This window comes from Mucilaginibacter gossypiicola (assembly GCF_900110105.1).
GTDB classification, from domain to species: Bacteria; Bacteroidota; Bacteroidia; order Sphingobacteriales; family Sphingobacteriaceae; genus Mucilaginibacter; species Mucilaginibacter gossypiicola.
Genome location: NZ_FOCL01000012.1, coordinates 1 through 57,671, shown reverse-complemented (window position 1 = coordinate 57,671; position 57,671 = coordinate 1). Strand labels below are relative to the sequence as shown.

Annotated in this window: 31 protein-coding genes (1 of these 31 running past the window's edge); 19 read left to right on the top strand and 12 right to left on the bottom strand. The window is 44.1% G+C overall.

The window, feature by feature from the left end; translation table 11 throughout:
- On the bottom strand, nucleotides 1-2,765 hold the 5' portion of the coding sequence (locus BMX50_RS27970; protein WP_244281124.1) for a hybrid sensor histidine kinase/response regulator transcription factor. It extends 1,228 nt beyond the left edge of the window; 2,765 of the gene's 3,993 nt are visible here — the first part of the coding sequence; the start codon lies at nucleotides 2,763-2,765; its stop codon lies off the left edge, out of view.
- Between the two features lie 194 nt (nucleotides 2,766-2,959).
- Here BMX50_RS27970 and BMX50_RS27965 point away from each other — a divergent pair, with 194 nt between their 5' ends.
- From BMX50_RS27965 to BMX50_RS27920, 10 genes are all read left to right on the top strand, one after another.
- Nucleotides 2,960-6,169, top strand: a complete 3,210-nt coding sequence (locus tag BMX50_RS27965) for a SusC/RagA family TonB-linked outer membrane protein (RefSeq protein ID WP_244281123.1) — start codon at nucleotides 2,960-2,962, stop codon at nucleotides 6,167-6,169.
- A gap of 23 nt (nucleotides 6,170-6,192) precedes the next feature.
- On the top strand, nucleotides 6,193-8,088 hold the full coding sequence (locus BMX50_RS27960; RefSeq protein ID WP_091218436.1) for a RagB/SusD family nutrient uptake outer membrane protein: 1,896 nt from the start codon (nucleotides 6,193-6,195) through the stop codon (nucleotides 8,086-8,088).
- Nucleotides 8,089-8,107: 19 nt separating this feature from the next.
- A complete protein-coding gene (locus BMX50_RS27955) occupies nucleotides 8,108-8,818 on the top strand; it encodes a DUF3823 domain-containing protein (RefSeq protein ID WP_091218434.1) in 711 nt (236 codons plus the stop codon).
- A gap of 87 nt (nucleotides 8,819-8,905) precedes the next feature.
- Nucleotides 8,906-10,747 carry a glycoside hydrolase family 2 protein gene (locus BMX50_RS27950; RefSeq protein ID WP_091218431.1) on the top strand — a complete coding sequence of 614 codons (1,842 nt, stop codon included), beginning with the start codon at nucleotides 8,906-8,908 and terminating at the stop codon, nucleotides 10,745-10,747.
- An 11-nt stretch (nucleotides 10,748-10,758) separates the two neighbouring features.
- Nucleotides 10,759-12,831: a beta-L-arabinofuranosidase domain-containing protein gene (locus BMX50_RS27945; protein WP_244281122.1), complete on the top strand. Its 2,073-nt coding sequence runs from the start codon at nucleotides 10,759-10,761 to the stop codon at nucleotides 12,829-12,831.
- Nucleotides 12,832-13,872, top strand: coding sequence for a family 43 glycosylhydrolase (locus BMX50_RS27940; RefSeq protein ID WP_244281121.1), 1,041 nt, complete (start codon nucleotides 12,832-12,834; stop codon nucleotides 13,870-13,872).
- 34 nt (nucleotides 13,873-13,906) lie between these two features.
- Nucleotides 13,907-15,046 (top strand): sialidase family protein, encoded by a 1,140-nt coding sequence (locus tag BMX50_RS27935; protein WP_091218424.1) that lies wholly within the window; start codon nucleotides 13,907-13,909, stop codon nucleotides 15,044-15,046.
- A gap of 229 nt (nucleotides 15,047-15,275) precedes the next feature.
- Complete coding sequence (locus BMX50_RS27930; protein ID WP_208864818.1) at nucleotides 15,276-16,346, top strand: cellulase family glycosylhydrolase; 1,071 nt, start codon at nucleotides 15,276-15,278, stop codon at nucleotides 16,344-16,346.
- A 227-nt stretch (nucleotides 16,347-16,573) separates the two neighbouring features.
- On the top strand, nucleotides 16,574-17,584 hold the full coding sequence (locus BMX50_RS27925) for a glycoside hydrolase family 43 protein (RefSeq protein WP_091218421.1): 1,011 nt from the start codon (nucleotides 16,574-16,576) through the stop codon (nucleotides 17,582-17,584).
- Between the two features lie 8 nt (nucleotides 17,585-17,592).
- The gene (locus BMX50_RS27920) at nucleotides 17,593-19,683 is read left to right on the top strand and encodes a CehA/McbA family metallohydrolase domain-containing protein (RefSeq protein ID WP_091218418.1); all 2,091 of its coding nucleotides are present in this window, start codon (nucleotides 17,593-17,595) and stop codon (nucleotides 19,681-19,683) included.
- Nucleotides 19,684-20,079: 396 nt separating this feature from the next.
- Here the strand turns inward: BMX50_RS27920 and BMX50_RS27915 are convergent, their stop codons facing one another.
- On the bottom strand, nucleotides 20,080-20,886 hold the full coding sequence (locus BMX50_RS27915) for a phytanoyl-CoA dioxygenase family protein (protein ID WP_091218415.1): 807 nt from the start codon (nucleotides 20,884-20,886) through the stop codon (nucleotides 20,080-20,082).
- Nucleotides 20,887-21,152: 266 nt separating this feature from the next.
- Complete coding sequence (locus BMX50_RS27910) at nucleotides 21,153-21,929, bottom strand: SDR family NAD(P)-dependent oxidoreductase (protein ID WP_091218412.1); 777 nt, start codon at nucleotides 21,927-21,929, stop codon at nucleotides 21,153-21,155.
- 227 nt (nucleotides 21,930-22,156) lie between these two features.
- Here BMX50_RS27910 and BMX50_RS27905 point away from each other — a divergent pair, with 227 nt between their 5' ends.
- Nucleotides 22,157-23,311: a C97 family peptidase gene (locus tag BMX50_RS27905; protein ID WP_091218409.1), complete on the top strand. Its 1,155-nt coding sequence runs from the start codon at nucleotides 22,157-22,159 to the stop codon at nucleotides 23,309-23,311.
- 7 nt (nucleotides 23,312-23,318) lie between these two features.
- Here BMX50_RS27905 and BMX50_RS27900 read toward each other — a convergent pair whose 3' ends face one another.
- Nucleotides 23,319-23,654, bottom strand: a complete 336-nt coding sequence (locus BMX50_RS27900; protein ID WP_091218406.1) for a winged helix-turn-helix transcriptional regulator — start codon at nucleotides 23,652-23,654, stop codon at nucleotides 23,319-23,321.
- A gap of 108 nt (nucleotides 23,655-23,762) precedes the next feature.
- Here BMX50_RS27900 and BMX50_RS27895 point away from each other — a divergent pair, with 108 nt between their 5' ends.
- The gene (locus BMX50_RS27895; RefSeq protein WP_091218403.1) at nucleotides 23,763-24,767 is read left to right on the top strand and encodes a quinone oxidoreductase family protein; all 1,005 of its coding nucleotides are present in this window, start codon (nucleotides 23,763-23,765) and stop codon (nucleotides 24,765-24,767) included.
- A 211-nt stretch (nucleotides 24,768-24,978) separates the two neighbouring features.
- Here the strand turns inward: BMX50_RS27895 and BMX50_RS27890 are convergent, their stop codons facing one another.
- Nucleotides 24,979-26,007, bottom strand: coding sequence for a S66 peptidase family protein (locus tag BMX50_RS27890; protein WP_091218767.1), 1,029 nt, complete (start codon nucleotides 26,005-26,007; stop codon nucleotides 24,979-24,981).
- 209 nt (nucleotides 26,008-26,216) lie between these two features.
- Here BMX50_RS27890 and BMX50_RS27885 point away from each other — a divergent pair, with 209 nt between their 5' ends.
- Together BMX50_RS27885 and BMX50_RS27880 are read left to right on the top strand one after the other, a co-directional pair.
- Entirely contained in the window at nucleotides 26,217-26,645 is a 429-nt protein-coding gene (locus BMX50_RS27885; RefSeq protein WP_091218400.1) for a hypothetical protein, read from the top strand.
- A 103-nt stretch (nucleotides 26,646-26,748) separates the two neighbouring features.
- Nucleotides 26,749-28,026 (top strand): formylglycine-generating enzyme family protein, encoded by a 1,278-nt coding sequence (locus BMX50_RS27880; RefSeq protein WP_244281120.1) that lies wholly within the window; start codon nucleotides 26,749-26,751, stop codon nucleotides 28,024-28,026.
- Nucleotides 28,027-28,791: 765 nt separating this feature from the next.
- Here BMX50_RS27880 and BMX50_RS27875 read toward each other — a convergent pair.
- A complete protein-coding gene (locus tag BMX50_RS27875; protein WP_091218397.1) occupies nucleotides 28,792-29,523 on the bottom strand; it encodes a GntR family transcriptional regulator in 732 nt (243 codons plus the stop codon).
- A gap of 319 nt (nucleotides 29,524-29,842) precedes the next feature.
- On the opposite strand from BMX50_RS27875, the gene BMX50_RS27870 reads away from it, so the two are divergent.
- Together BMX50_RS27870 and BMX50_RS27865 are read left to right on the top strand one after the other, a co-directional pair.
- Complete coding sequence (locus BMX50_RS27870) at nucleotides 29,843-31,144, top strand: glucosidase family protein (RefSeq protein ID WP_091218757.1); 1,302 nt, start codon at nucleotides 29,843-29,845, stop codon at nucleotides 31,142-31,144.
- A 167-nt stretch (nucleotides 31,145-31,311) separates the two neighbouring features.
- A complete protein-coding gene (locus BMX50_RS27865; RefSeq protein ID WP_091218395.1) occupies nucleotides 31,312-32,694 on the top strand; it encodes a right-handed parallel beta-helix repeat-containing protein in 1,383 nt (460 codons plus the stop codon).
- Between the two features lie 120 nt (nucleotides 32,695-32,814).
- Here BMX50_RS27865 and BMX50_RS27860 read toward each other — a convergent pair whose 3' ends face one another.
- Complete coding sequence (locus tag BMX50_RS27860; protein ID WP_091218391.1) at nucleotides 32,815-39,984, bottom strand: cellulose binding domain-containing protein; 7,170 nt, start codon at nucleotides 39,982-39,984, stop codon at nucleotides 32,815-32,817.
- A 507-nt stretch (nucleotides 39,985-40,491) separates the two neighbouring features.
- On the opposite strand from BMX50_RS27860, the gene BMX50_RS27855 reads away from it, so the two are divergent.
- The 3 genes from BMX50_RS27855 (at nucleotide 40,492) to BMX50_RS27845 (ending at nucleotide 48,432) form a co-directional block, all read left to right on the top strand.
- Nucleotides 40,492-43,812, top strand: a complete 3,321-nt coding sequence (locus BMX50_RS27855; RefSeq protein ID WP_167668129.1) for a SusC/RagA family TonB-linked outer membrane protein — start codon at nucleotides 40,492-40,494, stop codon at nucleotides 43,810-43,812.
- A gap of 11 nt (nucleotides 43,813-43,823) precedes the next feature.
- A complete protein-coding gene (locus BMX50_RS27850; RefSeq protein WP_091218754.1) occupies nucleotides 43,824-45,632 on the top strand; it encodes a RagB/SusD family nutrient uptake outer membrane protein in 1,809 nt (602 codons plus the stop codon).
- Between the two features lie 328 nt (nucleotides 45,633-45,960).
- On the top strand, nucleotides 45,961-48,432 hold the full coding sequence (locus BMX50_RS27845; protein ID WP_091218383.1) for a M1 family metallopeptidase: 2,472 nt from the start codon (nucleotides 45,961-45,963) through the stop codon (nucleotides 48,430-48,432).
- 92 nt (nucleotides 48,433-48,524) lie between these two features.
- Here BMX50_RS27845 and BMX50_RS27840 read toward each other — a convergent pair whose 3' ends face one another.
- The 5 genes from BMX50_RS27840 to BMX50_RS27820 form a co-directional block, all read right to left on the bottom strand.
- Entirely contained in the window at nucleotides 48,525-49,109 is a 585-nt protein-coding gene (locus BMX50_RS27840; protein ID WP_091218378.1) for an RNA polymerase sigma factor, read from the bottom strand.
- Between the two features lie 251 nt (nucleotides 49,110-49,360).
- The gene (locus tag BMX50_RS27835; protein ID WP_091218375.1) at nucleotides 49,361-53,530 is read right to left on the bottom strand and encodes a hybrid sensor histidine kinase/response regulator; all 4,170 of its coding nucleotides are present in this window, start codon (nucleotides 53,528-53,530) and stop codon (nucleotides 49,361-49,363) included.
- Nucleotides 53,531-54,231: 701 nt separating this feature from the next.
- The gene (locus tag BMX50_RS27830) at nucleotides 54,232-55,254 is read right to left on the bottom strand and encodes a substrate-binding domain-containing protein (protein WP_091218371.1); all 1,023 of its coding nucleotides are present in this window, start codon (nucleotides 55,252-55,254) and stop codon (nucleotides 54,232-54,234) included.
- Between the two features lie 2 nt (nucleotides 55,255-55,256).
- Complete coding sequence (locus BMX50_RS27825) at nucleotides 55,257-57,137, bottom strand: glycoside hydrolase family 97 protein (RefSeq protein WP_091218367.1); 1,881 nt, start codon at nucleotides 57,135-57,137, stop codon at nucleotides 55,257-55,259.
- 186 nt (nucleotides 57,138-57,323) lie between these two features.
- Nucleotides 57,324-57,671 (bottom strand): IS1595 family transposase (locus BMX50_RS27820; protein ID WP_167668128.1); only part of this gene is annotated, 348 nt, incomplete at its 5' end.

Genomic DNA, 57,671 nt, shown 5'->3' with positions numbered 1-57,671 from the left:
GTATAACTGAGGCTCTTTTGTTCGGCCATGGGCTTAAACCGCAAAAAGGTATCGGCAAGCAAATCGGTGATGTCTGTTCTGACAAAGCTGAGGCTGAAGCCGTTAGTTTCGGTTTTTCGGAAATCAAGCAGCTGGTTGGTAAGGTCGAGCAGCCGGTTGGTGTTTTTTTCCATGATCTTGAGGTTATTCTGAATCTCCGGAACATGTTCGGCTTTCCTGATCACCTTTTCCATAGGCCCTTTAATAAGGGTTAACGGCGTGCGGATTTCATGAGCTACGTTAGTGAAAAACTCAATTTTAGCATTGTAGATCTGTTTTTCCTTGTCATTTTCAAGGGTTTCGATAATGCGTTTGTTTTTTTCGCGGGTTTTGCGGTGGTAGCTTCTCAGCAGGTAGTAACCGGTCAGCAAAAACAACATGCAATAAGCAATATAAGCCCAAACACTTTCCCAAAAAGGTGGTGCTATATTAATTTCAAGCGTTGTTTCTTTTTGATTCCAGATGCCGTTATTACCCGCAGCTTTTACCACAAAGGTGTAATGGCCTGGCTGCAATTGGGTAAAATAAACCTTACGATTGCGTTTAAGTTCGGTCCAGCCCTTATCCAAACCTTTCATCATATATTTATATTGGGTCATTTCGGGAGATGGGAAACTCAATGCTGCGAAATCAATACTAAATGACGACTGGTTATGGTTGAGGTTTATTTTTTTTGTGCTAATGATAGATTGGCTGAGCAACGAATCGGCACCGTTAACGGAGATCTCTTTATTGTGTACCTGGAAACCGGTTATATAAACAGGAGCAATAAAGTGGTTTATTTTAAAATCGGCAGGATTAAAACTAACCATACCACGCACGCAGCCAAAGTACATGGTACCATCGGCATCTTTGAAAGATGAGTTGTAATTAAACTGATCGCTTAACAAACCATTTGCTTTGGTATAAATTTTAATAGCCTCTGTAGCCGGATTGAAACAGACAAGGCCTCGCGTAGTGCTGATCCACAGGTTTTTATGACCATCTTCTTCCACCCGGAAAATATAATTACTTGGAAAGCCTTTATTGCTGTCATAAAACTTATAGCTATCAGCTTCCGGGTCATATTTCCATAATCCCAAACCCTCGGTAGCAAACCATAATTTGTGGTTGCTGTCTTCAAAAACACCGTTAACTGTGGTAGTGTTAAGTACGTTTTTAACGGGATAACGATAGTTTAGCTTAGTACTTGTATTGTTTGCCGGATTGTAACAGTAAATACCATCGCGCACGGTGCCAATCCATATTTTACCATTATGGTCTTCGGTTATGGCATAAATAAAATCATAGGGAGGTAACTTATCTATCAGGGTAAAATCTTTAGTGGTTAAGTTATACCTGTATAAGCCCCGGGTAGTACCAACAAATATGAGCCCGCCCCTGGTTTTACAAAAGCAAATTATGAAGTTACTTTTAAGGTCGTTACTGCGGTTACCTGCCAGGAAAACATGTTCAACCATACCGGTTTTTATGTTCATGACATCCAGGCCGCGTTCAAAAGTGCCAACAAACAACTCATTGCCTATAGGTAATATGCCGTGAATGTTGGTATTGGAGATGCTGGCGTGCCCTCCGGGTGAGTAGTGGGTCCAGGTATGTTTATCAGGTGCTAATTTGTTAAGTCCGTTATCTTCGGTGCCCATCCACAGGTTGCCGTATATGTCTTTGTTAATTTCACGTACTACGTTTCCTTTAAGTGAATTTGGCTCGGTATCGGGGTAAAATTTGTTAAAGGTTGAATATTGTTTAGGATAATAATTGAGGCCGCCAAAATAAGTGCCTACCCAAATCCCGCCTTCCGAATCCTTGTAAAGGCAATAAACGGCATTGTCTGATATTGAATAAGGATCATTAAAATGCTTTCGGAGATTAAGGAATGTTCCTTTTACCGTATCATAAATAAACACGCCCGACTCTGTTGCTATCCAGTATTCGGTATCGCTGTATTTTAAAAAGTCACGTACATAAATTGCCGTTTTATCCGGATTGTAGTTAAGCAGGTCGACATATACGCCGGTTTCGGCATCAAACTCTTTAAAACCATGACTGTTGGTAGCCACAAATATTTTATTGTTGCCGGCATAATAAATCTTCTCAATAAACTTTGAGGTTACATTATCTGTAGCCTTAAACAGGTTATAAGAAGTGAATGTACGGTTTGCCTGATCCATTTTCTCCATCACCCCCGACGATGCAGACACCCACACAGTACCATTAATGATAATTACAGAAGTTGCCTCAAAGTGCTGCCAGGGCCAGTAATCAGTTTTTTCGGTGGTTTTAGTGTTATACCTTATTAGTGATGCACCGGCTATAAACCAGCAGTTATTGTGTTCATCAAAAGTGATACTGCGTACACCATTAATGTTGGCTGTATTTATATGCGCAAATGTTTCTGATTGCGGATCATACTTATCAAGCCCTTCGTCGGTGCCTATCCAAAGTGCTCCCTCTTTATCAAGGCTTAGGGTATGCACCATATTGTTGGATAACGTGCTCTTATCGGCAGGGTTATGCCTGAAAGTTTTAAAGGTATAACCATCAAAGCGGTTGAGCCCGTCTTTGGTGCCAAACCACAAAAAACCGCGCTTATCCTGCAGGCTGCAGTAAACGGTATTGTGTGACAAACCATGTTCAACCTGGTAATGCCTGAAGTAGTACGTTTGGGCATTACAAATGCCGCATGATACTATAAAAAGTAATAAAAATGTATATAGTGGTTTCAAAATAATCAGCTTAAAGCAAATATAGCCAATCTGTTGCAGCGTTTTTACCCTCCTGAAAATTGATACGTTTTGACTAAGTATTGATATGATTTGGTTAATCGCCGGGGCCAAAATCCTTTTTCTTTACAACATGATTTTAGATATGTCAATTGTACATTTTTAAAATCAAAACTTAACCAATTAATAGATCATTTATGAGAAAATTTTTACTACTCAGGCATGGGGGAAACCCTCATGTACAGTGGCCGCCCAGTAAGTGGAGCCCAAAAGTAATGCTAATCGCTTTTTTCATCATGACCGGTTTCCTTTTTTCGTTTAGTGCATCGGCACAAAATAAAATTAAGGTTACAGGAACTGTGACAGACACCACCGGCCTGGTACTAACCGGCGTAGCGGTGAGGGTGCAAGGAACGCAAGGTGGAACAACGACAGATGCTCAGGGTAACTTTTCACTCAATGTGCCTACAGCAAACAGTACACTGACGTTTACTTACATCGGTTATGTTGCACAGGAGATTGGCCTGCAAGGCAGAACAACATTAAAAGTTCGGCTTCGCGAAACCAACTCATCCTTACAGGAGGTTGTGGTTACAGGTTACGGTTCGCAAAAGAAAGCCTCTATTACAGGCGCTATCTCCAGCGTAACCAGTAAGGACATTGATCGTGTGCACGCGGGTTCAACCGTTAGTACCACGCTTGCCGGTAAAATTCCGGGTGTAACCTTCAGGCAGTCAGAAGGCAGGCCGGGTGCCAGCGCCGCCATCCAGATCCGTAACATGGGATCGCCTCTATTTGTAATTGATGGTATCCAACAGGATGAAGGTCAGTTCAATAACCTTGCTCCCAACGATGTTGAAAGCATTGCGGTATTGAAAGACGCATCTGCTGCTATTTACGGTGTACGTGCTGCTAACGGTGTTATTGTGGTAACTACCAAAAAAGGTTCGGGCGAATCAAGGATCAATGTTGATGCTTACACCGGTTACCAGAATTTTTATCGTTTCCCTAACGTATTAACCAATTCGTATGATTACATGCGTTATTTAGCTGATGCACAGGTTAACAGCAACGGTTCAACCACTATTACCCAGGCCGATCTTGACAAGTATAAAGCCGGTACCGAAAAAGGTTACCAAAGCTTTAACTGGCGCGATTACGTTTTGAAAGCTAACAACAATGCTCCTCAAAATTCGGCTAATATTAACTTTACCGGTGGTACAGATAAATTAAATTACTATGTTTCTGCAACCAATCTGCATCAAAATTCCCAGTTAGGTAAAGAATATCTTTTCAACCGTTCAAACATCCAGTCAAACATATCATTAAAAGTAGCTAACGGCTTAAAGGTTAGTATGGACGTTAACGGCCGTATCGAAACGCGGGAAAACCCAGGTGTTCCGGGCCAGGACGATTACTTCCTGGCACGTTTTGCTGTATTGAGAAATACGCCGCTTGAGCGCCCTTATGCAAACGATAATCCGGCTTACCTGAATGATATTGGCCATACCGAATCAAATTATGCTTTCCTTAATAAGAAGCTATCAGGCTTATACCACAGCGACTGGCGCGTTTTACAAACCAATTTTGCTGCCGAATACCAGGTTCCGGGTGTTAAAGGCTTGATGGTAAAAGGTTTGTATTCATATTATATTGCTGATTACCTGCTTAATAACCAGGAGTATACCTATAACGCATATACTTACCGCCCTGCAACTGATACTTATGATGTAACCGGTGGTAGTACTAACCCTTGGCGTGAACGCGAGCAGAAAAAGGAATTTGCTAAAACTTATCAGTGGCAAATTAACTACAACAACACTTTTGGTAAACACACCATAGGTGCAACATTTGTATCTGAACGTATTGAATTACAGCATTTACGTAACTGGATCCACGCTTCTCCGGTATCAAACAATTTGCCCCTTATTTACTTCCCAACTGCCGATCAATACCAGGACAGCGATAATAAAGAAGCCCGTACAGGTTATATCGGTCGTTTTGATTACAACTACGATAACAAGTATTACTTCCAGTTTTCAGGAAGGCGTGATGCTTCTTATTTATTTGCACCCGATAAACGCGTAGGCTACTTCCCGGGCGGATCTATCGGTTGGCGCGTTACCCAGGAAGGTTTCATGAAGAAACTACTTGGCGAAAATAGCTTCCTGAACGACTTGAAAATTCGTGCATCATATGGTGTATTGGGTGATGACCGCGATCCTAATAACGCTGCTAATCCAATTGTTACACCTTATGCTTACCTGCCTGGCTATAACTACAACGCAGGTACCGCTATTATCGACGGTAATGCTATCGTTACTGCAACCGATAAAGGTTTGGTAACAACCAATATTTCATGGTCAAAAAGTAAAATGACCGATGTGGGTATGGACTTCACCATGCTTAACAACAGGTTGAGTGGTGTTATTGACTATTTCTACCGTAAACGTACCGGTTTGGCCGGCCCGCCGTCTAAGTTGGTGTTGCCGCTTGAAGTAGGTTATTCGTTACCTGCAGAAAACTCAAGCAGTGACTCGCAATCAGGTGGTGAGTTTTCATTGAACTGGAACGACAAGATTGGAAAAGTGAGCTATAACATTGGTGGTAACATTTCTTATTCACGTCAAAAATCTGTATTCAGGAACGAATATTTCGGTAACTCATTAGAACAATATTTTGGTTCGGCGATCAATCGCTACGCCAATATTGATTGGGGGTATACTGTTGTAGGTCAGTTCTCATCTATCGAGCAGATCAACAATTACAAGATCAACAATGATGGTCAGGGTAACAGGACAATGCTTCCGGGCGATTTAATGTACAAAGACTGGAACGGTGACGGCAAGATTGACGGTTATGATACGCGTCCTATTGGTTACGGGTACGGTAAACAGCCAAATATCAACTTCGGTTTCACTATGGGTGCTGCTTATCATGGCTTTGATTTCCACGCAGATTTTTCAGGCGGTGCGGGCTATACCTGGTTTCAGAATTATGAAACAAGGTGGGCATTCCAAAACAACGGTAACTTAAATACCATATTTGAAGACAGGTACCACCGTACAGATCCGTTTGATATAAACAGTGCATGGGTACCAGGTAAATATCCTGCCAACAGGGTTAACCCGGGTACTACCAACAGCGATTATGACCGTAACTCAACTTTCTGGTTACACAGTGTAAGATATTTGAGGGTACGTACATTGGAGTTAGGTTACTCATTGCCTACTCAGCTGCTTGCTAAAGTGAAGATCAAGAGAGCACGCTTTTATGTTAACGCCTACAACATGTTCTCGTTTGATAACCTGAAACAATTTGGCGTTGACCCTGAAACAACGGATGATAACGGGTTACAATTCCCACAGAGCAAGGTGCTCAACTTTGGTGTTAATTTAACCTTTTAATTGATCCCTCAAGTTTAAACCAAATGAAAAAAACAACCATAATATCAACATTTGCACTCCTGTTAGTTACAGGGGCCTGCAAAAAAGACAGTGCTTTTTTAGATGTACCCCCCAAGCAGGTGGTAACTTCAGATGTTGCATTCTCCGACCCCAACCTTGTACTTTCTATTCTTGCTGATTTATATAACCGTGTTTATGATTTTTCTGGTCTGGATAACGGCTGGGCATCATTTGCTGATTTCAGTGAATCATTCCCTTCAGAAAACGGAAGCTATTATATAGTACAGCGTACAGGCTGGGATTTTGGCTCATGGGGTACATGGGATTATAAATATGTTCGCGATTTGAACTTATTTATTGAGCGTGCTACCGCAGCTACCAAACTAACCGATGCACAAAAAAATCAATTTATTGCTGAAGGCCGTTTTTTACGTGCCCAGTATTATTTTGAACTGGTAAAAAGAATGGGCGGTGTACCGCTGATCACCAAGTCACTTAACTATGATTTTTCTGGCAACGTTGAATCTTTACAAATCCCGCGTGCAAAAGAATCAGAAGTTTATGACTTTATCATTAGTGAGGCAGAAGCAATAAAGGGTTTATTGCCGGTTAACGTTTCTGAAAAATCAAGGGCTACCCCAGCCGCTGTATTGGCCATGGAATCAAGGGCAGCATTATATGCCGCTTCAATAGCTAAATACGGAGCTTCAACCCCGCAGGTAACACTGCCAGGCGGAGAAGTTGGTATCCCGGCCAGCTCTGCTACCGGTTATTACACTAAAGCGCTTGCCGCTGCTAAAGAAATCATATCAGGCACAGCCGGTAATTATTCGCTTTACAAACAATTACCTGATTTAAGCGACAACTTTGCCAACTTGTTCCTTGATAAAAGTAGCTCTGAGTCAATCTGGGTTGAGGATTTCAAGGCTAACGGCGGTAAAACCCACGGCTTCACCACTAACGATCAGCCTTTCTCAATTTCAGACGAAGGTTTGGATGCCGGAAGGTTAAACCCATCGCTTAACCTGGTTGAGGCGTTTGAAAAGCTTGACAATTCCTATGCCCCAATGGCAACTAAAGATGGATCAGGTAACCCTATTTACTATACCGATCAGTTAGATATGTTTGCCGGCCGTGATGCAAGGCTTGCTGGTACCGTACTATTGCCAAACGGATTATTTAAAGGTAAACGTACCGAGGTATATGCAGGTTATCAATTAGGTAACGGTACTGTTATATCAAGCAGTGATGCTACCATTACACAGGATGTTCCGGGCTTGGGCAAGGTACAGGTAGTGGGTAAAGACGGCCCGGTTAACGGCGCGGAATTCCGTACCCAAACTGGTTTTTATATCCGTAAATACCTTGACCCAACTGTAGGTTCTGGTCGTCGTGGCCGTGGCAGTGATGTTAACTTTATTCGTTATCGTTATGCCGAAGTATTGCTGAATGCCGCCGAAGCAGATGCTGAATTGGGCAATTATGCAGAGGCTTCAGGCTATATTAACCAGGTGCGTTTAAGGGCTGGCCTTACCACACCATTGGTGCTTACTGCAGCTAATTATTTTGACCGTATTGTTCATGAGCGCCGTGTTGAACTTGCTTTTGAAGGCCATACCTTATTTGATATGAAACGCTGGAGAATTGCTGATGCCGTTTGGGATGGTAACTCAATGTCTGTTGCTGATCTGGTTGCCAATATTGGTAAAGCAACTAAACGTAGCACGCAACCTTTCGGCTTGTGGCCATATAAATATTATAATCCGGGTGATGTTAACAACGGAAAGTGGATATTTAAGGAAACAAAACCTTCGCCGGTAACAGGTTCAAACAGGTTCCTGTTGGGTAACTACTATTCACGCATCGGTGACGATGTTATAGCAGCCAACCCGAAAATTGTTAAACAACCAAATCAATAAGAGTTAAAGAAAAGTGTTTATGAAAATCAAGTTTCATCATATTTTAATAGGGCTTTTTCTTGCTGCCTCGGGCTGTAAGAAAGACAATTACGATGCGCCCACATCGAGACTGAGCGGTAGGTTGGTTTACAAAGGCGAAGCTATAAACGTTGAGTATAACGCTGTCCCTTACCAAATATATCAGCCTGGTTTTGCAACAAAATCAGCCATACAGGGAACCTTTGATCCTGATGGTAACTACGCGCAGTTATTGTTTGATGGCACCTACAAATTTACTATCCCTGCAAACCAGGGGCCGTTTATGTGGAAAGAACTGCCAGCCGGAACCCGCGATAGCTTAACCGTAAACTTAAAAGGTAGCCAAACAGTTGATATTGACGTAACTCCTTATTACCTGGTAGAAAATGCCAAGTTTACAGCAATCGGCAGAAAAGTAACTGCTACTTTTGATATACAGAAAGTAATCACTGATGCTAATGCAAAAAACATTGATCGTGTTTATTTATATGTGAACAAAACACAGTTTGTGTCTGGCGGTTACCGTTTGGGCGATGGCGATCCGCCATCAATTGCAGGCTCGGCCATTACAAGCATGAATAATCTTAGCCTTAGCTTTGATGTACCCAATATAGTACCTACTCAAAATTACGTATTTGCACGTATAGGTCTAAAGATTGCCGGAGTTGAAGATTTAATCTTCTCACCGGTATCAAAAGTAACTCTACAATAATTTATCGGCCCCTGCCGTTACAGCGGGGGCCTTTTTTCTTTCCCTGCATCATTAACTAACATAATATCCTTACACTCCATTTAACTGATGAAGAAACTATCGCTTTGCCTGTCTCTTTTCATTTCTGCCTATCTGTCTGCCAATGCACAGCAAGGCGAATGGCATTTGATAAAAGACAAGATCACCACCCCATGGGCCGAAAAGGTTGACCCTAAGGCTCCTCTACCCGAATATCCCCGTCCGCAAATGGTACGCGGCAACTGGCAAAACCTAAATGGTTTATGGAACTATGCCATAGTTCCTAAGGCTACCACAGGGCCGGCTAAATATGAGGGAAAGATCCTGGTGCCTTTTGCGGTTGAGTCGGCGCTATCTGGTGTTGGTAAAACTGTTGGTAAGGATAGCATGTTGTGGTATAAAACCACCATCAGCTTAAATAAAACATTAAAAGGTAAAGACGTACTGCTGCATTTTGGCGCGGTTGACTGGCGTACAGAAGTATTTGTAAACGGTAAAAGTGCCGGCATCCATGAAGGCGGCTTTGATCCTTTTACATTTAACATTACCCCTTATTTAAAAGGCGGTTCAAAACAAGATATTACCGTAAGCGTATGGGACCCGACAGATGATGGTCCGCAGCCGCGTGGTAAACAAGTAAAAAAGCCCGAAGGTATCTGGTATACTCCAGTTACCGGGATCTGGCAAACTGTTTGGCTGGAAGGTGTAGCTAAAACACATATCGAAGCCACCAAACAAACCCCCAATATTGACGATCACACACTATCGGTATCTGCCGAAGTTTCCAATAGCCAGCCGGGCGATAAGCTGAAGATCAGCGCCTGGAACGGCAAAACCCTTGTATCCGAAAAAACTATTGATGCCGGTGAAACCGCTGTGCTTGATATTAAAGACCAGCACTTATGGTCAACTACTGATCCGTTTTTGTATGATCTGAAAGTTGCCGTTATCCGCAACAACAAAGCCGTTGACGAGATAGGCAGCTACTTTGCCATGCGTAAAATTTCGCTTGGTGCCGATGCTAACGGCATCCAGCGCATGTTGCTAAATAACAAATTCGTATTTCAATATGGCCCGCTTGATCAGGGCTGGTGGCCCGATGGTTTATACACCCCGCCAACTTATGAGGCCATGAGCTTTGACATTGATAAGCTTAAAGAAATGGGCTTTAACATGATCCGTAAACACATTAAAGTTGAACCGGCACGTTACTATGCTTATTGCGATAAAACAGGTATGCTGCTTTGGCAGGATATGCCAAGCGGCGATTTAGGCAACCACTGGGAAAACCGTCCGGGCGTGCTTGACCGCGCTACCGATCAGCAACGTACCCCTGAATCAGAAGGCTATTACCGCAAAGAGTGGAATGCCATTATAAATTCATTATACAACTATCCTTGCATTGTTGTATGGACCCCGTTCAACGAGGCTTGGGGGCAGTTCAAAACTGTAGAAATTACCGAGTGGACCGAGAAAAAAGATCCGTCACGTTTGGTAAACAGCGCGAGTGGCGGTAACTTCTATGATACCGGTAACATTGTCGATCTGCATAATTATCCGCACCCGGCTATGCCGCGTCCCGAGATCTTCGGCAAAACTAAAGCCGTTGTATTGGGCGAGTTTGGTGGCCTTGGCTGGCCTGTTGATGGTCATACCTGGCAGGCAAACAAAAACTGGGGCTATCAAAACTTTAAAAATGGTGACGATCTGTTTAAAAGGTATTCAACCTTTACTGATAGGTTGGAAGAGCTGATAAAAGTTGGTCTTTCGGCAGCGGTATACACCCAAACAACAGATGTGGAAGGCGAAGTGAACGGCTTTATGACTTATGATCGTAAAGTGATTAAAATGCCTGTTGAATTGTTACAAAAGGCCAACAGCAAACTGTATGATCCTGCATTGGTGAAATAATATCTTTACGTATGACTATCAAAAACAGTATAAAATTAATGCGCAGGGAAGTTTGTCTTTCCGTAGCGATGATATGTGCAGGCTTTGCAACGGTGAACGCTCAGGGCGTGAAAGCAACTACGGTTACAACAGTTGATAACAAAGGTGCAAATGCTTTTTATGTAAATAACCGCGCCCCACTGCAAAGACAATATTTTGCCAAACTACCTACCGGTAGCATTGAAGCCGGTGGCTGGCTGAAGAAGATGCTGGAGCTGCAGCGCGACGGTTTAACCGGTAATTTGGGTGAGATCAGCGTATGGCTTTCAAAAACAAATAATGCCTGGCTTAATAAAGAAGGTAAAGGCGAATACGGTTGGGAAGAACTGCCTTATTGGCTAAAAGGTTATGCTGATATAGCTTATACGCTGAAGGATAAGAAAATGATAGCCGAAACCAAATTCTGGATTGATGCTGTATTGAATAATCAGCGCGATAACGGCGATTTCGGTCCGGCAGTTGAACATAATGGTAACCGCGATTTGTGGACTAACATGCCAATGCTGTGGTGCCTGCAATCATATTACGAGTACACTAAAGATCCAAGGGTTATCCCTTTCATGACCAAATATTTCAAATATGAGCTATCGGTACCTGATAGTAAATTTTTGAAGGATTATTGGGAGAACAGCCGCGGTGGCGATAACATGCTGAGTGTTTACTGGCTGTACAATCGTACCGGTGATAAGTTTTTGCTTGACCTGGCTACCAAACTTGATAAAAACACTGCCGACTGGCGCCAGGCCAATAACCTGCCCAACTGGCATAATGTTAACGTGGCCCAATGTTTCCGCGAGCCGGCAACTTATTATCTGCAAAGTCATGATAAAAAAGATCTGGATGCTACATACAATGATTTTAAACTGATCCGCGATATTTATGGCCAGGTTCCGGGTGGTATGTTTGGGGCCGATGAAAATGCACGTAAAGGATATGACGATCCGCGCCAGGCAGTCGAAACCTGTGGTTTGGTGGAGCAAATGACATCCGACCAGATGCTATTAGGCAATACCGGCGATCGTTTCTGGGCCGAGAACTGCGAAGATGTTGCTTTCAATACCTTCCCTGCGGCCTTTATGCCCGATTATCGTGCTTTGCGCTATTTAACTGCACCCAACATGGTGGTAAGCGATGGTAAAAACCACCATCCGGGTATAGCCAATGAAGGTCCGTTTTTAATGATGAACCCTTTCGGCAGCCGTTGCTGCCAGCATAACCACGCCGCAGGCTGGGTATATTATGCCGAAAACAGCTGGATGGCTACCCCTGATAACGGTGTAGCCGCTTTGCTTTACACGGAAGGTAAGGTTAACGCAAAAGTTGGTAATGGCACCGCGGTAAGCATTGCCGAAACAAGTCATTATCCTTTCCAGGATCAGATCAACTTTACGGTTACTACTTCAAAAGCAGTTGATTTTCCGCTTTACCTGCGCATCCCTGAATGGTGCAAAGGCGCATCGGTAAAAGTTAACGGTGTTGCTGTAGATGTAAATACCTCAACAGGCGATTATATCCGTTTAGCAAAAAGCTGGAAAAACGGCGATAAGGTAACCCTGCAATTGCCAATGCAACTGAAAGTGAAGGAATGGGCTAAAAACAAAAATAGCGTAAGTGTTAGCTATGGTCCGCTTACTTATTCGTTGAAAATTGAGGAGCAGTACACGAAGGGTGATAACCTGAAAGATGCACAGGGCGATTCGCACTGGCAACCAGGTGCCGATCCTCAAAAGTGGCCTTCTTATAATATCTATGCCGCATCACCATGGAACTATGGCTTGCTGATAGATGAGCAGCACCCTGAAAAATCAATAGAAGTTATTCACCGCACATGGCCAAAGGATAATAATCCATTCACCAATGCTAATGCGCCTGTTGAACTGAAAGCTAAAGGAAAGCAAATCCTTGGTTGGAAGATAGATGAAACAGGCTTATGCGGTGTGTTGCCACAAAGTCCTGTAAAAACAGAAGAGCCGGCTAAAGAGCTTACTTTGGTACCTATGGGCGGTGCAAGGTTAAGGATTTCGGCTTTTCCTGTTGCTGAATAAATGAGAGATACATCCATGATAAAAGGAATAGTTTGCGGTTTAATGATGATGGCTGGTTTTACTGCCGTAGCACAGGATGCCGCGATTAAAAATCAGCCGCCATCGCCGCTTTATCGTGATCCAATTTACGATGGCGCCGCCGATCCGGTATTGGTTTATAACAAAGCCGAAAAAGAGTGGACCATGTTATATACCCAGCGCCGGGCCAACGTACAATCGCCGGGAGTGGCGTTTTGTTATGGTACTGCCATAGGTGTTGCTACCTCGAAAGATCATGGGCATACCTGGGTATACCGCGGTGCGTTAAACCTGGAGCATGAACGCGGGCAAAACACTTTTTGGGCTCCCGATGTAGCTTTTGACAAAGGCGTTTATCACATGTTTGTGGTATATATCCCAGGAGTGTATAGCCAGTGGGGCGGAGATTCGCACCTGGTACATTATACCAGTAAAAACCTGTGGGACTGGAAATATGAAGGGCCGCTAAATTTGCCCGATCATAATATCATCGACCCAACGCTCATGAAAATGCCTGATGGTAAATGGCATATGTGGTACAAGGATCAAAAATTGGGTAGCATCACCATGACCGCTGAAAGTAACGATCTCGTGAACTGGAAAGCAGACGATAAACCCGCCATTGAAGGCCGCGCGCATGAAGGCCCTAAGATCTTCCGGTTTAAAGATTATTACTGGATGATCACCGACGAGTGGCAGGGGCAACGCGTTTATCGTTCAAAAGACGCTAAAACATGGGAGCACCAGGGTTTGGTGCTGGATAAGCCAGGTCATCGGCCGGAGGATACGCCAACAGGGGCCCATGCCGATGTGGTAGTGAGTGATGGGCATGCTTATATCATTTACTTCACGCATCCCGGCCGTAAAAAGCATTTTGAAGATGGTGGGCTTGATGCCGATGGCGCTTATAGCTACACAACCAAGCGCACCTCCATCCATGCAGCCGAACTGGAGTTTAATGGTGAAACGTTGGTATGCGACAGGGATAAGCCATTTAGTTTCTGGCTGGCCGACGTCAAATAAAGTATCTACAGAAATAAAAAGAATATAATTGGTTATGCGGCAGATATTCATTTGGTTAATGGGTGTGTTTGCCCCGGTGATGGTTCTGGGGCAACACTATGCCGTTAATAATAAAACTATTGCCTGGGATCAAACCACTTTAAAACAGGTAGGTAACAAGAACGGCAATTACGCCCGCATGGTCCAGCTAAGTAATGGCAGCCTGTTTTGTGTTTATGAAAGCGCCGGTGGCATTGAATGTATTACAAGCAATGATCTTGGTAAAAGCTGGGATCAACCCGTTGTAATTGCCAAACCGGCGCCGGGGGTGAACATGGCAGTGCCCGAGATATTGGAACTGAAAGATCACTCGCTACTGGCGTCATACAACCCACGCCCGCATAAGGTAAACGGCGGTTGGGATACCACTAAACGATTTGCCATCTGCACAAAAAAAAGTTACGATAAGGGCAAAACCTGGACGGATGAGCGTTTGGTTTATGAAGCCCGCTACAATTTTGATGATGGCTGCTGGGAATCGTCGCAGATTCAATTGCCATCGGGCGAGATCCAGTTGTTTTTTTCGAACGAGGGTGTTTACACCAAATCAAACGAGCAGAATATTTCCATATTTAGGTCGAAGGATAACGGCTTAAGCTGGACAAAACACCCTGAAATAGTATCCTTCAGACCTGGCCATAGGGATGGCATGCCGGTGCCCATCCTTCTGAAAGGAAAAAATGAGATCGCGTTTTCGATAGAGGATAACGCCGGCGCAACTTTTAAGCCATCCATCATTCGTAATAGTATCGGCCAAAATTGGCAAAAAACAGTAGGCTCCGATGATGCCGAACGTACATACGCGCTCATACCTAAATTGCAGGATACGGTTTATGCAGGTGCGCCTTATTTAAGGCAACTGCACAGCGGCGAAACGGTGCTGTCATACCAAAGTACCCAAAACCGCAACCATAACTGGGAACAGGCCTGTATGCAGGTAGCTTTGGGTAACAATGATGCTAAGGATTTTGCGAGTGTACCAACGCCATTCAATATTCCGCTTAATAAACACGGGCTTTGGAATGCGTTGTGTGTGCTTAATGATGATACTATCATCGCGTTAACATCAACCAACGCGTTTGGGAAAGGGACGGAGATTTGGATGATAAAAGGGAAGCTGGTAAAGAAGAAGTAAGAAAATATTAGCCGCCGCTCGGCTCCAGCCGAGTGGCAGCTTGTAGAAATAAAAAGCAAAAAGAAAGGGCTGTGCGATTCCCCTCTTGAGAGGGGCGGAGGGGTGTGTTTCTCCAATAGACGATAAACGATGCAGAAACACACCCCTGCCATCACACCATCCAACGCACCCCCTCTCAAGAGGGGAATTAAAAAACAAAAACAGGAATTAAACTATTAAACACAGATAAATGCAAACAAAATTAAAAGTATTGGCGCTTGCTTTGGCAATGCCATTGGGGATGAGGGTAATGGCGCAGCAAAAGGCGCCGGCACAGGTATGGTCTGAGGCGAAGGCAAAAACATGGTACGCGCAGCAGCAATGGCTGGTAGGTGCCGATTTTATACCAAGTACCGCTATCAACCAGTTAGAGATGTGGCAGGCTGATACTTTCGATCCAAAAACAATAGATAGAGAATTAGGCTATGCGCAAGGTATCGGCATGAATGTAATGCGCGTATTTTTGCATCATTTAGCCTGGGAGCAGGATCCCGAAGGTTTCAAAAAACGCATGGACGAATACCTGGCCATTTCAAGTAAACATGGCGTTAAAACCATGTTTGTATTTTTTGATGATTGCTGGAACAAAGTACCTAAAGCAGGTAAGCAACCTGAACCAAAACCGGGAATTCATAACTCGGGCTGGATGCAGGATCCGGGGCAACCGGCTTCTGACAATGCGGCTAACTCTCCTGTGCTTGAAAAATATGTGAAAGATGTATTGAAGCGTTTTGCCAATGATAAACGCATTTTGCTTTGGGATTTGTACAATGAGCCGGGCAACTCGGATAAAGGCAACAAAACTTTGCCGTTGTTAAAAAGCGTTTTCAAATGGGCAAGGCAGGTAAACCCAAGTCAGCCGGTTAGTGCAGGCGTATGGCGCTGGGATCTGGAAGAGTTGAACAAATTCCAGATAGCTAACTCAGACGTTATTACTTATCATGACTATACCCCTGAAGCTGAACACCTGAAAACTGTGCAGTTTTTGAAAATGAACGGTCGCCCGTTGATTTGTACCGAGTATATGGCCCGCCCGCGCAACAGTCTGTTCGGCACGGTATTGCCAATGCTCAAAAAAGAGAATGTGGGTGCTATAAACTGGGGTTTTGTAAGCGGTAAAACCAATACCATTTACGCCTGGGATACCCCAATGCCTGATGGTAAAGAACCTAAGCTGTGGTTCCATGATATTTTCCGTAAGGATGGTACTGCCTACATCCCTGAAGAAACAAACCTGATCAAGAAATTGACCGGAAGATAAGATCCGGCATATGCGGAATCCAAATGTGCCAATGTGCAGATGATTTTCGGATTCGGAAACCAATGTTGTAAATAGAGGCGCATCTGTTCCTGTTCGCCTCCCGCGTTAACCTATCACACAAACGTGCTTTTCATACGTGAGAAGCACATTTATTGCAGCCTTACGAAGTTTTTAAAACTTCGTAAGGCTTGTTCCTCGCTAATGCTACCCTTAAACCAATTACACCTATGAACAAGTTTTTTAATTGCCTGGTGCTGGTTCTGTTAGTTACAATGACCGCCTGTCGCAGCCATGCGCAGCAAGTTGAGCCAACTAAGGAGGCAGCGCCTTATAGCGGCCTTATTCATGTTGTGCTTGACAGGGATTTTCCCGATCCTACGGTGATCAGGTATAATGGTAAGTACTACGCGTACGCAACCCAATCGCCGGGAAGCGATGGGAAAATGATCAATATCCAGGTGGCCTGGTCAACTGATCATGAGCACTGGACCTACGCCGGTGACGCTTTGCCCCAAAAACCTTCATGGGCCTCCAATACGCAAAACTTTTGGGCGCCGGATGTTTTCTTCGATGCCAAACTCAACAAATTTGTGATGTTCTTTTCTGCCGATCCAAACGAGTTGACCGGCAAATGGATGGGCATAGCTTATGCCGACAATCCGCTTGGCCCTTTTACAGACAAGGGTACGCCATTTATGAAGGGCCCGGATTTTCAATGCATCGACCCCAAAGCTTTTGTTGATCCTAAAACCGGCAAACATTTCCTTTATTGGGGATCGGATTTTCAACCGTTACGGGTAAGGGAAATGAAGGATGACTGGTCGGATTTCGCTGATGGTTCAGCTGCAACAGCTGTAGTATATCCGGGTAAGGACAAAAGCTATAGCAATTTGGTTGAAGGCTCGTGGCTTGATTATGATAACGGTACCTGTTACCTGTATTATTCGGGCGATAACTGTTGCGGCGCCGGGGCAAATTATGCGGTGATGATAGCTAAGGCAGATAACCCGCTCGGTCCGTTTGTACGATTAGGTGAAAGCGATAAAACCCTCAATAGTGCTATTTTAATAAAAGATGCGGTTTATACAGCTCCTGGCCACAATTCTATTTTTACTGATGAAAAGGGAAATAAATTTATAGCCTATCATGCTATCGAAATAGCCCATAAAGAAAAGGGCAGGGTGATGTGCATCAGTCCTGTTGAGTATAAAAATGGTTGGCCAGTAGTAATTAAATAAAAAATAATATGATTCGTCAATTAAAACATTTCGCGCTTTGCGGCTTTCTGTCATTGATATTTTTTAAAGCCGAGGCGCAAGTATCAGGCAATAAAAACTTTAAACCGGCAGCCGGCGTAAGTGTAAAGGAAAATACCTCAAACGTTACGGTAACCTGGCCTGCGGGAGCAAATAGTAACGGCAGACTTGTTTTAAATTTGAAAAATGATGAGCCGTTATTTAGCAGCGTTCAGTTAAGTAAAGCCGAGGTTTACAAGCCGGTGATTGAAAATGTTGATCCGCAGTTTATCCTTACAGAAGGTAAGCGCGATCTTATCTCCCAAAACGGATGGAATATCTTTTTTGATAAGGTGCCGCTTAAACCGCACTATTCTTATAAGGTAGATTTTCATAAAAACGCAATTAGTGTAAGCAGCAAGGGCACGCGCACAATAATTACTTTGCCTGGGTTGGAAGCTCCCAATTTTAAAGGCGATCTGGAAATTACACTTTACAATGGGCAGCCCTTATTTAACGTTGCTGCAGTTGTATCAACCCAAATTGATTCGACGGCTATTTTGTATGATGCAGGCTTGGTAGCGAAAGCTCAGCCAATTAAAGCCGTAAGCTACAGCGATGTTTATGAACACCTGCAAACCAATGATGTTAATAAGCCGGATACTGCTAAAAACCTTGCTGTAAAATACCGTACCATCATCGGCACAAATGACAAAGCAGGCATAGCCGTGTTCCCTGCGCCGCACCAATATTTTTATCCTTTGGAGGAAGCTTTTAACCTCAAGTTTGTATGGTACGGTGATAATTACCGTAACCTGCTTCCGGGCTTTGGGCTTGGTATCCGGCAGGAATTACAGGGTGACAAGCGTTACGTACCCTGGTTTAATGCGCCTCCCGGAACTAAACAGCGGCTTAATTTTTTCTGCCTGCTGGGTACTGATGGAGCAGAGGTATTGTTGGATAATGTGAAGCAATTTACCCATGATGATAGCTATAAGCCACTTCCCGGTTACAGAACGATGGCAAGCCATTTTCATAACGAGTTTATCATGAGTGTGGTGCTTGCGGGCAAGCCGGTTCCTGATAGTCCATCGTTTGTGAAAGTTTTAAAACGCCAGGGGATTAATATTGTTCACCTGGCCGAGTTTCATTATACCGCCCACCCTAAAGGCCCGGATGAACAACGACTTAAAGAACTTAAAGCGCTGTTTGATCAATGTAACCGTTTATCCGATAAAAACTTTTTGCTGCTGCCCGGCGAAGAACCTAATGAGTTTTTCGGTGGTCATTGGCTGGCATTTTTTCCAAAGCCGGTTTACTGGATCATGTCGCGTAAGGCCGGTACGCCTTTTGAAAGTACCGATGCTGAACATGGTAAAGTTTATCACATAGGTGATAAGGCCGATATGTTAAACCTGCTTAGAGCTGAAAAAGGCCTGGCCTGGACAGCTCACGCCCGTACCAAAGGCTCCACCGGTTTTCCGGATGCTTACAAAAAAGAAGGTTTTTACCTGTCGGATAGATTTTTGGGAGCCGCCTGGAAAGCCTTGCCTGCTGATTTGTCTGAACCTCGTTTGGGCAAACGTGTTTTCGACCTGATGGACGATATGAACAACTGGGGGCTGAAAAAGAAAGTACTCTCTGAAGCCGATCTGTTCAGCATCGAGCCCGAAAATGAAATGTACGCGCACCTTAATGTAAACTACCTGAAACTTGTCCAACAGCCCGAATATAAAAATGGCTGGCAGCCTGTGCTCGATGTGTTGGAACAAGGCAAATTCTTTTCAACCACAGGTGAAGTTTTAATTGAGGATTTTACAATAAATGGCCATTCATCCGGCGAGACCATTGCCATCCAGGCCGACGGAAAATGTACCATCAGCTTTAAAACCAGCTGGACATTCCCGCTCAATTTTGCCGAAATCATTTCAGGTGATGGTAAACAGGTTTACCGTGAGCGCATCGATCTTACCTCAACCCAAGCCTTCGGCACAAAAACATTTAGCAAAGTGTTGAACATGAAAGGCCGCAAATGGGCACGACTTGAAGTTTGGGATGCGGCTGTTGATGGTGCTTATACACAAACGGTGTGGTTGAAGTAGAGAATCAAATAAAAAATGTCATTGCGAGTGATTTAAATCCGTTGGCTTCTAAAGGACAAATGACAAAAGGAGGCTGTCACCCTGAGCCTGTCGAAGGCGCGCGCGCAGAGGCCCTGCTCACCATGCTTCGACTGGCTCAGCATGACACCCTTTTTTGAAACTTGTCATGGGTAGTGCAGTGCGGCAATCTCGTAGCCCATGCATATGCGATCTGTATAACTACGAGATTGCCACGTCGCCCCAGATGCTCTTTACCCATGCGGCTCCTCGCAAAGACATGTTTTTTTATTTTACGGGGACTTTAACCAGTGCTCGTTCTGTGAAGAAGCTTTTCAGGGCTGCTATTTTCCCTGTGCGGATGAGATAGCTGATGAATAAGGCAATTAACATAAATTTTTACTTAACAATACTTGCAAAACGTTGATAAAAGGCGGTTGGGCTGTCGGCGTGTTTGGGCTCGTATTTACCGGCAATAATGGGGATGTATATTACCCTGCGGCGGCTTTCCTCACCAATAACGGTTGATTGGGCTACGCGGTGCCATAAGCGGCCATCATGTATGGTCAGGTCGCCGGCAGTTGGGATAATAGCTACTTCATTTTCGTCGGTATCATGATCAAGGAAATACTTTTTACGGAAAAGCATCTGGTAAAGGTTTTGTTTATGTGTACCCGGCAGGATGCGTAAACCGCCGTTCTCCGGTTTCAGGGTACTTAAATGGATGCCAACATTAAGCATCGGGTTTAACTTTTGACCATGAAAAATATCGCGCAGGCCATCGGTATGCCAACCCATTTTTGTAAAACTGCTTTCGGGGCCGTTAACGTAGTGGTTAAAAACCATACCGTCCTTTTCGTCGGTACCCAGGCGCGAACCTTCACCTATCAGGTTAAGTAACACCTGGAAACGCGGATCTTTGGTAAATTCATCTAACAGGCTATTATGCTGATTAATAAAAGCAAAGCGCTGTACAATAGGCGAGCCGTCAAGATCTTTACCGTATTTAATCGGCACGCCATTCACCTTTTCAGTTTTATTGCTAATCCAGGTGTTTTCAACCTGTTTTGATGCATTAATAATGTCGGTAACAGTTTCGGGCTTAATGAAATTTTTGAAATGGATAAAGCCGTGCTGATTGAAAAAAGCTTGTTGTTCGGGCGTAATTGTTGAGCCTAATGTGAATTTTTGATATGACGTTGCCATGTGGTGGAAAAGATATTAAAGTACCTGGAAAATGAAATTGTAAACGCTTGATGCCGCCGGGGCGGTTTTTAGGAAAGGAGCTGGTCCTTTTTGAGGGAAATTAACAACAACAGCTGCACATGGCCCTTGTTATCAAGGGCATTCGCATTGGGCATGCAAATAATATGTTGTGCGTATTGTTCAATGTATATTAAATCTATCTTTTTAGTAGACTATGCAAATGTAAACAAATTGTTAATCACTCCAAATATTTATGAAAATATTTTTTAGTGCTTGTAAAGTCCGGCAGTTACCCTTTCAATCAGGCTCTTAGGGCCATGCGTTGCTGCTACAGCCGAGAGCTTGTTTAAAAATCCGGGTACTATTTCGGCTTTTTTATTGAACATGCCTTTTATACCCATTGTCGCAACCTCCCCGGGCTTCATATTGAATTTTGCAGCGAGTTCGGCCAGGGCATCCATCCCGGCACTGTGTGCAAAACCAGTGTCAGTAGGGCCGGGGCTAAGGCAGCTTACCGAAATATTGGCATCCTTAAGCTCATATCTCAAAGCCCGGCTAAATGATAAAACAAAGGCTTTAGTTGCAGCATAAATCGCCAGGGTAGGTACAGCCTGGTAAGCCGCAGTGCTGGACACATTGAGGATAAACGCCTGTTGTTGTAGTTTTAAAAGCGGGATAAAATGATAGGAAAGTTCGGTAAGCGCATTCATGTTAACCTGCATCATGCCGGTTTGTGGGGCCAGATCCAATTCATCGAAATTTCCCCACACACCGTGCCCCGCATTATTTATTAATATCGATATGGGTACATTTAAGCTTTTAGCCCAGTCAAAGATCCGGAGGGTTGCACCCGCGACCGAAAGATCAATCGCAAGATAATCAGCCTTAACATGATAGTCGGTTTTTATTTGGGTAGACACGGCAATGAGATCATTTTCCGACCGCGAAACCAGTAGCAGGTTATATCCTTTTTGCGCCAGCAATATGGCCATTGCCCGTCCAATGCCTTTACCGGCCCCCGTAACTAATGCGTATTGATCCATTGTTTTTATCAGTATATCAGCAATGCAAGTTTAAATAAAAATAATCTACTAAACTTGTAGACTATTTAAAATGTTATTACGTTTGTACTGATATGAAAACTAATCCGCCCCGTTTTCGTTTTTTAAACTATAACCGTCCGGGTTATTGTTGTTGCCGGTAATTAGTAACCGCGTCCCCTTTCGTTATTATATCTGTAGCACAATTATCACAAGTTTAAAAATTGGTCATGACCGCTTATCGTATAAAATATTTATTCAGCGCCTTTGTAACCATTGGCTCTATGTTGTATGTAATCCCGGCATCTGCCCAGCTATCGGCATCGGTACGGTATAAGCTTAACCTGCTGCCAGATACAGCTGCACATAGCATCATTGATGATAGTTATTCGGCCAAATTGCTTACCGGGGTATCAAACAAACCTGTTATTGATAAAGCCGATGCAGCTTTTGAAACGGACCTGGAAAGTGAACTGGATACCCACGCAGGCCGCAAAAAAGTATTGGGCTATTTAAAAGAGTTATCGACCGGTAATACCGGCGAAGACAATTATAACCAGGCCAGGGTTAAATCATATTATAAGCTTGCCAATGTATTTGCAAAGCTGCATTTGTACCCCCTTGCTATGAAATGTTTTTTCAGGGCGATGGTATCCAAAAAAGAGGGTGCCCCTGCTATTGCGGATTCGTTAAATACAGATACTGCCGGCCGGCAATTACATTTAAACAGCGGCTTGTTGACCATCAACGCAAATGATGATTCGGTATTTGTAAACAGCCCGGTGCAATTGAAAGATAAAAAGGAGAAGAAAAGTAAATCAATTACTTACAACCGGATCCTCAATACTTTTAATGATGGCAAAAAAGCGGCTGCCTATGCCTTGCTGTTTCATGTTAAACAGCCCAAGCCAGGTAAGCCTGCCGTATTTGTACGGGCTAATACCGGGCATACTTTTATAACGCTTATCAAGTATAATACCGATTCAACTACGGTTTCTGTTTCATTCGGATTCTATCCAAAAAAAGACAATATATTTTCAGCTACGCCATGGGAACCGGAAACTTCAGGCACTTTCAAAAATGATGAGGCGCACAAATGGGATGAAGTGATGGGCAAGTTTATAACCGAGCGCCGTTTTAAGAGGATACTGAAGCTTACCCAACAATATGATGGCCTGGAGTATCATTTATCAAAAAATAACTGTACCGATTTTGCCTTGCAGGCAGCTTCATATGCCGGTTTCGGTGTTACCAATTCAAAAGGCTCATGGCCATTGGGGCATGGTAATAACCCCGGAACAACCGGGCAAAGCATTATAGCAGGCGGCATTTATGATAATGACAAGGCCGACCTCTTTGTTGACTTTGATGAAAACCTGAAATAACACAACCTTACATATCGCTCCATTCGGATAGGTTGGCCAAAATTGGCAGCAGTGCTTGTCCTTTTGGGGTTAGCGTATAATCAACCCGCGCAGGTACAGCGGGGATGATGGTTTTGCTGATAAGCCCTGAAGCCTCCAACTCTTTCAGTTGTTTACCCAATGTTTGGTCGGTTATACCTTCCATCGCTGTTTTTAGCAAGCTGAAGCGATCGTTCCCTTCTGAGATATGAATAACAATAAGGGCTTTCCACCGGCCCGAAATGGCATCAAGTGCGCCGTTTATCCGGCACGACCGGTACAGGAATGCTTTGTTTACGGCGTTTGACGAGTTTTCCTTGATCATAATTAAGTACTCCCTTTTTTGTGAGTTGCTCTCAATTAAAGGAGTAAGGGTTATTTACGTGTCGGGTATTTAGTTTTGGAGCACAAGCAAATTTAAAGCTCTGCATTTATGAAAGCAATACAATTGAATGGTTTTGGCGATGTATCCAACTTCAGTTTAAGCCATCTGGATCCTCCTGTAATTAAAAATGACGAAGTACTGATACAGATCAAAGCAGCTGCCTTTAACCCTATTGATTACCAGATGCGCCTGGGCCTGCGCGAAAGCAGGCTGATGCGTTCGCCAATATTAGGGCGTGAGCTCTCTGGAGTAGTGCTGCAGGTAGGGACGGACGTTATTGGTGTTAAGCCCGGCGATGAGGTGATGGCCCTGGCCGGTAGTCGCGGATCAAACGGAAGCTATGCCGAATTAATGGCGTTAAATTACCGGATGATTGGCAGTAAACCTCGCCATATCAATTTTGAGGAAGCTGCCGCTATCCCATCGTCGGGTTTAACGGCCTGGCATAGTTTTACCAGGATGCAGGCCGAAGTTTCTGACAGCATTTTTATTAATGGCGCTGCAGGCGGCGTGGGCAGGTTTTTGATAAAATTGTTAAAAGCAAATGGCGTTTCAAACATCGTAGCTACAGCAGGTAGCGGGGAAAGTATAGCCGCATTGCAAAGTCTTGGCCTTGGCTCCGGGCAAATCATCAATTATAATCAACCGGGTTTAAAAGATCTGCTTATTGCAGCCAACCACGGTAAGCGGTTTGATTATGCTGTTGACCTTGTAGGAGGCACCATAGCCGAAACCACGGCTGATGTATTAAGAATGAACGGAAACTATGTTGATGTTACTTTTTTAGGAACCGTTGTCACCCGCGAAATTTTATTTGACAAAGGGGCCAATATCCTCAATATTGCGGCCTATGCATTTGCGATTGAAAATAATCTTACATGGTATGGAGATACGCTCAATCATTTAGCTCAACTAATTGAAGCCCATAAAATTGATGCACCTGCTGTAAATGTTATCGGCAACCTTACTGTCGAAACTGCGCAGGAGGCCCACCGGCTGATGGAAGCTAATCGTATTTACGGTAAAAAGTTGGTTATGAGTGTGACTGCCTGATAAAGAAGCGTGATGTTTGCTTCTGTTATCAAGAGAGCGTTTTATTATTCATCAAACTCAATCATTGCCGTTGACTTTAGTCAACGGAATGATTAAAAGAGGGTAGAAGGGCTTTAGCCCCAATGCCGCTTGAATAATTGGGCTGAAGCCCCTTAACCGCCGCCCGCTTTTACCGTTGACTAAAGTCAACGGCAATGAATAAACTTTGTGTTTAAACCGCTTTTAATGTGCTCCCGTCTGTACTAACCTCAAGTACATGCTGTACCCCGCATTTAAGGGCGAAATTATTTTTTTGATGTCCCACCGGAAAATCAAAGCAAACCGGGTAGTCATAGTCTTTTACTTTTTCGGTAACGATATCATAAATGGTGTGGCCAAATTCTTCGCTTTCAATATCCGGCGTTAGTTGAAAGCCGCCTATAATTAGCCCGGCAAGGTGCGAAAGCTTACCGGTTTGCTTCAGGTTCCAGAACATGCGGTCGATATTGTAGAGATATTCGTGGGTGTCTTCAACAAATAAGATTTTTCCATCTGTATCCAGATCGGAAGGAGTGCCCGAAAGCGTTGTGATCAAACTCAGGTTGCCGCCTGTTAAAATAGCTTCGGCTGTTCCCTGCCGGTTTTGCGCAACCGCTGGCGACGAATAATCAATATTTTCGCCCATAAGTGCCTGCCTGATGGATTGAATGGTGGCTATCTGCATATCATCGGCCTTCGCCCAGTCATTCGGGAAACTGTTGCACATTTTTGAATGCAGGGTGGCAATACCAAAATTGCGGTTAATATGGCAATGCAAGGCAGTAATATCGCTAAAGCCGATGATCCATTTGGGGTTTTTCTTAAACTTTCTAAAATCGAGCCGATCAATGATCCTTACTAATCCGTAGCCACCCCTTGCACACATAACAGCTTTGATGTTGGGGTTATCCAGCATTTGCTGTAAGTCTGCCACGCGCTCTTCATCTGTTCCGCCGTATATAAAATCCTTTTTGCCTGTGTTGTCGCCAATCTCTACCTTAAAACCCCAGCTTTGTATAAGTTGTACAGATGGTATTATGGCGGTTAAGCTCATATATCCCGATGGACTGATAATGCCTATAGTATCGCCTGTTTTTAAATAGGGAGGGATTTTATGATATGTTTTACTATAAGAACTTTTAAGTGCGGATGCCCATACCCCCGGGGTTGATAGTGCCGCGCCGGCTGTAACTAAGGAGGATATGAAGCGTTTTCGGTTCATTTTGTGCCTGTTGCATTTTGATGTAACAGGGTTCATAAAAGTATAAAAAACGTGACATAAGTACCACCTTGCCCATCGATATTAATTATATTTAGCGATTAGATACAATCCAGCATCATTATCAAATCTGTTATTGCAAATGACGATCAGGAAATAAAGATGCAGGATAATAAACTGCAATTTTTGCTAAACACCTAACCGGTCACAAAATGTTAAGAACCATACACGTTACAAAAATCTTCAAATATCTAAGCATCTTATTGTTTTTAACTGCGCTGATATTCCCCTGTTTCGATACGACGGCAGAAGAAGGTGAAGAGGGCGAAGGTGCAGCCATATTGTTATCCGGTTTTTTTGGCTTTTTTTCTTCGGCTGTTGGTTGGTCCTGGTTAGCTAATCCGGCTTTGTGGGTGTCATGGGGCTATTTTACTAAAAAACCTCGCCAATCTTTTTTAGCGAGTGCTATAGCCGTTTTATTTGCTTTATCATTTTTGTTTTTTAAATCGATAATGATAAACGAAGCTGGTGGAACATCCACTATTATAAAATACAGAATTGGCTATTGGCTGTGGTTAGGAAGTAGTTTGGTTATGCTGATAGGAAATATATATTTAAAATATCGCAATAACCGCGAATGAAAAAGTGCTGTGAAGGTAAATTATGTAGATATTTCTTAATGCAAACGATATATTACATATGCCCTCGTATAGCTTTGCATAAAGATCACTAAGTTTGAACTTGATGAAGATTAAGCTTACACATATTACCGGAATTTCGTTACTGACAATATCTGCTATATTTTTAGCACCATTTGTTTTTCAAAGCTGTAGCAGTTCGGGTAATAAGGATAATAGCAGCTCTGATAGTACAAGTTCAAGGCCTGCCGCTGCTTCAACAGCAGGTTTTAAAATTAAAGCTGCCATCTCCTGTACCAAAAACGGGATGATCAGGGAAGATAGTATTTTATATATGCATCAGGGAGGCGAAGCATTTAAGCCTACTGTAATTAACGTGCTTAACGCAGCAGCGGCAGGTAAAACAAACACGGATATGGCCTGGATTCCTGGTGGTACTTTTAGTATGGGAGGCGTTAACCCAACCGGCATAACCGATGGCGGCATGGAAGCTATGGACGACGCGAGGCCTGTTCACCGGGTATTTGTTGATGGTTTTTATATGGATAAAACCGAGGTAACCAACGCCCAGTTTGCCAAATTTGTAAAGGCCACCGGCTATGTAACCGTGGCCGAGCAGAAACCTACGGCAGAAGAATTTCCGGGCGTGCCGGCCGAAGACCTCGTTGCCGGATCTGTTGTTTTTACCCCGCCGAATCATCAAGTGCAGTTAAATGATATTTCGCAATGGTGGTCGTACCAGAAAGGGGCCGACTGGAAACACCCTCTTGGGCCGGAATCTGATTTAAGAGGCAAAGAAAATTACCCGGTTGTACAGGTAGCCTGGGAGGATGCAGCCGCTTATGCCAAATGGGCCGGTAAACGCCTGCCTACAGAGGCCGAATGGGAATTTGCTGCAAGAGGAGGTAAAGCCGGTGAGTTGTATCCCTGGGGTAACCAATTGAAACAGGACGGCCATTGGATGGCCAACACATTCCAGGGCTCTTTTCCCAACCATGATAATGCCGAAGATGGAGAAACTGGTCTTGGCCCGGTAAAAAAATATCCCGCTAATGCCTATGGCTTATATGATATGGCCGGCAATGCCTGGGAATGGTGTGCCGACTGGTACCGTAATGATTATTATAATAGTTTTAATCCTAATACTGTAGCGCGCAATCCCGGTGGCCCATCCAGCTCTTTTGATCCGCAGGAACCTGGGCAAAAAAAGAAGGTTCAAAGAGGCGGCTCGTTCTTGTGTACTGATCAATACTGTACACGCTACATGGTAGGCTCAAGAGGTAAGGGCGAATATCGCTCGGCAACAAACCACGTTGGGTTTCGGTGTGTGCAGGATGCTAAGCCTGGTAATAACTCAGCACAAGTTGCGCAAAAAGCACTTTGATATTAAGAAGCTGTTTGAAAATATATTAAAGCCGTCATTGCGAGGTACGAAGCAATCCCCAAGAGGCAGATCCGCTAAGCAAATCCGCCCTGTACAGTCAGGGATTGCTTCGTACCTCGCAATGACGTGGGTTCCATTTAATCGTTTTTAAACAGCTTCTCAGAGGTAATTAAGCAAAATTTGATAGTTATCTGATGGCTTTCGGCATTAAGCCTTTTGCGTTTAGCTTTCAAAAAGGGTATAAAAAAAAGAAGCACTCCTGATGGGCAGGAATGCGTTCTAACCAATTATAAACCTAAATTATGAGAAGAGCTGTAAACCCGGGGTCGAACCGGTGGCGCTGCCTGTCAGCTATTTACATGGTGCAACAAATATACGTGTAATTACTACATTTATTGTCATCTTAATATGGAAATTTTACTTTTATTGGTATTTTTTTATAAATGGCAATTAGTTAATAGATAATTGGCAACGAATTGCAATATTTTTAAAAGCAACGGTTTTTATATAAAATATAATACAGCTCTAACGTATCTCTCGTTTGCTTAGTATGGGAGTGCTGTTAAATTTAAAAAATCGTTAGGATGACAATGTCGTTAAGTTCGGGAAATCATCCGGATGCTACCGTATACTACATCTTATTAAACATTTTGCTTAAACAAAAGTAGTTGTCTAATGCCATGTTTTTCCCTTGCCTGCTGGTTCGATGACATTTTTATTAAATGAAAACTTGTTGGTACAAAGTAGTTATACAGGCATTCAGGTTTAAGTCCTGCGGCTTTCAACGGTGTATACGAAGCTTTCGGCTTTGTAATAACCAAGGTTATATTCCATTGGGCGTTCCCCCTGGTCATAAACAAACCTTTTTCTGAATAATACAGGGCTGCCGGCTTCAATTTCAAGCTTTCCGGCTATGAATTTATTGGCTTCAAGGGCGCTGATCTCCTCTTTAGACAGGTTGGCTATGGTCGAATATTCGTCCTCTAACATTTCGTAAAGCGGGCGTTTAAAATCTTCCTCACCGGTAAGTCCTATCCGTGGGTGAAAATAAGATATGAAATAAACAAAGGGACTATCGCTGCTGCCCCTGAGCCTTTCCATTTTTACAATTTTTTTATCTGTGCCAATATCAAAAAAGCTGGCGGTACTTTCATCCGGGAATACCCAGCTTACGTGCAATTCGTAATTTTTTACGTTAATGCCCCTCGCTTTCATTTCCTGCGAAAAGCTAAGCCAGTTCATTGATTTTGAACTGATCCTGGAGTTGGCAACTTTAGTACCAAAACCCTTTTTGCGGATCAGCAGTTCTTCATAAACCAGCTTATTGATAGCCTGGCGCAGCGTTGTGCGTGATATGGCCAGTTTTTTAGCCAGCTCAACCTCATTTGGCAGTAATTTACCTGCCTGGTAAGCAGGATCTTTGATCAGCTCGCGCAGCAGTTGTTCGGCCTGTATATGCAGGGGGATAGGGCTTTTGTGGTCGATAGCTAATTTCATAGTGGCTTTACTAACCTTGATGAGAGATAAGTGCCGGTAAAGATAACAAAAAGCTTAATTATGTATTTACATAGTTTAAGCAAGTGTTTATATTTTGCTATGTATAATATAACAGCTTGTATGGTATATTAAGTGTACAATCGCTTATTTTAATTTATCGATTACTTAAACTCAGGGCGTTGGAGCATAAATGTTAGTACAAATGCCGTTTAATTGTTTTAATTTGATAAGTGCTCATGATTATCCTTTGGCACAAGCCGCAAGTGGCTGTGATGATAATCAGTTAATTACTTATAAATTTGCCCGTTTACCGCCTTTTATGAACCTGTTAAAAACGTTACTCTTTTCAATAGCACTTACTATTCCCGGTATCCTGTTGGCCCAAAGTCCTGCATCTCAAAAGGAACTGGCAAGACAGATCATGACCGACAGCCGTTTGGATACTGTTGAAGCACGCGCGCTGCGTTTGCTAACCGGTTTTACCGCAGGCACGTCATACGGCGAAATCTGGATCCGTGATTTTAATACTTTTATAGCTGGTTCATTGCGTGCACGCAGCAAGGAAGAAGTAAAAGATAAGCTGTTGCTGTTTTTTAAAATCCAGGGTAAGGATGGTAATATACCTGATGGCGCTATCCATACCGATCAGGCTCACGTTGGCTATCAGTACTTATATTCTGAGCTGGCACCCGGTTGGGCTATTCATAAAAATACGGTTGAAACCGACCAGGAGTCGTCATTGATCCAGGCAGTAAAAAAATATATCGATATCACCGGCGACAAAAGTATTTTGACGGATACCATAGGCGGCCGAACCGTAATGCAGCGTATGGAAGATGCGATGAACTACATCCTGAAAAATCGCTGGTCGGTTAAGTATGGTTTGGTTACCGGCGCCACCACAGTTGATTGGGGCGATGTGCAAACCCAGCATGGCTGGGGCGTGGTTATTAACGATAAAACAAAATGGGCAATAGATATTTATGATAATGCCATGTTTTTAATGGCGATACATGATTTTTTGGCGATGAGGCCCGCCGGTTACAAAGCATCACGATATTGGGGAGATATAGCCATTGGAATGAAAATCAGGGTCCGCAATCATTTATGGGATGCAAAAGCCGGCAAGTATATACCGCATATCTACCTTGATGGCTCGCCATTTTCGCCCTTATTTAATGAAAAGCAGATCCTTTATTTTGGCGGTACCATATGTGCTATAAAAGCCGGTCTGAATACTCCAAAAGAAATCGTCGATATCAACAACCAGTTTTTGAAAGCCGTATCGCGTGAAAAGTATGCCACTATTGGCCTTACAGTTTATCCTCCCTATCCTCTTGAAGAATTTCCGAATATGCCGCCCTTCACCTACCAAAATGGTGGCGACTGGACATGGTTTGGCGGCAGGATGATAACTCCGTTAATTGAAAATAATATGGTAAGTGAAGCCTGCACTGAACTAAGCCCGATGATTGACCGCGTGCTGAAGAATAAGGGTTTCTTTGAATGGTACGATGTTAAAACAGGCGAACCAAAAGGTTCGGGAGATTTCAGGGGAGAAGCCGGTGTGCTTTATGAAGCTATAACCAGCCTGCGCAATTGGGCTTTAAAGCGGATGTAATAAGGTGTTTTTAAAGAGCTGCCTGATGTTATAACTTGTCGGTGTAACCTAACCGGCAACAATAATTAAAAGTATAACGTATAACAATTGGTTCTGCGCAGTGAGGACAAGTTGGCTATAAATACCTTTTAATTTAACATAGATAGAAACGCTTTATAATTTCATAGATGGGAAAAAACAATTACTTAATACGTGTGATAGCCGGTGTGCTGGTTATATCAGGTTTCGCAAGATGTTCAAAGAGCGTAAACAAAATTGAAAAACCTGCAGCTCCTATTCCGGAACAGGTTAACCCGGAGCAAAGTTTGGCAACAACAGCAGTTACCAACTACACGTATACAGTTAAAACTACTGAATGGATGGTTGACGGGACAAAGATCCCGGCAGGGGCTAAAATATATATCCCGGCAGGTAAAAGGGGCTCTTTATTGCTTAAAAACTTAAAAGGAACGGCCGCTGCCCCCATTATAATTGTTAACCAGGGCGGCAGGGTGTCTTTTACAACAGAAACTACAGCTTCATATGCGTTTAAGACTCAAAATTGCCAGTATTTTAAGGTACTTGGTAATGGGGTATCAACAATAAAATACGGGTTTGATGTAAATGGCGGCAACATCGGCATGACCATGGATGACCTGAGTACTGATTTTGAAATTGCAGCTGTTGAAGTGCGTAACAGCGGTTTTGCAGGCATCATGGCTAAAACAGATCCAACATGTGATGCTGCAACTCAGCGGGGACGATTTGTCATGAAAAATGTTTTGATTCATGATAACTATGTTCACAAAACAGGTGGAGAAGGGCTTTATATAGGTAATTCATTTTATGAGGATGGTGTTTCTACTTCCTGCGGTACCGTTTTACCTCACGATGTGGTAAATGCTAAGATTTATAAAAACCTTGTTGATTCAACCGGTTCTGAAGGGATCCAGGTTGGAAGTGCTACTTCAGGCTGTGAAATTTATAACAATGTAGTTAAAAACCCCGGCAGAAGTCCATTCTCTGCTTACCAGGATAACGGGATACAAATAGGGGAAGGTACCGGTGGTAAGTGTTATAATAACCTGGTTAAAAATGCCCCCGGCGATGGTATTATTGTTCTTGGACTTGGTGACAATTTGGTGTTCAATAATTACATTATCAATTCAAAATCATACGGCATTTTTGCCGATTCGAGGTATACGCCCGGAAAGAATTTTCAGTTTATCAACAATACCATCATTGGTTCGGTATTGGGGGGAATAAAGCTAAACTCTGAAACCATCCCGATGAATACCGTTATTAATAACGTAATGATCCAGTCTGCATCGGTACAATCAATAATCAGAAAAAGCACCGGTGTTAAACTTACCGCTTCAAATAACTATGTAAGCACAGATGTAAATACCTGCAAGTTTGTAAATTACGGAGGGGATAATTTTCATCTGCAAGCATCATCGCCACTTATTAACAAAGGAGCCAACGTTTTATCTTACGGCGTAAAATCTGATTATTACGGTACTGCTCGTCCTTCGGGGGCAGCGTTTGATATTGGTGCTACCGAGTATTAATTTATTTTGCCTTCAGGTAAGAAACGAGATACCGTAATAAGTAAAAAGGGACGACAATATTGCCGTCCCTTTTTTATGTCCCAAAGTTTTCGCTTTATGCCTTAGGCTTTTAGCTTAAAACTATGGACTTACAATCATGCGCAATGGCGCCAGATTGTTGATCTGCACAAAGTAAACTCCGGTCATGTATGATCGGGTTAACTGGACGCCGAGGCTACCGCCAAAACCCCGGTACTTGCCGCTTTGCATAACCTTGCCAAAATTATCCCGGATAACAAGGGTGATGTCTTTTTGATCAAGATCAGGCGTTAATTTAATGTTGAAACTGCGTGAAGCCACCGGATTTGGGTAGATAACATTATTCTGCACCGTACCGATAGGTGCATTATTATCCTGTACAATACCGGTTTTTGAGCCAATGTTTGAAGCCAGCGAGTTGTTGCTAAGCAGGGAAGGCTCAGTTCCGTAAATCAGTTGATCTTTATAATAAACGGTAATATGACTGTTAAGCGCCATGGCAGCTTTGGCTGCATAGGAATAATCATTTGCTTCGTTAAATGCCGACCAATCAGTTTTATTGACCTGGTATTGAATGTTACCTGTATTGCTTAGCGGATAAAGAGACCCGGCTGAAGGATCGATGGTTAGTTCGAGATAGGTATCCGCACCGTTTAAGGCAGGGCTTAAAGTCGCGAACCGGTTGATGATTTTACTATTGCCCAGTTTGGCGTAGCCTACAGAAAAGTTTAGCCCGGCAGTGCCTTCGCGGCTAAACCAGTAACGTACGGACAGATCGCTGTAATTGACAGGTACGTTGCCGGTATTGTTAAGCACCAGGTATGTACTGATTGCGTTTCCGGTAGTGCCCTGGTTTTGATTTTGATAAGATACAGTAAATGCCGGGGCAGCTGCTACTGCAGTTGGTTCGGTTCCATAAATCAATTGTCCGTTGCGGTAAAGGGTGATATGACTGTTGGCTGCGTAGTTTCCAGTGTATGGCAGGTATGAATAATCATCAGTCTCCGAAAAGTTCGACCAATCCTGGTTAGCGAACCTTGATTGAATAACCCCCGAATTACTGCCTGCACTGAGTTGGCCATTGGTCAGGAAACCATATTCAATATAGCCCAAAGCACCTGTATGAGGGTCGGGTAGCTGAACATATTTCATGGTAACATTGCTGTTCCCCATTTGGGCATAATCAATCCATGAATTGATGCCTGAATAGTTTTCGGCAGTAAACCAGTACCTCATGGTAAGTTCGTTAAAGTTAACGGCTACCGAATCCTGGTTAACAATTTTCAAAAATGGTTTGATCACATTGTTTGCCGGTTGGTTGTTGTCCCCGTCAGATGATTGTACCTGGATATTATACGGCAATACATTGAAGGTTTTGCTCAAAGCTGTGGTGTCAAACCGGGCATTGCCTCCCTGCTGTGCTGTGATAGCACTGCTGCCAGATCCTACAATATGTAATTTGTTATTGATGATTGTAGCTACGCTCTGGTTTGAGCTGGTGTAAACAACCGGAAGCCCCGAAGTTGATGACGCGTTTAGGCTAACATCAGCATCGCCGGGCCTGCTTAAAGGCAGGGCCGCAAAGCTGATACTTTGGCTTAGTTTATTAACGGTTAAGGTTTGTGTAACCGCCGGCGCAGGAAGGTAGCTGGCATTGCCATCCTGTGAAGCGGTGATTACGGCAATACCAGAGCCCACAATGTGCAACTTTCCGCCCGCTATCTGAGCTACAGTACTGTCGGAGCTGCTATAGCTTATTGCGAGACCAGAGCTCGCCGTTGCCCCGGCTACAAAGTCACTGTCGGCAACTGTTTTTGCGGGGATGGCATTAAATGTGATGGTTTGTGCTTTTTTGCTAACGGTAAGGCTTTGATTGATAGGGGTAGCTGCTTTAAAGCTGCTATTGCCCGGCTGGGACGCAGTGATGGTTGCTGTTCCAGCCGCCTTAATGTGGACGGCACCGCTGATCACACTAGCAACAGTGGTATCAGAACTGTTATAAGAAACTGCCAAACCAGATGAAGCTGTTGCCGGAGGGACAAAATCTGCATCACCAAAAGTTTTTCCGTCGATGGAGGCGAAGGTTATTATTTGATCGCCCAGTACATCGGCTGCTATTTCGGTGCTGCTTAATGCCCTGCCATAGATCTTGAAATTGTCGATAGAACCCTTGAACATCGGATCGGCAAACTGCGATTTGCCCAGGTAGTTTTGTGTGGTGCTCCCCAGTGCCGATGGTTTGATGGTGATGTTTGTCGAACTGGCAACCGATGTGCCGTTTATATAAAGTGTAGTGGTATTGCCAGCTCGTGTTACTGCCAGGTAGGTCCATGTATTGAGCGGGAAGGTATAATTGTAGTTGATGTTCTGTTCGGCAGCCGAGCCGTTTTTAGTAGCGTAGCGAATGGTTGACTGGCCATTAGTTACCGCCGCCTGTACGGTAAGGAACATGTATTGGGTAGTGCTCGAACCAAAGTCAAAAACACGCATCCAGGTACTTATGGCATCCATCCGTACCCAGGCGGATATGGTAAAATCATTAAGAGTACCGAAAATACCGGCAGGCAGCGTTGCATAAGCATTTGCCGAACCATCAAGCAGCAGTGATTTGCCGTATTTGCCTGTGCCCCGGTTTGCTGTTGCCGCAAGTACGGCATGGTTGGCACCCCACGCATCAATGCCCCTGGTTCCGCTTGCTTCATCAAATTGATAGAAATCACGTTGCCCTGTATTGGGTTTAGCAACTACTTCTGTGCTTTTTGCTCCTTCGCCGGTACTATCTGCCGGAGCTATCACATAAAAATAGGTTGTGCCATTGCTTACATTACTGTCGGTAAAGGCAAGGTTGTTTACTGAGCCAAGGGTGGTATATGGCCCTCCGGAAGTTGCTGAACGTTTAACGTTATAACTGTACCCCGGGAGTGATTTCCATTCAAGAATGTTTTTAGCATCTCCGGCAGCTACTATCAATGAGTTTACAGCACTGCCAAGCACTGTAAGTGCAAGTGTGGAAGTTGCTGTTGTGCTGCCGTTGCCTGCCGTCAGGCTAACATTAAAAGTACCTGACTGGGTTGGCGTTCCTGAAATTTTGCCTGATAAAGAGTCAATTTGCAGTCCCGCTGGTAACCCACTGGCCGAAAAATGGTTGGGCGATTTAATCCCGGTTACGGTATAAGTCATTGGTTTTCCTATGAGCGTGGTATCTGTTGGTGCGCTGGTGATAATTACAGGCAGTGGCCTGTCGTCCAGGAGCACAACATCATTGCCGGTGCCGCCTTTATAGCTGATGCGAAGTGTGAAATTACCAACGGTTACCGGGGCAAGTTCGGGCAAGCCTTTAAAAGTACCGGCTATCGCAGCGCTTCCTGTATTGTCGATAATAGTAAACGATGCTCCCTGGGCGAGGCTGGTCGAGTCGATAGCCGTGATCTGCAATTTGGGTTGGTTCACCAAATTAACTACACTTGTGCTCACTTTATCACTGGTTGCCGAACTTGTGCTTAATTCTACTTTATAGGTAGCATCCGCATTCATAGTAAGGCTGCCTACTTTTAACGTGCCTATGGCCAGGTTACCGGGAGCCAGTGCAGCGCCTGTACCTGTGCCTGTACCAATTATAGCTGTCGAGCTACTTTGCCCCGCACCACCGAATGTGCCTGCCGAAGCAATTACCGGACTTGTAAATGTGCCGCTGTTAGGATCGTTATTAAGTAAATAAGTTCCGTTTTTGATGGTTGTTGTACCCGAATAAGCCTGGTTACCGGAAAATATCAAAACAGCTGTACCAACTTTTTCAACATTCATAGTCCCCGTCATTGTTCCACCGTAATTGGTTGATATATTCAAAGCACCAATACTGATAGTTGGATTGCCGCCGCCATCTGTACGGATAGCGCCCCTGCCGCTTAACGAGCCAAAACTGATGGTGCCGGTAGGGAACATAATTCCCTGGCAGTCGTTACCATTGGCATCAAGGTTCCAGGATGCATTTGCACTACCTGATTGTGGTACCTCGAAGCGGGTACGAGAGTTACCACTGCGCAGTTTGGAAACAAAGTATCCTGTAAAGCTGCTGTTATCAGCAAACAAGTGCAACCCGGCATATACGTTACCATCCTGAATAATTGTTCCGCTTCCCGTAAGTCGGCCATAAAGGTTTAAAGCGTAGCTGGTTTGGTAAAAATAACTGGTTTTTCCGGCCGCAATTTCAATATCATTGTATAAGGTAGCATCAGCATTCACCGAAAAAAGCGCGCCGCCGTTCATTGTTATTTTCCCTGTACCAAGAGGGCCTGAGGTAGGGGCAGAGGGCGCTCCTGTACTTGTTCCTGATATTTCCATGCCATAAACCGGCGGCCAGCTTTGCCCGTTTCCGTTGAGCGTAGTACCGCCGGAGTAAGTATTATTGCCCCCCACGTAAGCAAACCCAATACCGTTTTTGAGCAGGCTGCCTGTACCTGTTATTTGTCCGGTTAAAGCTACTGTCCCGTTTACGCCGGGGGTATTTACATTGAGTAATGTATCCAGTGTTACCGGCATACTTAGGGTTTGATATGCCGTACTGTTATTAACCAGGTCGTTCCGCAAATGTATTGCAGCGCCGCCTATCGAATAATTATTGGCGCCTGCATTAAACTGGATCCTGGAAGCCACGAGGTTTGCGATATCGTTGGTCAGTACGGTGTCTGCACTTGTCTGAAAAGTAATAATGGCCGGATTAACCGGTGTTGCGTTTTCCTGCCAGTTGCTGGCCAGGGTAAGCAAGCCGGACTCAGGCTGCTGGCTCCAGGTTGATGTACTTGAGCCAGGAACACCAAATGATTCGGCCGAATTAGCGCTTTCTTTGGTTTGGCCCAAAGCCGAAACCACATAATAATACGGGCTGCCGTTGCTTACATTCACATCCGCATACGTTGTAGTTGAAACATTGGCTACAGTAGTATAGGGGCCTCCGCTTATTGTAGCGCGTTTTACATTATAAGTAGCAGCCCCTGTTGCTGCATTCCAGCTCAGGTCAATTTCATGGTTTTTACTAACAGCAACGGGCTGCGAAGGTGCTGCGGGCGGCACAGATGAAAAAATAACATTTGAGTTTCCGCTTTCCAATGTTCCGGCAAGTGCGGTAACAACATAATAATTGTTTACCTCGGGTACCGGACTGGCATCAATATATGATGTTGTAGTTATACCCGACTGTATAGTGGTAAACGGCCCGGTAGACGACAACGACCGTTTTACCGAATAACTGGTAGCATTGGCCGAAGCTACCCAGGTAAGATTAATTTGTGTAGCGTTAACAACCGATGCTGCAGCCGAAGTTGGGGCTGCCGGTGTTTGATTATTAACCACATTTAGCATCAGTGTTGCCGTACCGGTACCGCTGGCATTGGTTGCAGATATAGTAATTTCGCTTTGCCCTAACGTTGTAGGTGTGCCCGAGATGACGCCGGTAGCCGCATTAAGGCTAAGCCCCGATGGCAAACCGCTTGCGCTATAGGAAGACGGATTAGCACTGGCAATGATGTTATAACTGAAAGCCGCGCCAATGGTAGCTGTGGCTGTGGTAGCACTGGTAATCTCCGGAGACCCGGCAGGTGCGGATTGGCTATAGCCCACATTACTGAATGTAGCGGTATTCAGTGCCGAGTTATTGCTGGAAAGGGTATAAAATCCGGCATATAAATCAGTTGGGAAACCTGTTGCAGAATACCAGCAACCGAGACCGGTCCAACTAATGCCATCCTGTGAATGATATGTAAATATGCGGGTGCCTACACGCTCAATTTTTAACCACCAGGGAGCTTTGGGTTGCCAGTGGTTTCCGGCACCGCCTGTGGCTTTAAGGAAAATATCATAAAAAGCTGAACCCGGCGCCAGGGACTGGCGCAACATGACACCGCAACCACCGCTATTTAACGACATGTTCTCAACTTTCACCACAAGACCGGCATCACCGCTGATTTTCTTAAAATTGAAACTGAAAGCATTGCTGGTAGAAGTTCCGGCGCCTTGAAGTGTCCAGATTCCGTTATTGTAGGAGGCACTGCCTGCCAGTCCGGGATTACCGATATCTACATTGGTAAGATTGCTCACCGGTTGCACATGATCGGCAGGGTAATATACCTGGGGCAACTTAACCGCGGTAGATGTATCTGATGATTTCAGGTATAAGAAATTGCCGCCGGCCGCAGCGTAATTGGCGGAGCCAGTCTGCATTAATGCGGCCCTCATCCTGTCGGTATTAGGGGTAGGTATTCCCTTACGCACATTGTAGGCGCTGTAAATAAGATTAGTCATATCGCCGGCCCTTGCTCCGGGCTGAATCCCCCAACTGGTCCAGTAACTTGCATACCCTCCCAACGGGATGAAGGTCATCGTGGCGCCGTCAAAGGCGTATTTATGATACAGCTCACCGATAGCTAATACGCGGTTATCCAACTCGGCAAACATATCTACCCCTTGCTTGTAGGCAACTTCTGCGCCCCAGGCCAGTGCTGCTGCCTGAACCCGCCAATGGTCGTCGCGGCCCGAATCGCCTACCTCGCCACCGGGTAGTGAATTGCGCATACCTCCACCGGCATCCATCCGGTACACTTCCACCGCCTGGTTAAACCGGGTGGCATCATCACAAAAAACAGATGCGGCAAGGGCTATTTTTAACTGAAGCGCCCCTTTGTTTGCGTCGCGCAGGGGGCTGGGTACCCATGACGTCGGGAATAAAACGTTGGCAAAATAATTTTTTACATGTTGTGTGTTGGCTGCTGTCCAACCGGGAAAAGTAGAACGAAGAATTTCGGCACCTACACCCCAATATTGTGCATAATCGCCAATATCCAGCATAGATTCTCCGCCACCCCATGTAGTATTGGTTACTGCCCATGCATCAAGCAGGTTAGTAGCTTTGCGGGCATAAGTAGAATCGCCTGTGAACCACCACATCCAGGCCAGGTTGTGAACAGCCTGCATGTCGTCAATCCAGGCGCTGTTGTTTAGGTTGGGTGCCCTCGTAACTGTTGCAAAGGGCCCCTTTTGCCCGTAGCTTAATTGTGAATGCGAGTCATTTTTAAATGCATTATAACCGGATAGCCATGGCTCGCGGCTAATGTTCGCTTTCAATTGATTCAAATCGGCCTGGTTAAAGGCCAGACCGGGGTGAACAAAAGTTTGGGCGCGGACACCCATCGTCACAAATATTGATAGGGAAAACAACAGCAGCCTTATCCGCCGGTGCGTACCTGTCAAATAATTACAAAGCGTAAAAAGTTTTTTCATGGTTTAATTGTTTAGGTGTACATGTATACTGCTGTTCCGGTAGGTTTGGAAATTTTACCAGGACGAGGAACAAAACAGTTTTATAATCGGACACACCAAAGACAATGACTACCATAAAGGATACTCACAGGTATGAGGTTTTTTTGAAGTTTTTATGCAGATATTCAGGCGATAAACGCATAGAAGTTGGTTTGCCTCCTGAATTGAGTCATACTCGTGACATGATGTTATTTTATCCTCAGAGGATCGATTTAAGCACTCCGCGTGATACCCGTTGTTGATCTATCACGGGTATCACTTAATCTCAATCATCAGTTAAAACCAGACTTACAGATATCAGCCAAGCACCGCCCTAATCTCAACCCTCAATTATTCCGGCAAATCAATCCCCACAAAAAGAATCTCATTCATTAATGAGTATAAGAAAAACCTGCAGGTGTCTTTATGGTGACTGAGCGGATAAAGCCGGTCATCACACTAAGTCATAACCCTAAAAATTTAAGAACTATGAGTTTTTTTTACCAAAAAAAGTATTCGGCAAGGTGCCTTTTAGTTTTTTTGCTGCTGATAGGCATGGGCTATCATGCTGCGGCGCAAAGCCGTCAAATCAGTGGTACTGTCACAGATTCAACCTCCAGGGAACCCCTGCCTGGAGTAACTGTGCAGGTTATCGGCACTGCCAATGGCATCCAAACTGATGTAAATGGCAAGTACAAGTTAACCGTTACCCCGGGGGCCAAATTATCCTTTGCTTTTGTGGGCTATAACACACGCAGGGTAACTGTTGGCGATGATCCGGTCATCAACATCAGGTTATCAAACAAAAGAAGCGACCTTGAAGAGGTTGTAGTAGTTGCTTATGGTACACAGAAAAAGCCTTCGGTAGTGGGCGCTATTGCCACCGTGAGCGCAAAGGTATTTGAAGACCGCGGGCCAACCAACAATCCCATTGCCAATTTACAGGGTGAAGTGCCGGGTATGGTTGTAACAAGGACTTCGGCCCAGCCGGGGCGCGAAAACTGGAATTTCCAGATCCGCGGCGCAACCTCCGTTAACGGGCAGGACCCTTTGGTGATTTTGGATGGGGTTGCGCTTAACAATAACAACGAGCTTAACTCTATCAACCCTAACGATATCGACAATATTTCGGTGTTGAAGGATGGTTCGGCTTCCATATATGGTGCGCGTGCTGCTTATGGTGTTGTGCTCATCACTACCAAAAAAGGTAAAGCGGGTAAAATGCAGATCCAGTACGATCCATCTGTGTCTGAGAAGTTTTTAGGTCTTCAGCCTAAAATGACAAACATCGATCAGTGGGCAAACGGCCTGCTCCAGGCTAAAACCAATGATAATTATGGTGTAGCACCTACAACAGATCTCTGGTACCAGATGGCCAATTTTGCGCTGGCTAATAAAGGCACGGTGGTACTGGCATCGCAGATACCCGGAAACACTACGGGAGGTATCACCGCAAATTCATTCTACAATGGCTTACCTGTACCCGCATTTCTTGATGTAAAGGAGCTTGACTTTATAGATGTGTCATTACAGCAGTATCTGTGGGGAAGGGCCACTTCAACACAACATAACCTTGCTGTATCGGGCGGGAACGAAAAAAATACCTATCGTGTTTCGTTGGGATATTTAAACGATGGCAGCCAGCTTCAGATTGGCAATAACGGTAATCAACGCTACAACCTAAGGCTGAACAACAGCTACAAATTCAGTGATAGGGTACAGTTGGAAACCAACATTGCGCTTGAGCAAAACAATATCCAGCAACCAACCATGTATACTACAGGTAGCTACAGTGCGCTGGGTAACGGGTTTCAGGTGGGTTTGCCTATGTACACGCAATCCGGCAAACCCTATCAGTGGGGTGGTGTGGCAAGTCCGGCAGGTTTGCTGAGGGATGGCGGCGACAACCTGGAGAATAACAGCCGGGCCCTGCTAAATTCAACGCTTACCTACAATTTCATGAAGCACCTTACATTTACCGGAACAGCGGGATATAATGTTTGGTGGCAGGACGACCGTGTACAAACCAAAACCGTGCGCCTTTATTCGTACGATGATAAATACCTTACCGGTACTACCGCGCCATCGGGCGGCTCGACAGGAGGCAGCGAAAATTATTTCCGTGCCAATATCAATGATAAATATTATAACCTCATTGGCCGTGTAACCTATGCCAATACTTTTAACAGGGTGCATGATGTATCGTTAATGGTTGGCAGTTCATACGAGAGGGATGAGTATGATATGTTTAACACCCGTACCTACAATTTGGGCAGCGATGATGTGCCTTCATTAAATTTAGGATTGAGCAGCTCGCAGGCCGGCTTTGTAACCAATGATGAGCAACGCAACCACTACGCCCTGGGTTCATATTTTGCAAGGGCTACCTATGCTTTTAAAGGCAAATATCTTTTTGAGGCAACCGGCCGATATGATGGCTCATCAAAATTTATTGCAGATAAACGCTGGAAACCTTTTTACAGTCTCATGGGCGGCTGGCGCTTAGGCGAAGAAAGCTTTATCAAAAAAACAAATATTTTTAGCGAGTTAAAGCTGCGTGCTTCTTACGCTACATCAGGCAGTCAGGGTGGCATAGGCCTTTACGACTACCTGCAGTCGCTGAATGTTAGCAGCAGTAATACTCTTTTGGGAACAGCGCTTGCAACTGCAACCACAACCACCGGAAACCTTGTTTCGCTTAACAGAACCTGGGAAACAGTAATTAAACGGAACATTGGTGTTGATTTCGGCCTTTTAAATGGTCGCTTAAACGGAACCTTTGAGGTATTCCGCAATCAAAATAAAAACATGCTGGTAAGTGTTACCTATCCGGCAGTTTTGGGTATAGGCGCTCCTCAATCCAATAACGGCGATCTGAAAACCTGGGGATGGGAAGGACAGCTAACCTGGAGAGATCATGTTGGCCAGGTGACTTACAGCATTTCGGGTAATATAACCGACAGCCAAAATAAACTGGTATATTTTAACGGCGTTCCGGCGTTAGGCCCTGGTTATAATGCCACTGTGGAGGGATATCCGCTTGGTTCATATTTCGGCCTTAAATACGGTGGCCGTTTCCAGACACAAGCCCAGGTTGATACTTATAACAACACCTACTATGCCCCTGGTGGGGTTATTAACACCATCGGGATTCCTGCCGCCACACCATTAACCAATTTACCGGGCCAAAACTCTGGCTTAAGGCCGGGCGATAACTACTTTGTTGATGTTAACGGTGATGGCAAACTAACCACCGGCACATCGGCAAAAGACATGGGCGACCTCGTTTATTTAGGCAGTGATGTTCCGCGTTATACCTTTGGCTTAACATTAGGCCTGCAATGGAAAGGCTTTGATTTTACAAGCATTTTTCAGGGGGTAGGGAAAAGGACAATTTTCAGGGCCAATGGCAGTGCAAATAACTGGCGTGTACCTTTTGCGGCACTTGGCCAGGCACAAACCACACAATGGGTTGGTAATACCTGGACCCCTGACAACACCAATGCCTATTACCCTAATCTGCACAGCAATGGCATCAATGGTTATAACTACCAGATCTCAAGCTGGTCGGTTGAGAATGGGGCTTATGTACGCCTGAAAAACCTTGTTATCGGTTATACCTTACCAAAATCGTTAACAGACCGCACTAAAGCTATCAGCCGTTTAAGGTTCTACATTTCGGGAAGTGACCTGTGGGAATACAGCAAAGTCCATGACGGTTGGGACCCTGAAATAACCCGTACCACGGCGGGCAATGAGCGTTATCCTTTCTACAGGTATGTAACCATAGGTGCAAACATTACTTTTTAATTGAAATGATCATGAAAAATATATACCGAAGGATCTTCAGTATCCTGTCAATCATTATTATAACCGGCTTGTGCGCTTGCAACAAGTCGCTCAACCTTAATCCGCAGGACCAGCTTTCAGAAGCGGCATACTTCAAATCGGCCGGCGACTTTAAAACGTTTGCCAACCAATATTATGGCTATCTCCGTAATTTCAACAACTCGTTTGCAGATAACCCGCATTATGACGGGCGTGCCGATGTATTTGGTGGCGGTGGCACTTATGGCGCAGGTATAAATACAGTGCCGGCAAGTGATGCCTACTGGACTAATAATTACTCGCGGATCAGAAACTGCAACTACTTACTTGAAAAAGCAGCCGCATTCACCGATCAGGCCAGCATCAGCCAGTTTGTTGCCGAAGCTAAATTTTTCAGAGCTTACTGCTATTTTGAATTACTGCAGCTTTATGGCGGTGTTCCGCTGATCACCAAAACGCTGAACCTCGATTCGCCCGAACTTTATGGCAGCAGGGCATCGCGCGATCAGGTAGTTGATTTGATCGTTTCCGATCTGGAAGCAGCAATACCTAATTTGCCTGCATCCATCTTAGCCAACTCGGCAGACTTTGGCCGGGTGAGCAAGCCCGCTGCGCAGGCATTTTTGGGGCGTGTTGCACTTTATGAAGGTACATGGTTAAAATTCAGAAATGGCGATGCAACCCGTTATAATATGTTGCTTGATAAATCGGCAGCAGCTTCCAACGCAGTAATAACCAGTAACCTGTTCGCACTGTTCGGCACAGCAGCGTCAAATGCCCTGGGCGGTAACAGCACCATATTGGGAGATTCTGCACAGAAATATCTTTTTATCCTCGAAAACCCAAAATCAAACCCGGCCTCAGTTACCAAAACAGCTAATCATGAGTACATTTTATCGTACCGTTATGATGATGTAAGCAAAACTATCGGAACCAACATCAGCAGGCAGGGAACGCAAATTGGGCCTCAACATAAATATGTTAATGCATTTTTATGCCAGGATGGCCTGCCTATCGAAAAGTCGCCGTTGTTCCAGGGTTTTGAAACCTATGGTTCCGAATTTTTGAACCGCGACAATCGCTTAAAGTATACCATTCAGATTAACAATATGTACTACTGGTATGGTAACGCCAATTACCGTGTAACCTGGCTAAATGACGCCGCTGATATTGCCTTATCTATGGGAAAAGTTGTTAAGATTGCCGGTTATACAAATCAAAAATGGGTAACCGAACGCAACTGTCCGGATACCAAAGAATCTGAAGACTACCCGGTGATCCGCTATGCCGAAGTACTATTGAACTACGCAGAAGCCGTTTATGAACGCGATGGAGCTATAACAGATGCCGATCTGAACAAATCGCTCAACCTGGTACGCTTAAGGGCTAATAAAAATATGCCGGCATTAACAAATGGCTTTGCGGGTGCAAACGGATTAGATTTACGCACCGAGATAAGAAGGGAACGCTTTATCGAGCTTTATTACGAAAACTTCAGGTTTGATGATATCAAGCGCTGGCATAGTGCCACAACCGACCTGGTGACAAATACCGGCGGTACGGCTTATGGAAACATCAGCGCCTTTGTTAGCCCATGGCCGGTAGGTATTAAATTTAAAGGTACCCAAGCCGATATTGGTCCAAACCAATTAAAACCGGCACCAACCAATGCTTTAGATGCCAACGGTCAGCTGATACTTGATAATACGGCACGTAACTTTTCGGAGAAAAATTATCTATACCCGATCCCTGCACAACAAATTACCCTTAATCCTGCGTTAACGCAGAATCCTGGGTGGTAAGATAGGTTGTGCTTGTTTACTTAATGAGGTGAGGTCTTTTGGTCTCACCTTTTTTTATGAAATTTTTTCAACCGAAGACCCGCCTCGAAACACCATGTCAAAAACAACAGGACGGAGAACGTGGCTATCGACAAAATAACTGACTTGGCAAAGTACTGCTTGTTGAATCAAATTAGAGTTCCAACAATGGCCCGCGCCCCAAAAGCTGCCAATAAACCGTCATGGATAAATGCTAAAGCGCTGAAAATAAGAATTTTTAATTTTTATAGTACTATGTTATAAATAGTACTATAAAAAAACATAAGTTTGTATATAAAACTTACCGGATATGAAAACATATTTAACCATCCTGATTTTTGGGCTTGCATTTTTAGCCATTGCAGATAGCTCATTAGCCCAGCAAAATAATGCTTTGTTAAACCGTTATCGTGAGAGTCCACCGAGGATCAACGATTTGATCCATACCAAATTGAATGTACAATTTGATTTCAAAAAGCGATATCTGTATGGAAAGGAATGGATCACTTTAAAGCCGCATTTTCATACAACTGATTCATTAAGCCTTGACGCAAAGGGGATGGACATACATACAATTGCAATCCAGTCAAATGGTAAGCTCTATCCTTTAAAATTCACCTATGATAGTCTTAGCTTAAATATCAGGCTTGACAAGCCCTATTCCGGTTCAGAAAAGTATACCATTTATATTGACTATACTGCTAAACCCAATGAACGGAAGGGACTGCGCAATAATGAAAAAAGTTTGTATTTTATTAACCCGGATGGCACCGAAGAAAATAAACCTACCCAAATATGGACTGAGGGAGAGCCAGAAAGCTCATCAGGATGGTTCCCAACTATTGATAAGCCCAATCAGAAAACCACTGCAGAGATAAATATGACCGTCCCTGCTAAATATGTTACCTTATCAAACGGACGACTGGCCGGGCAAAATAAACATTCTGATGGCACCCGTACAGATACCTGGAAAATGGAGTTGCCAAATGCACCGTACTTATTTATGATGGCTGTGGGCGACTTTAAGATCTATAAAGATCAATGGCGGGGCAAGGAGGTAAACTATTATCTTGAACCCAAATATGCCCCATATGCAAAAGATTTATTTGGTGATGTCCCTGAAGCGATGAGTTTTTTTTCGGAGATAACCGGGGTTGATTATCCATGGAACAAATATGCGGCCATAGTAGTGCGGGATTATGTAAGCGGCGCTATGGAAAATACAACGGCTAATGTGTTTGGAAGCCAAAGCACACGCCGCGAATTGTTGGATCAATATTATAGCACCGGCATTGAACATGAATTATTTCACCAATGGTTTGGAGATTATGTAACTTGTGAAAGCTGGAGTAATTTAACTTTAAACGAATCTTTTGCTGATCTTGGTGAAATCCTGTGGCTGGAACACAAATATGGCAAAGACGCCGCCGATGAACATCTTTACAGCGGGCTACGGGGCTACCTGGAAAATCCGGAAAACTTTAAAACTCCGTTGGTCAACTTTCACTATGAGGCCATTCATAATGTGTTTAACGGTGTAACCTATCAAAAAGGGGGGCGTATCCTTAATATGCTACGCAATTATCTGGGCAATGAGGCTTTTTATAAAGGACTTAACATTTATCTGACGGCTAATGCTTTTAAAAGCGCCGAGGCGCAGCAACTAAGGCTGGCAATGGAAGAAGCAAGCGGGCTGGACCTGAATTGGTTTTTCGAACAGTGGTATTATCAGGCCGGGCACCCTGTTTTAGATATTAGCTATCGTTGGGATGAGCTTTCAAAAACAGAAACCGTTTACATTTCCCAAAAGCAAGATGGACAATTATTTAAGTTACCAATAGCTATAGATGTTTATCATAGCGGAACAGTTGAAAGGCATAAAGTTTGGATCAACTCCTGGAATGATACACTATCTTTCAAAATTTCTGCGAAACCTGAATTGGTCAATGTAGATGCAGATAAAGTATTGGTAGTTAGTAAAACAGATCACAAATCGTTGGATGAGTACGCTTTCCAATACGCTCATGCCCCTTTGTATCTTGACCGGTATGAGGCAATTGATTTTGCTTCAAAGAGCCAGGACGACAAAAGCGCACAAAAGATCATAGTCGACGCATTAACCGATCGCTTTTCGGGCTTGCGGTTGAAAGCATTGCAGGTTTTGAATATGAATAAGGAAGATATCCGGAACATCAACCCGGATTTGAGAAATGCTGCCTTGCCTGCTGTAGCTAAACTGGCCGGCAACGATGAAAATAACCAGGTAAGGGCATATGCGCTCAGAACATTGGCGGCAGTGAAAGATCCTAAATATGCCGACTTGTTTATAAAAGCTTTCATGAACCAGTCTTACCAGGTAGAAGCGTCTGCTCTTTACGCACTTAATGAAATTGATCCGGTTGCGGCAGTAAAATATGCAGCAGGATTTGAAGCCGACAACACAGGCGATCTGACACAAGTAGTCGCCAGGGTTTATGCAACCAATGGCGGCGACGAAAAATGGCCCTACGTATATCATCGTTATGTAAATGGAACATTGCAGGAACAAATTCACCTGACCGAAAAATTTTCAGTCATGATCGGTAATTTAAAAAAAACGGAGTATGTTCAGCAAGGCATTGCCGAACTGCAGTATATGGGCATAAAGTATAAAAAAGACGGTGCTGCACCATACATTATTAAGTACTTAAATACGCTTAAAGAAGCACGCAATAAATTAAATGATGCAGCAGCTGTTAAGAATATTACTACAGCAATTGAACAAATTAATGATGCAAAATAACGGCCAAAGAATCCTTTAACACCGATACAAAAAAAGGGGGCATCAAGCCCCCTTAATCAATTAACCAAAATATGAATTATAACTATTAACGTTTATGACAGCACCAGTTCGCTTGCCGCTATCTTACTGCCCTCAGAAAGCTTAACACGTAACTGGTTAATCCCGCGGTGTACATGATTAACTACCGACTGGTATTGTAAGCCTGTTACTTCAGCAATCTGATCATAATTCCAGTTATCAAAATATCTTAAGAAGATCATTTCTTTTTGGCGCCTTGGCAGGGTATTGAGCGCAAGCGCAAGCATTTGCTCCACTTCTCTTCCGGTTTCTTCCAAAACAAGCACATCCTCGCGCGAAAAAACGATATCGATATCATGGCTTGCCGATAAGCCCACAAACTCGGGCCGCGAAGCCTTTAAAAAATTGATAGCAAGTGACCGGGCCGACTTAAAGAAATAGTATTTAACATTCCTGATAGGGCCAAGCGTTATCCTGCGCTCCCACAGTTTAATAAAAAGCTCTTGTAAAACGTCTTGAGAAGCGGCCTCATCTTTGATGATTTTATAGAGATAGAAATACAAACCGGAATACAGTTCGTCATGGATCCTGCCAAAGGATTTGACATCTCCATCAAGGGCTTCGTCCCACCATTTAGTTAGCTGGTTGCAATTGTTCATATTGGCTTTAAAACTGGTTTCTCTTTAATCAGGTTGTTACCGGTATTAGGAACCTGGGGCGAAAACCGATTTACATAATCGATTAAGTAAGTTTGCCCTGGGTTCTTATAATTGGTTTGTATAAGCTAATATGGACAGTTTTAATTCAGCAGATGGGACTCAAATTGGTCATTTATGTGGTATAAATTCGGCATTTAATCAATTTACTCAATTGATTAAGTAGCTGTGTTTTGTTTGTAAGCACTTGGTTATTAATTTATTGTGTTTTTTCTTTTCTTGAACATGGGCCTTTTTTGCTTAAGAAAATCTGAAGGGTTGGCACCAAAGAGTTTAAAAAACTGATCGCGGAAGTATTTGATGCTGTTAAAGCCCGTTTCAATAGCTACTTCATTCACGTTCATGTCTGATTGGATCAGCAGCTCTGCAGCCTTCCTCAGGCGTATATAGCGGATGAAACCGTTGACCGTATGACCGGATAGCGACTTAATTTTACGGTAAAGATTTGAATGGCTCATGCCAATTTCTGAAGCCAGTATTTTGATATTGAAGTTTTCGTCGGTAATATGCTGTTCAACTATCTCAATACATTTCTCCAGGAAGTGCTTGTACTCGTCTGAAATGGTGACGTTGTTAGATTTCAGGGTAATGGTATTATAAAAATAGCTTTGAAGGTTGCTCCTGTTTTGCAACAGGTTGGCAATGCGGGCAATGAGTACATCTTTATCAAAAGGCTTGGAAATATAGTCATCGGCGCCGCTTTCCAGTCCTTTGATCTTATTTTCGGCAGATGAGCTGGCTGTTAACAAAATCATGGGGATATAGCTTAACTGCTGGTCCTGCTTAATGGTTGAGCACAGTTCAATACCATTTAAGCCAGGCATCATTACATCGCAGATAATCAGATCGGGTTGCTTCTCCTTTGCTTTCTGCAAGCCGGCTAAGCCATTACTGGCCTCATAAATTATATAGCGGCTTTCGAGGATTGAGCAAATGTAAGCGCGGATCTCACTGTCATCATCAATAACCAGGACCCTTTGCTTGTCGGTAAAAATCTTCTCTGCCTCAAAATCGATATCATTAATTGGGTTTACCTGTGATATTACCGGCTGTTCTTCTACCATTTCACGGAGTAAGGGCGATAAATCAGCTGTATCGGCAGCAGCGGCCACATCCGGCGGAAAATGAGCTGTACCCTTTAACAGGGTTAAACAAAAATCAGAACCCTTGCCCGGCTCGCTTTCAAATGATAATGAGCCGCCATGGTCGGTAGTGAACTGGCGGGCTAAAAACAAGCCGATCCCAAATCCACCTTTTGCTGCCTGCCCCTGGGCAGTTGATCTGTAAAACTTTTCAAAAATATGTTTGCCCGTTTCCTCTGGTATGCCGGGGCCGTTATCAATCACATTGATCACCACCTTGTGTTCCTCTGGTTGCAGGGTAACACAAACAACCTTCCCGGCCGGAGTATATTTGATTGCGTTGGAGATGAGGTTAAACAGGATAATTTCGATCTTTTCCCTGTCGCCGTAAATCAGTACCGGCTCTTCGGGTACGTTTAATTCAAAGCTAAGCCCCGAAAGCCGGGCCTGCTGTACAAAACATAAAAATACCTCCCGGCAAACGAGGGTTATGTCCATCGGCGCAATTTGCAGGATGCCGGAACCTGCATCAGCTTTACGAAACAGTAGCAGCTGATCAACAAGGCTTAACAACCGCCTTGAATTGCGATAAACAATATTAAGCTCGGCCCGGTTTTCGGGGGCTATTTTGGCAAGCAGATCCTTAAGCGGATTAATGATGAGCGATAGGGGGGTACGAAATTCATGTGATACGCCTGTAAAAAACTCCACGCGACGGTCATTTAATTCGCGCTCCTTTTCCTGCAGGTTGCGCTGGTGGGCTGCCGCTGCGTTGGCCAGCTGTACTTCATATTTAAGTCGCGTTTCCCTGAATTTATAACGAAGGTACCAGTAAACAATTCCGGCCAGCAACAACGCATAAATCAAATAAGCCCAGATGGTACGGTACCATGGAGGTAAAATAATGATGCCAAGGTGTATTTCCCGGCTTATCCATTGCCCTTCGGGATTGGTGCAGTTAATTTTTAAGGTATAGGTACCGGGGGCTAAGCGGGTATAAAGTGCGTTACGCTGTTTACCTGCATTAATCCATCCCCTGTCCCAGCCCTGAAGCATATAACGGTAAGCAATCCTGTCCTGGGCAGTAAATTCAATAGCGGCAAAGCTGAAGGCAACAGATGCGTTATCGTAAGGAATCTCTAATGATTGAATGGCGTTACGGGCACCAGTCATAACATAGTTGGGATAATTACTTATCGGCTTATTGTTAATTTTAATATCGGTTATGACAATGTTGGGTGCATCATGCAACGGCAGTATTTGCTGTGGGTGAAATACGGTAAGGCCATTGATTCCGCCAAATGCAAGCTCGCCGTTGTTTAACCTCAAGCCTGCATTAAAGTTAAACTCGTTACTTGCCAGTCCATCGCCTTCAAAAAAATTGGTAAAGCTGTTTTCTTTAGGGTCAAAGCGGCAAAGCCCGTTGTAGGTACTGAGCCATAAACGTTTTTGCTGATCTTGAAGAATGGCCAGCACCATATTATTACTGAGGCCATTACCGGTAGTATAATGACGGATAACTTTTTCTTTTGAGGCCGAAAAATACATCAGGCCGGCTTCTGTCCCCAGCCACATATCACCGTTATCTGTACGGTGCATTGATCGTACCGCTTTACCTACAGGGTAAAACTTACGTTTATTATTCTGCAAATTAATCTTATAAACCCCTTCAAAATTTCCTGCCCAAAGGTTTCCGGAACGGTCTTCCTCTATCGATAAAATATTGGTTAATGCTGCATCATACTGCCGGAATTGATTGCTGCGTTTATCATACAGAAACAGGCCATCCTGTAAACCGCTGGCCCATAGGTTTCCGGCATGATCCGGGTATAGGTACCAAAACACAATACGGCTGGCAATTCCATTGCTATCAATTCCGCGGAATGAAGTGAACGTGTTTGAGCCGGGCTGGTACAGGTCAATGCCGCCGCCATAGGTTGCAATCCAGATGCGGCCATCCTTGTCGGCGGTAATGCTGGTAACAAAATTTGAGCTCAGTGTGCCGGGCTTTGAGCCATCATGCCTGAAATTAGTGAAGCGATGTGCCTGCCGGTCCCAAATGCTTAGCCCTCCGCCATCGGTGCCTATCCACAGCCTGCCATCGGGCGCTTCATATAAGGATTTAACAAAGTTACTGATGAGACTATTACTGTTCAGGTCATCATGCCTGACGTTAACAAAACGCTCCTTTACTTCATCAATAACATTTATGCCTCCCCGCAGGGTGCCAATCCACTTTCTGCCGTCGCGGTCTAAAAATAAAGCATAAACAGCGTCGCTTGAGAGCGAGTGTTCATCACTCCCTGCCTGCAGATAGTTGATCTTGTCGCGCTTCTTATCCAATATCTGGATCCCTCCGCCATCGGTGCTTACCCAAAGGGTACTATCGGGCATGGTTTGCAGGCTTGTTATCCTGCCCGATTTGAAAGCCCCGTTAAGTTCATCAAAAAGGCGGTCGTATCGTCCCGACCGGAGATCATAGTGGTGCAGGCCCTGGGTTGAGCCTACCCATAAGCTATTGCCTTCAGAGTAAATGCAGGTAGCCCCGGTAACCGACGAGTTGAGTAACTTCAATGTACCCTGTACAGTATCATAGGTAAATAGTCCGGCGGCGCTGATCAATACATAAACCTGGCTGCCCGGCCCCACATACAACGCGCTAACGTTGTAGCTCCGCACAGCTTTTCCATGATCATAGTACGGTATAATGTTGCCTGTTCGTTTACCATTGTCCATAACGATGAGGCCGTTGGATAGGGTGGCAATAAAGATGTGGCCCGAACGATCTGTTTTTATGTCTTTTATGAAGGATGTGACAGGTACTGCTTTATTACCGGCCGAGGTTGTGTACGCCGGAGAAAACTCTTCCGTTACGGGGTTTAAGATACTTATACCCTGGCGTGTACCTACCCACAAATTGTTAGCAGCATCTTCTGCAATGCAGTTAATAAAATTATGAATGATTGAATGCTGGTTTTCGGGCTGATTGCGGTAGATCCGGAAATCATATCCGTCAAAACGGTTCAGACCATCGTAGGTGCCAAACCATATATAACCCGAATGATCCTGGAAAATACATCGTACCTCGCTGTTGGAAAGCCCGTCTTTAAGGCCAAGTCGCTGAACATTAGGTAATGCATACACAGCAACATTGCCGGTTAACATTAGCACCACAACAATAGCTGTATAGTACCACCACGCGGCCGCTTTAAATGGCTGCATAAAAGAAGGTACCGGTTGTTGAATATTGCTCAATTTGAATGTACGTATGCAGTAAAGCATTGAGTTAACGGCGCAAACTGCGCCGTCGGGCCTGCTTTATTATTCCTAACGTTTCTTTTTAGGTTCCTGATTTATTTTCTGAACAATTGAATTCCAGCTTTTTTTGATGGTTTGTTCGTCTACTTCCGGTTTCTTTATCTGAAATAGCGCTGAGGGTTCTGCTTCGTTCCGCTTTTTTTTCATAAATCGATATACTATCTTTTCTGCGCCCTGTAGCATTTTATTCAAAACAAAAATATAACTATCTGACAAATAATGAGCAGGTAATGTACCTTGCTGAATGACGATCGGATAATATTTTCATGTGTAGGCCACATCTTCTACTTCTCTTCTTCGGGAGGTAACTCTTCAAAAAAAAATAGCCGTGAAAATCATCCTGTATATCAACTCACCCCGATATCGCTGCGCTCGTCACCCCTCTCTACGCCAGCGTAAAGAGGGGATTTTAATTTGTTTTTTCTTACCCTCTTTATCCGAAGGATAGAGAGGGTGGTCCAGCGCAGCGTAGACCGGGTGAGTCAATTATGCTTGTCATATTCCCCACTACCTTTACCAGCTTCCCTTAACAAAAAGGGCTTCCTTTCAGAAGCCTTATTATAACCAACTTAATGCAAACCGAACGGTTTATTAGGGGAAGAGTTACTACAAAGACAAACTTCTGTTGATTTAATACTCATTTTTTCATTTTTATTTCGGATAAATTATTCCGGTAACCTTGCAGATGAATCCCTGATGATCAGTTTGGTTTTCAATAAAATATTTTGCGAATCGATCATGTGGTTGTCCTGGAGCTCTTCCAGTAAAATCCTGGTAACCCTGAGCCCGATCTCGGTGACTGGTTGGGCCACGGCGGTGATAGACGGATTAAAAAGGGCAAAATTGTTAATATCATCAAATACTGCAACGCCGATATCTCTGGTAATGATCACCCCCGATTCTTTAAGGGCTTGCAGGCCGCTTAGAGCAAGGTAGTTGGTTGCAAAAAAAACGGCATCAATTTCCTTTTTGCTTTTCAGCAGGTTTTTAAGGCTGAGTATCGTTTTTTGAACGTCCTCGTTATAGATAATCTCTTTGAGCGTTGGCGGGAGGCCGTGTTTTTGGAGCGCTGCGAGGTAACCGTTAACGCGTTCGTTCATTTGATCCTGCCCGTTTGTAAGGGTAACCATGGCAATGTTACAAAAGCCGTTATCTATCAAATGCAAAACAGCTGCTTCACTGCCGCGAAAGTTATCGACAAGTACTTTAGAACACTGCAAGTCGGGCGAGGCGCGATCAAACACTACCACCGGCGAACCTTCATTAACAAGCAGGTTGATATCCTCTTCCAGGCCTGCTGTAGGGGCCAGGATATAGCCGTCAACCTGGTAATTCTTAAAAGTTTGCAGCAGGTCGCGCGCAATAACGGTGGAGTTTTCAGAACTGCCGTAAATAACGCGGTAACCTTCTTTGTAAATATGTTCTTCCACAACCCTGGCAATGGCCGAAAAAAAGGGGTCGCTGATGTCTTCCACAATCATGCCCACCGTTTTACTTTTTCCTGTACGCAGGCTGGCTGCCAGCCGGTTAGGCTGATACCCTACCTTTTCAACAAACCTTAATATTTTATTCTCCAGGGCTATGCTGATGCCATATTGCCTTGCCTTGCCATTAAGGACATAAGAAACGGACGCTTCAGATACTTTTAATGCACCTGCAATATCTTTTAAAGCCAATTTTTTCGCCATCCTTATTTCTCCTGCGGTCTTAAGATAACGGCCTGGCCTCCTTTTGCATCCAGGTTAACAACAAAAGGATCATTGTGCCCGAACTTAGCTTTTTTAACCCGTATGCCGCCCTGTCCGTCATCTTCATAAATGGTAGCAACATATACCTGGGTCTTTTCCAAAAAGTCAAGCTTAAATGTTCCTCCCCACTTCTGCATACCGGCGGCACTACCCAGGTACCAGGTACGGTCTTTGCGGCGGGCTACGGTAATGCCTTCGCCTATTTCTCCCTGCACATACTTGCTTTCGTCCCATACCGTTGGCACATATTTAAAAAATTCAATATCTGCCTCATCCTTGTAATCCTGCGATTGCCCGTACCAGAAAATAGCCTGAAGCGGATCAAAGTATACAACGGTAAGGGCCATTTGCTGGGCCTTGCTTACCCGGATGTTTTTACTGTAATCATTTACTTTGTTGGGGTAGCAAAAAGTAAAATCAGCAGCCCCGGCCAGGTAACGGGTGAATGGCAATACTGTATTATGAAAAGCATCGGGACTGTTTTCATCGCCCCTGATCCCTTCCTGGCTAAGCACATATGGGTACCGGCGGCTCAGGCCTGTAGGTTTGTAGTGGTCATGAACATTAAGCAACATGCCATAATCATTTACTTTTTTCATGGCCGAATCAAGCCAGCTAAGGCCTTTCTGGGTACCGCCATCTACAAACCCAAACTTCAGCCCGCTAACGCCCCACTTTTTGTAAAGCGGCAATATGGTATCTATTTTAGCCTTAAGCCCCACGTAATTGACATATAAAATAACGCCAATGCCTTTTTCCTTTGCATGGGCGATAATATCCGGCAAATGGAAATCGGGCAAATATTTGGTAGGGTCGGAAACTGTCCTGAACTCGGCACCATACCAGCCTGCATCAACTAAAATGTATTGAAAATTCATTTTTTGAGCAAAGTCGATTCCATTTAAAGCGCCCTGTGTATTGATGGGGACCCGGTAAACCTTTCCGGGTTTTATATAATCCGGTACCTTGTTATTGAGTGGTTTAACCAGTTTAAGGTTAAGCTGGCTAAACTCATGTAAACCTATAGCGGTATTGCTGCAGCTGATAGTGCGCCAGGGAGTAATAAGGCTATCCAAAAATTGGATCGACGTATCCTTGCGAACAGCCTGCACGTGATGGTCCCGGTAAATGGTATCAGTATAAAATTGTAAGGCCAGGCTATTAGGCCGCTTTCCCCTAATCAACACACATTTGGTATAATTACGGTTATCAGCTTCGCCAATGCTTATGTATGATTTTGGTGCGGTGAGGGTTGAAGGCAGGTCGCTTGTCCCCGGCAACGAATCAACATTTACCGGCCGGAAAACTGATTCTTCATGATACTGGTAAATGCGATAGCTTTCGGCAAGATTAAATTCCGTAAGCTCTGACTTGAGTTGCACTGTACGATTTCCAAGCTGCTTACAAACATACCTAAACACCATGCTTCCATTATAAAGCCTTGTAATTACATCAAAATTAGCACTATTAGCGGCACAATGAAGCGTAAGCTCGTTACAGTGGTTTACGAGGCTTGCATCCTCGCCCAGCGGCCACAAAAACTTTTCGTTGATTTCATTTTTAACCGTCCCCTTTACAGTGATACCATCAACCAACGAAGAACCTGTGGTTTCAATACCTAAACGCGACCAGTTAACGATGAGCCGGGTATCGAAAATTAAACGGTAATACAGCCGCCCCTGCTCATCCAGCGAAAATTGCGCCCGCGTATGGCTATCCGGTGAATACAACAGGGCAACAACCTTTTGTTTTGCAAAAACGGCGCAGCAGTAAAATGAAATAAAGACTGTAAAAAAGGTAAAAAAAAAGTATTTCTTATTCATCGTTCAGGATCCGGGATGACAACATTTATAAGGACAAGCAATCCCATTAAATATACTCAAAGGGGTAATGATTTGTGTAAATTTCAAAGTAGATGCATTATATGCATCTACGCGGGGTATAGCAATCAACTTGAGGAAAAAAGGAGGGAATTGTGCGATTCCCCTCTTGAGAGTAATAGCCCATTATTAGACAAAGGTCAAACTTCGTTGAATCAATAATGCGAAGTTTGATTTATTTGTCCTGTTATTGTATTTAAAGGTAAACTCATCGAGATACGCTTGCAGATGCTCAGAAGACACTTTATGGTATTGGCCATATATTCCACGTTTTAGGAGAGTCCAAAAGCCTTCAAGAGTATTTGTATGGTATTCTCCTTTGACGTACTCTTCTTTCTCTTTATTTAGAACGTGGTGCGCCTGATGTAATTTATCCAATCCCCTATAAGCTCCAAAGCCATCTGTTACTACTTTTGCATCAGCACTCACAGTTTCGGCTATAACCGGCTTTATATTGACTTTATTTGCCTTTTCTAT

Bases quoted from the DNA above. Each gene is read 5' to 3' on its own strand.
- BMX50_RS27885 (WP_091218400.1), top strand. From the start codon at position 26,217: ATGTTAAGAACCATACACGTTACAAAAATCTTCAAATATCTAAGCATC.
- BMX50_RS27940 (WP_244281121.1), top strand. From the start codon at position 12,832: ATGAGAGATACATCCATGATAAAAGGAATAGTTTGCGGTTTAATGATG.
- BMX50_RS27950 (WP_091218431.1), top strand. From the start codon at position 8,906: ATGAAGAAACTATCGCTTTGCCTGTCTCTTTTCATTTCTGCCTATCTG.
- BMX50_RS27845 (WP_091218383.1), top strand. From the start codon at position 45,961: ATGAAAACATATTTAACCATCCTGATTTTTGGGCTTGCATTTTTAGCC.
- BMX50_RS27930 (WP_208864818.1), top strand. From the start codon at position 15,276: ATGCAAACAAAATTAAAAGTATTGGCGCTTGCTTTGGCAATGCCATTG.
- BMX50_RS27830 (WP_091218371.1), bottom strand. From the start codon at position 55,254: ATGGCGAAAAAATTGGCTTTAAAAGATATTGCAGGTGCATTAAAAGTA.
- BMX50_RS27860 (WP_091218391.1), bottom strand. From the start codon at position 39,984: ATGAAAAAACTTTTTACGCTTTGTAATTATTTGACAGGTACGCACCGG.
- BMX50_RS27960 (WP_091218436.1), top strand. From the start codon at position 6,193: ATGAAAAAAACAACCATAATATCAACATTTGCACTCCTGTTAGTTACA.
- BMX50_RS27935 (WP_091218424.1), top strand. From the start codon at position 13,907: ATGCGGCAGATATTCATTTGGTTAATGGGTGTGTTTGCCCCGGTGATG.
- BMX50_RS27915 (WP_091218415.1), bottom strand. From the start codon at position 20,886: ATGGCAACGTCATATCAAAAATTCACATTAGGCTCAACAATTACGCCC.
- BMX50_RS27880 (WP_244281120.1), top strand. From the start codon at position 26,749: ATGAAGATTAAGCTTACACATATTACCGGAATTTCGTTACTGACAATA.
- BMX50_RS27840 (WP_091218378.1), bottom strand. From the start codon at position 49,109: ATGAACAATTGCAACCAGCTAACTAAATGGTGGGACGAAGCCCTTGAT.
- BMX50_RS27895 (WP_091218403.1), top strand. From the start codon at position 23,763: ATGAAAGCAATACAATTGAATGGTTTTGGCGATGTATCCAACTTCAGT.
- BMX50_RS27920 (WP_091218418.1), top strand. From the start codon at position 17,593: ATGATTCGTCAATTAAAACATTTCGCGCTTTGCGGCTTTCTGTCATTG.
- BMX50_RS27865 (WP_091218395.1), top strand. From the start codon at position 31,312: ATGGGAAAAAACAATTACTTAATACGTGTGATAGCCGGTGTGCTGGTT.
- BMX50_RS27955 (WP_091218434.1), top strand. From the start codon at position 8,108: ATGAAAATCAAGTTTCATCATATTTTAATAGGGCTTTTTCTTGCTGCC.
- BMX50_RS27850 (WP_091218754.1), top strand. From the start codon at position 43,824: ATGAAAAATATATACCGAAGGATCTTCAGTATCCTGTCAATCATTATT.
- BMX50_RS27965 (WP_244281123.1), top strand. From the start codon at position 2,960: ATGAGAAAATTTTTACTACTCAGGCATGGGGGAAACCCTCATGTACAG.
- BMX50_RS27925 (WP_091218421.1), top strand. From the start codon at position 16,574: ATGAACAAGTTTTTTAATTGCCTGGTGCTGGTTCTGTTAGTTACAATG.
- BMX50_RS27835 (WP_091218375.1), bottom strand. From the start codon at position 53,530: ATGCTTTACTGCATACGTACATTCAAATTGAGCAATATTCAACAACCG.
- BMX50_RS27900 (WP_091218406.1), bottom strand. From the start codon at position 23,654: ATGATCAAGGAAAACTCGTCAAACGCCGTAAACAAAGCATTCCTGTAC.
- BMX50_RS27870 (WP_091218757.1), top strand. From the start codon at position 29,843: ATGAACCTGTTAAAAACGTTACTCTTTTCAATAGCACTTACTATTCCC.
- BMX50_RS27875 (WP_091218397.1), bottom strand. From the start codon at position 29,523: ATGAAATTAGCTATCGACCACAAAAGCCCTATCCCCCTGCATATACAG.
- BMX50_RS27890 (WP_091218767.1), bottom strand. From the start codon at position 26,007: ATGAACCGAAAACGCTTCATATCCTCCTTAGTTACAGCCGGCGCGGCA.
- BMX50_RS27945 (WP_244281122.1), top strand. From the start codon at position 10,759: ATGACTATCAAAAACAGTATAAAATTAATGCGCAGGGAAGTTTGTCTT.
- BMX50_RS27825 (WP_091218367.1), bottom strand. From the start codon at position 57,137: ATGAATAAGAAATACTTTTTTTTTACCTTTTTTACAGTCTTTATTTCA.
- BMX50_RS27910 (WP_091218412.1), bottom strand. From the start codon at position 21,929: ATGGATCAATACGCATTAGTTACGGGGGCCGGTAAAGGCATTGGACGG.
- BMX50_RS27905 (WP_091218409.1), top strand. From the start codon at position 22,157: ATGACCGCTTATCGTATAAAATATTTATTCAGCGCCTTTGTAACCATT.
- BMX50_RS27855 (WP_167668129.1), top strand. From the start codon at position 40,492: ATGAGTTTTTTTTACCAAAAAAAGTATTCGGCAAGGTGCCTTTTAGTT.